Here is a 57,671-nt window from a genome sequence, read left to right on the forward strand (position 1 = left end):
CTTTAATGAAAAATGTGCAGAGCCGGGTGGGTTCTGGCTGGGTAACGCTGCAGCAAGTTATCGTTTCGCCACGCCGAGTGGCAAAGCCGAGTTTAGCGCAGCCCCATTGCCACAGTCAGTAACCCCAGTGGAAGCCCCATTCACACTGCAGACATTACGTTCACATGACCAATACAACACTACGATTTATGGCCTGGATGACAGATACCGCGGTGTTTATGGCCAGCGTGAAGTGTTATTTATGAACCCGGAAGATATTGCCGCCCTTGGGCTAGAGGCTGGTGATAAAGTTGATATCGAAACCCACTGGAATGATGGTATTGAACGCAAAGTTACCGGCTTCAAGCTGGTCAGTTATGCTATACCGCGCGGTAACCTGGCGGCTTATTACCCTGAAACGAACCCGCTGATCCCGCTATCCAGCTTCGGTGATGGGACTGGTACCCCTACTTCCAAATCTGTTCCTGTGAGTATCACGGCTTCGCAACCCCATCCAGATTTACGCCTGGTGTAAAGCAAATACCCCACAAGCCATGCTTGTGGGGTACATTCGGCTCACATTCAGCTAATAGTTCGCAAAGCTAAAACGTCTCCCAGTTTTCCTGACTGGCTGAAGCCGTTTGCGGTAATGCAGCCTGCGCTTTTTCCCCGCCACGGGGTGCTGAACGTACAGCGAATCTATCACCCGATAACCGGAAGATCCCCACAGCCTGGGACAGTATTGCCGCCTGCTCCTCGAGTGAGCGGGCTGCGGCTGAGGCCTCCTGCACCAGAGATGAGTTTTGCTGTGTGGCATTATCCATTTCGGTAATCGCCTGGCCTACTTGTTCTATACCGCGGCTTTGCTCATCGGATGCAGAAGCAATTTCCTGCATAATACCAGTCACACTCTTCACTGATTCCACAATCCCTGTCATTGTGCTGCCCGCTTCCCTGACTTCGCCTGAGCCTTTTTCAATTAGAGAAACAGATTCATTTATCAAGTTCTCAATCTCTTTGGCGGCCTGCGCACTACGTTGTGCAAGCGTGCGGACTTCACTGGCAACCACGGAAAAACCGCGCCCTTGCTCACCGGCGCGAGCTGCTTCAACTGCGGCATTGAGCGCCAGAATATTAGTTTGAAAAGCAATGCTGTTGATAACTGATGTGATTTCCGAAATTTTTCTCGAACTGGCAGAAATATTGTCCATGGTAGAAACCACACCATTAACAATGTGCCCTCCATGTGTGGCTTTATCTGAGGCTTCATTTGCCAGTTTGCTGGCATTATGAGCATTCTGGGCATTCTGTTTCACCGTTGCGGTAAGTTGCTCCATACTGGCCGCCGTTTGCTCAATGGCGGCAGCCTGTTGCTCCGTTCTTGACGCCAGATCTACGTTACCTGCTGAAATATCGCTAGTTCCCTGGTAGATACCATTAGCACCATCCCGAACAGTGGAGACCGTACGGGACAAAGACCGCTGCATATGTTGCAAATGTTGGCTGAGCAAGCCAATTTCACTCCGGCTGGTTGGCTCTTCCGGCTGGGTCAGGTCACCACCATCAATCGACTCAATACGTTTAACGGCCCGCTGCAACGGGTGTATCACGATTTTGCGCAACATTACGAAAGTGACTGCCGTCATAAATAACGCCAGCACAAAAGCACCGCCCATTACCACCAGGCCAATATGTGTTTCTTGGTAAGCCATGGCATTCAGTTGTTGAGAGCGCGCTGTACGAATGGCAATCGCTTTAAGCAACACCTCATTATAGCTATCGTCCAGTTTGCGAAGTTGTTCATTCTCCTGGTTGATAATGGCTTCAAACATGCCATTTTTGGCATATTTGATCATTGGTTTCATACCCTGGTTAACGTAGTCGTCAAAGCGCGTTTTCAGTTCACCATCAAGCGCCATGTCTTCAGGCGTTTTAGACCGTCGGGCCATATAGACCGCAAACCCATCCTGTGCTTTTTTTATGCGCGCTTCAGCATCCGCAATGTCTTTACTCATTACATCCATGTCGGCAACACGCCCGGCCGCGCCCGCATGAATTAATAAAATGCGGGCAGTACGCAGGTGGTTAGAACTATTGGAAATCCCCATGCGAACCTGTATTTCATCGGTCACATCGCTGAGCGCACTATTACCTTGAACCAGAAAATACCCGGCAAGCCCGATACATAAAGCAAAAAGCAATAAAACGCCGCCAAGAATGGCGGAAAAGAGGGGGACCAGACGAATATGATGCCAAAAACGAACAGCCCCGGATGTCATTTGTGCAGATGTCGTTGCCCTTTCCATAATAACTCTCTTTAAATTTTTAAGGGGTACAAAGAAAGCAATACTAATGACATCGGCATCTGGAGCCGTTTTATTACGCCTTAAAGGCTGTTATTCGCTGTGTTCACAAGATTATGCCGGGAAGATCACACTTTCCCGGCCAGAGAAAAAGCTGAAGACGCCTGGCGTTAAAGATGGTCTATATCTGTAGGTTTACCAAATAGAAAGCCCTGGATTTCACTGCACCCTTCTTCTTCAAGGATACGTAATTGTTCCTGGTTTTCTACCCCTTCAGCGATCAGCGGTGTATTGATAGAGTTACCCAGTGAAATAATCGCCCGCACAAAAGAACGGGCTTGATAGCTATTCTCGACATTATTGAGAAAGCTTTTGTCCAGCTTGATTACATCAAACTGAAACTCTCTTAGCGTGCTCAATGAAGAATAGCCTGTACCGAAATCATCCAGTGCAATGCTTATCCCCATTTTCTGAAATTGATGCAATATATTAAATGTTAGCTTCTTATTGACGATAAACGCAGTTTCCGTCACTTCAAACTCCAATAAACTCATTGGGTAAGCAGTGCGTTGGAGCAACGTGCGTACACGCTCAATAAAATTGGGATGGCGCAGCTGAATAGGAGAGATATTGATTGATATTTTTTTATTTATCTCTCTGTTCATTGCCTCCTCACATACAGTGCTAATCACCCAATAGCCTAATGGAACAATGGCACCACTTTCTTCGGCAATTGGAATAAAAATATCTGGTGAAATCTGGCCCAAACGGGGATGTTCCCAGCGCAACAACGCCTCATAGCCGGAAATTTCTTTATCTACAATCGAACGTTTTTCCTGGTAATGCAGATAGAATTGCCCCTCTTTTATCCCTTTGCGAATGTCACCAGCAAGCATATTGCGGTAACGCGTTTCTTCATCCATGTCTTTTTCGTACCAGCAAATTTTAATGTCAGTCGCTTGTTTCGCCCGGTACATTGCCAGGTCTGAATTACTGAGTAATTTTTTAATGTCTGTTGCGTCATCAGGGTAAATCGCCACGCCCATGCTGGCTGAAACAGTAAACTCTGTTGTGGCAAATTTTTGTAGCCCAGAGAAACAGGCATATAAGCGAGATGTAAACGCCCTGGCTTCCAGACGGCTGTTGTAACCTTTGACAGCGACGAACTCATCGCCGCCGAACCTGGCAACCATTTCGTCTTTCCCAAGGATTTTCAAAGTCCTGGTAGCGACACGCTGTAAGAGTTGATCCCCAATATGGTGGCCTTCAATATCATTAATATCTTTGAACTTATCGAGATCAATAGTACAAACAGCAATACGTTGGTACTCGCTATTATTCAGTAATTGTTCTACAAATGAAAAAAACTCTACCCGGTTTGGCAGGCCCGTTAATGCATCGTAACGGGCCATCCAGGAAATTTTGTCATTTATTTCTTTTTGTTCACTAATATCACGCGTGATTTTAGCAAAACCAAGGTGTACACCCTCTTCATCATAAATAGGGTCAATAACGACATGCGCCCAGAAACGTGAGCCATCTTTGCGGTAACGCCAACCTTCCTCTTCATACTGACCATGCTCTAAAGCGAGTTGAAGATTGCGATGTGGCAAGCCCGTACTTTGGTCCTGCTTACTATGAAAAATGCCATAATACTGACCAACAATTTCATCGCTACTATAACCTTTCGCCCTGTGAGCACCTTCGTTCCAACTGGCAACCGTACCATCAGGGTTCAACATATAAATGGCGTAATCCTTCACCTGCTCAATGAAATGGCGATAAACAAAATCAGTCAGTTTCTCGTGGCTCATGTAGGATGGCCTCTGTTCCAGGTATTGTAATTAGTGTAATAAAAACTTTTCTCACAAGCGTTATCGCCTGTCATCCGTTTTTCTTTATATTTTTCCTCTTGATACATTAACATTCTACGGTGCGCAAGCCCTGAGACAAATCGTAGTGTTCAATACAGGTCTACTTGAAAACCAACTTGAGCTGGCTTTATTGCAATGCACTCGATTTGTGTATAGTTCAGGAATAGTGCGGCTGGTATCGAAGAGGTCAGTTTTTAACAACGTTTACATTCTACGTCGCTGAAAATAGTCGCTGAAAATATCGTGGTTATTTGATAGTTAAGCCTGCTACTGTTTGTTGGTTGGCAGCAAAACATTAGCAGGCTTCAGTAATTAACTGGATTTCTTACGCGGCATCATGCGCAACAGCGTGTTGTCTTTCCAGAAATAATGGTGTGCCAATGCGGCGGCAGCATGCAGGCCAATAATATAGTAGCCAACGGTCGCCACCAGTTCATGGATATCTTTTACTTGCCAGGCAAATTCTTCATGACCAGGGGCCGCCACAGGCATTGCCAACCCAAAAATTGCCCAGTCATTGCCGCGATAGTAACGGTACATTATTCCCAAGACAGGCAAGGCGATGAACATCAGATACAGCACTAAATGTGCCAGATGGGAAAGGCCTGTGACCATGGGCGATGGTTTTGGTTCGATGGGTGGCGTAGGCCATATTGCCCGTCCAGCCAGTCTCACTACCATTAACACCATGACAAGGATCCCGGAGCCATAGTGCAGGCTGCTGAGTATGGGACGAAAACTCCGTGGGAAAAAGCCCCGTAACTCCATGGAGCAATAAGCGATAATGACCAATAAGAAAACCAGCCAGTGCAGCGTTATCTGAACCGAACTGTACTTTCCACGCATAACGACATCCTCAATATTCAGTGAAGTGTTTAACATACTGATTACGCATTAAGAATTCATTAGTTTTTCTTTGCTTTCCGTGCGAAAAAACAGAGTGGTACGCCAGTGCCTCCCTTCCCAGGCTTGGTGGTAAGCTGTTGTATACCATTTCAGATGGCGCAACTGTGCCGATATTAGCATTTGTAAGAAGGAAGCTTATGACCACTTATTCTCAAATTACAGCACTTCAGGAACCAGACGAAACGTTCAGCATTTGGCCCGCAGGTGAAGCGCCTGGTGCGGATACCAGCCCGGCACAGTTCCTGTTGGAAGACAGGGGCCAGCAAAACATGCTGCCAGACCGCGCCGCCAGTGGTATTAAGGCACCACAAATCAGTGTCTGGCGGCCGCAAACAACCAATGGGGTTGCTCTTTTGGTGGTACCCGGCGGCGGTTATAACCGCGTTGTGATTGATAAAGAAGGCACTGACCTGGTAGCGCCGTTTACTGCGCAAGGCTACACATTATTTGTAATGACCTACCGTATGCCTGATGGCGGGCACAGAGAAGCTAGCCTGGCACCTCTTGCCGACATTCAACGTGCAATACGCGTTATCCGTTCACGTTTGCAACGTTGTGGGGAAAATACACAGAGAGTAGGTGTCCTGGGGTTTTCTGCCGGGGGGCATCTTGCAGGTAGCCTTGCCATGCATTTTGATTACCCGGCATACCCGGCAATGGATGAGGCAGACCACCTGAGCGCACGCCCTGATTTCGCTGCGCTGATGTACCCTGTGATTACAATGGATTCAGCGTTGACGCACGCTGGTTCAGCCCGTGCGTTACTCGGCTCTCATCCAGAAAACAACTGGCAACAGCACCATTCACTGGAATTACAGGCCCGTGATGATATGCCTCCAGTGTTTCTTGCCCATGCGGCAGATGACCCATCAGTGCCTGTTGCAAACAGCTTGTTAATGTTCAATGCATTACTTTCCCACAATATTCCTGCTGAAATGCATATTTTCCAGCAAGGCCTCCACGGTTTCGGCATCCGTGGTTGCACAGACTTACCCGCTAAAAGCTGGCCTGTATTGCTAATGAACTGGATTGAGGCGCAGCAACAGTAAGTTACACAAGCTTGCGTGCGACAAGTAGAGCCTGCAGGTGTTCACTCGCGGTTAAACGTTGCCAGGCATCCATAATATTGTCGGGCAGTGGAACATGCGCGATAAAGCCTTTTCCGGCAGGGCCATAGCCATTGTTGTCATCGTGCAGGCGTGGAAGCTCCCCCATAACCAGCTCAATAAACCGGTTAACTGGCCATAACCCGGTATCTTCATTACCAAAGGCCACCTCACCGTTTTGTAACGTGAGCCTGGGAACCAGGCCTGGCGATGAAACGCGCAGTGGTAACGCAGGAGCCTGGCTTTGCAAACGGGCAAATGTTGCCATTGTGCGGCGTTGCATGGTTGGGTCCTGCACGACTATGAGTTGTTCCGGGGCCAGGCTGCGCAATTGCATCAGGCGCCAGGTAAAATCAACGTTTTCACCGCAGTTTGTTGCCTCGCACTCCAACAATATTTGCTCAGGTGGCAACCCGGCAACCGTGGTTGCCATTTCACCAATCACGGAGGCTTCAGTGCGCCCTCCAGTATGAATGTGCTGGTAACGAGTGCTATGTTGCACGGATTGATACAACCATCCCGTCGAATGCCCTATCCCACCCGTTATGATCAGAGTGGCCTGTAATTCCAGGGCGAGATTAAAAGCATGTTCAATAACAGGTATAACGGCATTACCGGCAAGCACAATCACGGATGAACAAGAAGTATTAAAATCCGTATCCCGCTGTGCAAGCCAGTCACTAACCCGATTAATGTCATCAATTAAATTATGGTTTTCACCCCATACTGCCCTGTTACTACCTGAAGATGTTTCCAACGGTTTTCTCCTGCTGTTGTTTGTACCGGTAATACGCTTGATGAATTATTCGGCATAACCGAACACTACAACCAAAAACCACGCTTGCTCCATCTTATTATTTTTATGAGTAAAAAAGCCAGAATCCTCCAAAACCCACCCGGTTGCACCTTAATTAATCACTAATTTTTAATAGGTTTTAAGGATATGTTTTATGAAAAATTAATTTTACCAAAATAATTAACTATTATTTTTCTTTTTATTGCCATATTTAACACTTTGATAACTTGATTAATCATTTTTACAAACCTAAGTTGCTTGTGTGTTAACAAATGTTTCACACAAAGTCACACCTGCCCGTTTCAACACCAGGTTGTACTTTGTATTACTTCATTTACGTGGCGAGGATGTTTATGGTTACACATGAAAGCAGCACCACGATTTTACGGAAAAACAAAAAGGTGCTCATTGCCAGCCTGACAGGTAGTGCAATTGAATGGTTTGATTATTTTCTCTATGGCACGGCAGCCGCTCTGGTTTTTAACAAACTCTTTTTCCCCATGGTAGACCCGGTTATCGGGATGATGCTTTCCTGGCTTTCGTTCTCGCTTACTTTCTTCATTCGCCCCATTGGCGGCGTGGTATTCGCACATATTGGCGACCGGATTGGGCGGAAGAAAACGCTCGTGATGACACTTTCCCTTATGGGCGGCGCTACGGTGATGATTGGCTTATTACCGGATTACAACAGTATTGGCTTATGGGCACCAGCGTTATTAATCCTGCTACGTATTGTTCAGGGCATGGGTATTGGCGGCGAATGGGGAGGCGCATTGTTGCTGGCCTATGAATACGCGCCAAAATCACGCAAAGGTTTCTTTGGTAGCATACCTCAGGCGGGTGTCACGATTGGAATGTTGATGGCCACCTTCATGGTGTCCCTGATGACCTTATTCAGCGAAGAACAATTTCTGGCCTGGGGTTGGCGAATCCCGTTCATTTTGAGTGCGGTACTGGTGCTTTTAGGGTTATGGATCCGTAAAGATATTGATGAAACCCCAGATTTCAAAACAGTAAAACAGTCAGGAAAAATCAGTAAGACACCGTTACGTGAAACACTGAAATACCATTGGCGTGAAGTCTTAATTGCTGCCGGGCTGAAAGTAGTAGAAACTGCACCTTTTTATATTTTTTCAACGTTTGTAGTGAGTTACGCCACAGGGATTCTAACCTACCAAAAATCCCAGGCACTTGAAGCTGTCACTCTTGGCGCATTAGTTGCAACAGTGATGATTCCGTTGATGGGGCTTCTTTCCGATAAAATTGGCCGGGCACGCATGTACACCATAAGTGTGATTATGCTGGGTCTGTTTATCGTTCCCTGGTTTATGTTACTTAATACGCACACAACCTGGGGAATTGTCGTCGCCACTGTCATTGCTTTTGGTATCTTGTGGGCACCTGTTACTGCTGTTCTTGGCACACTGTGTTCAGAGATTTTTCACGCGAGTGTACGTTACACAGGCATTACGCTGGGTTACCAACTTGGTGCCGCATTAGCGGGCGGTACGGCACCATTGATAGCCACAGCGCTATTGGCGCAATCTGGAGGTAACTGGCAGCCAGTGGCTATATATCTTGGTATTACTGTGTTGATTTCACTGGTTGCCATTTTTGCCGCAACCCGCACCAAACCTGCTGAGCTATTACAGGCAGAAACAGAGTCGCTATCGTAACGTTTAGCTCAATGAGCGCTTCTTTATAAAGGGCGGGCAAAGCAAACAGCTTCGTCACGCCCTTTATATGGCCCGTAGTTTTCTATGACTTGAAACCCTTGCCTGATCCAAAAATGTACCGCTCGCTCATTAACTTTACGTGTTTCCAACCATAATTCCTTGAACCCCTGCTGGCTGGCATGGCTGAAAAGACTGGCAACCAGTTGAGTGCCCACGCCACGATATTCTGGCATAACATACATGCGCTTTACTTCGGCAATATCCTTCCCGATTCCAAGTGGCCGACATGCAACACACCCGACAGCTTTATGTTCCACTGTGCGTGCAACCAGAAAAAAACCGTCGCTGTTTTCGAAACAGGCAGCTGAAAAACGTTGTGCGCCGCTACTGCCAGTAATGGCAAATAATTCTTGTGATAACGCCTGTTGTAACGCCAGTGCATCCGCGCTGGTAGCTATCTCAGGTTGAATGTTCAGCACAAATGGCGTTTCTCTCACTTCACAACGTGTTCGAATGACACTACGGGGAATTTCGTTATTACGGTTATTCATTATTTTATCTATAGTGGTTGTTGGTTTTTTGTTTAGTTAATGCCTGCGAGGTGAACAATGCAAGAACAGTGGTCAGCGGTAGATAACTGGTTGATGTCCGCGTTGCTACCGCGAGATGAAGTATTGGAGCAAGTTCTGGACAATAACCAACGGGCGGGGTTGCCCGCAATAGACGTTTCCCCAACTCAAGGGCAATTTTTGGCAATGCTGATTACTATTGCTGGCGCGAAGCGTGTGCTGGAGATAGGTACTCTTGGCGGTTACAGCGCAATCTGGATGGCAAGAGCATTACCTGAAGAAGGTAAAGTTGTCAGCCTTGAGTTCGACCCACATCATGCGCATGTCGCACAGCAAAATATTGAGTTGGCCGGGGTTACAGGCAATATCGATATTATTATTGGGCCAGCACTTGAATCCTTACCAGGGCTTGCAGAACAACCGCCATTTGATTTTATCTTTATTGATGCAGATAAACGTAACAACCCCGCTTATTTAGCCTGGGCACTACGTTTGTCCCGGCCTGGTACGTTGATTTTTGGCGACAATGTGGTGCGTAATGGCGCGATTACTGATCTTCAGCCGCAGGATCCCCATGTACAGGGAATACAGGCATTCTTGCAGGAGGCAGGCCAGTCCGGCAGATTAACCGCAACTGCCTTGCAAACTACCGGAATCAAGGGCTGGGATGGTTTTATGCTGGCGCGGGTTAACTATTAATTCGGGAAGACGTTAAAACGCAAACTCAGTTGCGGGGCGACTGTTCCTGCCAGTAACCCCGCGACAAACCTTAACCGACAAGCTACTCCGTTATCGCATCCATCGCCTGAATAATACGTTTATCTGAAACAGGGAATGGAGTGCCCAGTTGCTGGGCAAAATAGCTTACCCGTAACTCTTCTATCATCCAGCGGATTGCCTGCACATCGTCATCATCACGGCGGTTAGCTGGCAATTTGTTCAGCCATTTCACCCACGTTTGTTGGACCTGGTCTACTTTCAGCATTTGTGCCCGGTCACGGTGTGGGTCAACAGCGAGTTTTTCCAGACGTTTTTCAATAGCCTGTAAATAACGCAGTGTATCCCCCAAACGGGCATAACCATTCTGGGTAACAAAACCACGGTAAACCAGACCAGACAACTGTGATTTAACATCCGACAATGCTAAAGCCATGGTCATATCCACTCGCCCTTTGAGCCGCTTATTAATGGCGAAAACGGCTGTCAGGATCTGCTCGACCTGCCCAGCAATATCAACGACCTGGTCGTTCAATTCAGCCCGCACTTTTTCGTGCAGCGCCTGGAACCCGGCTTCATCCCATACTGGGCCACCAGCATCAGCGACCAGTTTATCGACTGCACAGGTAATGCAGTCATCGATTAAATCAAGCACTTTACCGTAGGGGTTAAAATAGAGCCCCAACTTGGCTTTATTAGGCAGCTTCTCATGCAGGTATTTTATAGGTGATGGAATATTCAGCAGCAGTAAACGCCGCAAGCCCTGGCGCATGGCCTGCTGTTGTTCATGGGGGTTATCAAACAAACGAATAGCGACACTGTCTTTATCATCTACCAGCGCTGGCCATGCTTTTACCCGGTAATTGCCGCGTTTTTGCTCATAGCTTTCTGGTAATGAGCCAAAGCTCCATACATGCAGGCCACTTTGTTCAATACCATCGTCGGCTACAGCAGACAGTGTTTCCTGAACTTTTGCCTTAAGGTTCTCTTTGAGTGCCTCTAAATCCCGGCCTTCACGCAGTTTCTGGTTTTTGTCGTCAACCACGCGAAAAGTCATTTTTAGATGATCGGGCACCTGTTCCCAATGCCATGAATCCCGGTCAACAGTAACCCCGGTCATTTTACGTAATTCACGCTCCAGGCTTTCGAGTAAAGGCTGTTGGCCATCTGTTCTGCCTAAAAATGCCTCAGCATAATTTGGTGCCGGAACAAAATGACGGCGGACTGGTTTGGGCAAGGATTTTATTAACGCAATCACCAATTCGCGCCGCAACCCCGGAATTTGCCATTCGAACCCTGCTGGAGAAACCTGATTAAGCAACGGTAACGGGATATGTACTGTCACGCCATCGGCGTCATTACCCGGTTCAAACTGGTAGCTCAGGCGGAGTTTAAGTGCGCCCTGATGCCAGAAGTTCGGGTAATCAAGCTTACTGACCTGCCCGGCACCTTCTTTTATCAGCATTCCTTTCTCAAAGCTGAGTAAATCAGGCGACTCTTTGCTGGCTTGTTTCCACCAGGTATCGAAGTGGCGTGCAGAGATAGCTTCATGGCTGATACGTTGGTCATAGAAATCAAACAGCGTGTCGTCGTCTACCAGAATGTCCCGACGGCGGGATTTATGCTCCAGTTCCTCCACTTCGGCACGCAATTTCTGGTTCTCGCGAAAGAAACTATGCCTGGTTTGCCAATCGCCTTCGACTAACCCATGGCGGATAAATAGCTCACGGCATAATACCGGGTCAATTTGGCTATAATTAACAGGCCTGGCCGCGACAATAGGTAAGCCGAAAAGTGTCACTTTCTCTGTTGCCATGACAGCGCCTTGCGCCCGTGACCAGTGTGGTTCACTCCAACTGCGTTTAATCAGATGGCGCGCCAACGGCTCAACCCATTCAGGCTCAATTTTTGCGGCAATCCTGCCCCATAAGCGGCTGGTTTCCACCAGTTCGGCAACCATTACCCAACGCGGGGGCTTTTTAAATAACCCGGAGCCTGGGAATATGGCAAAGCGTGCATTACGCGCACCAGTAAACTCCTGTTTCTCTGTATCTTTCATACCAAGGTGAGACAGCAAGCCTGTGAGCAAAGCAGTATGAACAGCCCTGTAATCTCCGGGCTCACTATTGACGGGCAACCGGAAGGTTTTTACTACCTGGCGCAACTGGGTATAAATGTCCTGCCACTCTCTCACCCGTAAGTAATTGAGATATTCAGCGCGGCATAAACGGCGGAATTGGCTGGATGACAATGCGCGTTGCTGCTCGCCCAGGTAATTCCATAGATTCACCCAGGCCATAAAATCCGATTCTTTATCCTGAAAACGGCGGTGTTTTTCATCTGCCGCCTGTTGTTTTTCAACCGGCCGCTCGCGAGGATCCTGAATAGACAAGGCCGATGTGATTATCATCATTTCACGGACACAACCTTGTTTTGCACCTTCAAGTACCATACGCGCCAGGCGCGGGTCGACAGGTAATTGAGCTAGCTGGCGCCCTTCTGCTGTCAAGCGCCAGCCATTTCCTTGCTTGTTCTGGGTTATCGCACTAAGTTCTTCCAGTAAGCGGACACCATCCTGGATATTGCGTTTATCCGGTGCTTCGACAAACGGGAAAGCGGCAATATCGCCCAATCCCAGGGACGTCATTTGTAAAATGACCGAGGCAAGATTAGTACGCAAAATTTCCGGGTCGGTAAACTCAGGCCTTGAGAGGAAGTCATCTTCACTATAAAGGCGAATACAGATCCCTTCAGAAACACGCCCACAACGCCCTTTGCGCTGGTTGGCAGAAGCCTGAGATATAGGCTCAATTGGCAGGCGCTGAACTTTGGTTCGGTAGCTATAACGGCTAATACGGGCAGTACCAGGGTCAATCACGTATTTAATGCCCGGCACTGTCAGTGATGTTTCTGCCACGTTAGTTGCCAGCACAATACGACGACCGGTATGAGACTGAAATACCCTATTTTGTTCGCTGTTGGACAACCTGGCATACAAGGGCAGAATTTCTGTGTGCGGCAATTCGAGTTTATTGAGGCCGTCGGCCGTATCACGAATCTCTCGCTCGCCACTCATAAAAATAAGGATATCGCCCGGGCTTTCATGCCCCAGCTCATCTACAGCATCAAAAATTGCCTGCAGTTGGTCACGTTCGGTATCGTCTTCTGTATCAACAATTGGGCGGTAACGCACGTCAACCGGGTAGGTACGCCCGGAAACTTCAATAATTGGGGCATTATTGAAATGCCGTGAGAAACGCTCCGGGTCAATGGTTGCAGATGTGATTATGACTTTTAAATCAGGGCGGCGCGGTAGTAATTCCTTTAGGTAACCCAGTAAGAAATCGATATTGAGGCTGCGTTCGTGGGCTTCATCGATGATCAGCGTGTCGTACTGCATCAGCATACGATCTTGCTGAATTTCAGCCAAAAGAATACCGTCTGTCATCAATTTGACGTGAGTCTGTTCACTAACCTGGTCAGTAAAGCGAACTTTATAACCGACGCAACCACCGGGTTCAGTATTGAGTTCTTCAGCGATACGATTCGCAACGGTACGGGCTGCCAACCGTCGGGGTTGGGTGTGTCCAATCAGGCCTTTGATGCCCCGCCCCAATTCCATGCAGATTTTCGGCAACTGAGTGGTTTTCCCGGAGCCCGTTTCCCCGGCCACAATCACCACCTGGTTATCACGCACTGCCTCGAAAATAGCCGATTTTTTCTGGCTAACCGGTAAGTTTTCCGGGTAGGTTATTTCCGGTCGACTGGCCAGACGTTGCAAAACACGCTCCTGAGCCTGGTTCATCTCTTCTGCAAGTGTGTTCAGAATGGCTTCACGGGCTTCCGGACGGGTCTTTTTAACCCCATGTAGACGGCGGGAAAACGCCTGGCGATCGCGCAGCAATAAATTATCCAGCTGCGCATATAACGAATTCAAAGTTATAGTTTTATTGTCCATATATTCTGTATCAATACGGCCTTCAGCAGATTTGCCGGGCCCAATAGCAAGCATGCCTTCAGGGTAACACATTCAGCGGCAATGCGCCTTGTTCAAGAAATTCGAACATAGAGTTCGATTTATTGCGCTATCTCTGCAAGGCATTTGTAAATAGAGTGTGACGATTCTGCGCATTTCTGCGCCCACTCGTATCAAAAAGGATGTATGCATGAGCAACGTGCTTGTTTTGAAGAACAGTATTTTGGCTGGCTTTTCCCAGTCTAACCAACTGATTGACCACCTGACCACTCGGTGGCAGGAAAAACACAGTAACGACACAATTACAGTGCGTGACCTTGCAACCGACACAGTACCGGTGCTGGATGGTGAATTAGTGGGTGCGTTACGCCCGAGTGAAGTGCCGCTGACCCCGCGTCAACAGGATGCGTTGAACCTGTCCGATACGCTTATCAATGAACTCAAAGCACACGATGTGATTGTGATTGCAGCACCGATGTATAACTTTAACATCACCACGCAGCTTAAAAATTACATCGATTTTATTGCTCGTGCAGGTGTGACCTTCCGCTATACCGAAAATGGCCCTGAAGGTTTACTGACCGGCAAACGCGCAATTGTGGTTACTACCCGTGGCGGTATCCACAAAGACTCCCCGAGCGACCTTATCACCCCTTACCTGAAATTGTTCCTCGGTTTTATTGGCATTACTGATGTTGACTTCATTTACGAAGAAGGCGTGGGCTACGGCCCGGAAGTACTGGCTAAAGCACAAGCAGAAGCAAAAGCTGCTATTGATGCGCTGGTATAAAATCGCACCAATATCGCGCCAATGAATAAACACCTGGCGTAAATCTATACAAAAAAAGGGAAAAGAATTTCTTTCCCTTTTTTAATTGTTTCACCGTTGGTTGGCTGCACTTGGCTAAGGTTTTTGTAACCAGAGACCATTTACTCCCCGTACATACTCCCCTGACTTCGCCCTTTCAACCAGTTTACTTCCCGCCAGGTGGGCAACATCGCTCAGTGGCACATTATTTTGTTCCGCCAGTTGGCGGTAGCTCGCTGCCCGTGCCTGGTTAATTTTGGCAACCAGTGCAGTGGTTTCACTGTCGTTACTACGCGCTGCGATATAACCACTAAAGGTTTCTCCTACTTTGCCTTGCTCACGAGCCTGCTGCAGAGTCAGCGCCATCGCTGGCAGACTCAGCATGAACAACACAGCCCCCGGCAAGAGCCACTTAAAACAGGTCACTGCGGTTTTTAAGGAGTGCTTCCACATCTTTGTCCACCTTGATATGGATCTCATGTTCAATTTTCACGTTCATATTGATTGTAATAGGCGCCTGTGGGGCTGCCAGTTCAATTCTTGGGGTACAGCCAGCCAGCATCACTGCCAGAACAGGCAACCAAAAAGCCTGTCGTTTCATTGTTTCTCCTTACATTGATGGCTGCCAGTGCAGCGCTGTTCAGTCAATTGTGCATTTTGTTCCAGCCATGACTCCAGGTTGTCAGCAAAACGCAAACTACGCCACAGGGTAAAAATATTCTCTTCATGATGATAATTGAGGTTAACTTTCGCAGACTTACCTTCACTATAGCTGGTACCTTGTACCTGTGTATCCAGCCGCAAAACCCCCAGATTATCGACATTGATGTTACTCCATGAATGATTCACTTCCATGTAACGCAACCAGTTAATTGCTGAACCAGCCGTGACGTTGTCACGCACAATGGCATCGGCCATGTCTTTATCTAGCCTGAAGGTCAAAGGCCCAGGGTTGGTAAGCCAACCATCTTTAACAATCCACTGTGGATTATTCAGCCATAACGGCAAGCCACCACTGATTCGCCCTGACACAGCTAACTGTTTGGCATGAACCGCTGTAACAAGTTCACTGGAGGATAGATTATCAAGGCGCAGCAAAGCCGCATCGTGCTGAGGGAGACGTAACTGGCGCATCTCCACTTTTCCCCCCAGCACTTCCACACTGACATTACTCAGTTGCAAGGGATGGCTGTCACTCCATGGGATCCAGCCCTGTAGATTTGCGCTCAGGTTTGTCGCAGTCACCTGGCTGTTAATTTCACCAATGCGCAAGCGCACCGGCCCGTGGGTTCCCAAATGCCAGGCGCCTTGGGTAAAACGAAAGGGCAAGGTGAAATTAACATGACTGATTTCGTTGTCGGGAAGTTGTGCTGTGCCTTTACGAATAACACCGTGACCACCGGCCTCAAACCCCTGGCCTGCGGCAGCTGAAAAAGCGACCTGCGCGTACAAGTCTCCACCTGTAAGGTTCAACTTCATATCAGGAGGGATCAGGGACTGGAAACGAGCCAAAGTTTGTTTCGGCCACCATGCGTTACCACGTAAACGAGTGCCGTCCCAGCGTGAATAAACAGTGACAGGGCCTAATTGCCCGGCCACCAGTTCGCCGCGCAGATTGAAGGCATCCGGGTTTTGCCCTTTAAGCTGGAAACTAAAATGTGCGGGATCCAGATAACTGCCGTTACTGAAGGTGGTTTTCCCTGTTTGCAACACCAGGCTTGCCGCTAACTCAGGTAATTTAGGGTCACGTTGCCAGCGCAGCGGCTCGCTAAGCGCCAGACGTGGGCTGGAAACTACCATGTCCCCATAACGTAACTGATCAAAACCAGTAGAAAGTGTATTCAGCGTAATCAGGCTGTTGTCCCATTCGCCTTCCCCATGCATATCCCACGCGGCCTGCATCGGGTCAAACACTCCGTTTCCCCAATAACGCCAGCGCCAGTGGCCATTGTCAGGTAAAAAGTCGTGCGCTTCACCATCCAGATGGATGACAAATGCCCCTAACTGGTTTTCATGGGCTTTGAGAATAGCCTGTAGCCGCCCCCCAACCCCGTTACGCGTAAGTTTGACTCCCGCAAGAGGCAGGCGAACTTCGTCGATATCCAGTGTATCAACCAGCCGCCCCCGTGAGCGGAGTAATGCTCCAGGCAAAAAACGCAACTCAGGGGATTGCAGTGGCCCACCCAGCATAACGGGCAAGCCAACATAGAAAATCATATTGTCTTGTTTTATTTCACCAGTGAGCCTGGCAGGCAATGCGCTGTTAACCAGGCTCAATTTGCCCGGCCCGAGTGTCATTACCAGGTTCCCTTTCCCTGCATCACCCACTGTTAACGCATTGAAACGTCCTGAAATAACGGCCTGCTCAATACCACCAGACCAGTTATCTATACTGAGATCAATTTGCCCTTTTGCCTGGTGATGTTGTTCAACCCACTGCCATTGGCCATGTTCAATGCTTATTTGCTGGGGAGTTACCCGCCATGGCAGCACCACAAGCGGAGGCTGACCGGTGATAGATGCACGCACTTCACCCTGGTTTCCTTGCCAGTGAAATTCGGCCGCCACAGGTTCAGGGAAACTGGGCACGGTGAAATGGGCGAACAAATCACCTTGTTCTGGTAGCCCATCGGGAACCAGGTTAAGCGATACCGCCCCTTGCAGGGTTACTGGCATTTCCTGGCCCGGTAGCACAACCGCTATCTCACTGATGGTTAACGACTGCCCGGAGAGACGTGCATGGACGTTCAGTTTATCGCCTTGCCATGACAGTGTTTGGCGCATTGGAGAAAACGAAAGATGTACCTGCCCGCCATACTGTTGCCAGGGCACGATATTGACATGCTTTACCCAGACATCGCCTTTTGGCAGCCGTTGTTGCAATTGGCGTAAGGTTTGTTCCGGAGAGTCATTTTGTGAAACCGGCAGGCCAGCGGCACATTGAGGATTGGCCGTGAGAGTATTAGCGGAAAGACGCCAGTATTGAGGATACGAAAGTTGCAACTGGCTGATATCCACCAGTGTACACTCGCCCACCTTGACGCTCATGCCAGGCAATGTCACCTGCCGAAAGGTGATTTGGGGTTTGGCAGTTAATACAAGTTGCACACCTGCTGGCAGCCATAACCGTGCAAGCACAGGGAGCCACGCTTGCACGCTCATAAACAGCACAAATGGCAGCAAGGCAACCAGCAAAACAAGTGTAATAATTATCTTATAAGAACCCTTCATGGGTAGTAGCCGTCCTTCTTCGCCAGTGCAAATCTGTCGCCAGTCTGAACACGCGTTATTTTTACATGATTGTGCAGTGCGTTAAACCTTAAACCAGCCCAGGCACCGGTTGGCAAGCCTTAATATGGAAACCTCTTAATTAGACCACTTTTAACTATTTGTTTATATTATTAAATAGTGACAGTATTTATATAAACTTCGACTGGAGAAACCCGATGAAACTTGCGGTCTACAGTACCAAACAGTATGACAAAAAATATCTTGAGCACGTGAACAAGGATTATGGCTTCGAGCTGGAATTCTATGATTTTCTCCTGACCGAAAAAACGGCAAAAACGGCAGTAGGTTGTGATGGTGTCTGTATCTTTGTTAATGATGATGGTAGCCGCCCGGTTCTTGAAGAGCTAAAAACGTTGGGTGTCAGGTTTATCGCATTGCGTTGTGCGGGTTTTAATAATGTCGATCTTGACGCTGCAAAAGAGTTGGGTATTGCTGTTGTTCGTGTACCTGCGTATTCACCGGAGGCCGTAGCTGAACATGCCATTGGCCTGATGATGAGCCTAAATCGCCGTATTCACCGCGCATATCAACGCACGCGTGATGCAAATTTCTCTCTGGAAGGCCTCACCGGTACAACATTGTTCGGTAAAACAGCTGGCGTAATTGGTACTGGAAAAATCGGTGTGGCTATGTTGCGTATTTTAAAGGGTTTTGGGATGCGCCTGCTGGCATTTGACCCATACCCAAATGCGGCAGCGCTGGATATGGGGGTGGAATATGTGGATCTGCAAACGCTGTATTCCCAGTCCGATGTTATCTCTCTACACTGCCCACTTACGCCTGAAAACTACCATTTATTGGACCACAGCGCCTTCGACCAAATGAAAGATGGTGTAATGATAATTAACACCAGCCGTGGTGGGCTTGTTGACTCTCAAGCTGCAATCGACGCACTGAAGAGGCAGAAAATTGGCGCGCTGGGCATGGATGTTTATGAGAACGAACGTGATCTGTTCTTTGAGGATAAATCCAATGACGTTATTCAGGACGATGTCTTCAAACGCCTTTCCGCCTGCCACAATGTGTTATTTACTGGGCACCAGGCATTTTTAACTGCAGAAGCATTAATCAGCATTTCTGAAACGACCCTGAATAATCTTAAACAACTTGAAGCTGGCGAATCCTGCGCCAATCAGATTGCCTGATTTGCTACAATAAGGCTGTTACCCGGTATTTAGCGGTGCTGGCAATGTAATTACGTTGAATTTTGCGTTGCCAGCACACCTCATCCACTGACTAACGGACATGGACAATTTCAGGGAGTAAAGATGAAAAAAGTGATACCCGCGTTGCTGGCTATGATAACACTGGCAGGTTGTGCTCAGGAAAGTTCTGCCCCCAGTACCGCGCAATTAGCAGACCAGGCATTTGTACTGAAAACATTTAATGGCAAACCACTGGTTGATAATTCTCGCCCGGCAGGGATCCGCTTCAGCAATACAATGCAGGTCTCGGGCAACATGTGTAACCGCTTTATGGGCCAGGGAAGTCTGTCGGGTAATACCCTGACAGTCCAGGGGATGGCAAGCACTAAAATGCTGTGCGTTGATCCCCAGATGAATCAACTGGACAACGTGATCGGCCAAATGCTAACCCAGGGTGCAACGGTATCATTGGCTTCAGATACGCTTACCCTGAAAGCAGATGACAATACTCTGGTTTACCAGCGCATGGCAGGTACTGCGAAATAATCAGTACGTCCCACAATTGCCCGCGGCAAGGGCCTGCTCATTACAGCGTTTGCCGTTGGGTAATGCACATGTACCCACCATGGAACCATCAAGTTGGCGCGCGCCCAGTACCATTCCGCCAATCATGGCGCAATTTGCCTGCCCTGTGCCCGACATTATTGATTGTAATGGGCTGCGTGTGTGTGCTGCAGTTGCTTGTTGTACTGGTTCATTACTGCATGCTGTGAGAAAAAAGAGCGAAACCCCTGCCGCTAAAATAAAGCCTGCCTTCATGCGTTCTCTCCTGTCCACCCGAGCTGTGTCTGTATAGTCTTTTTTGACAAAACCTTTGCATCATAGGCCACACTTTTCACTACGTCGACCCTGAAGTCCTCGAGTTTTCAGGGTTTTTACTGTTTTTTTTGTTCTGTGCCACATTTTCCGCCTCACATTTAGTGACACTGTCACGAATCATCCTGTAACAGTGTTCATGAATCACAAGACACGGGGCGAAAAATTGTCTCGTGATGAGTTTGCTAGACTCAAAAGATAATGACAAAAAGCTTGCGCTATGCGGGCCTTATGAACGCAATGTTGAGGAACGTTTATGATAACCACTGATGGCAATGGCGCTGTCGCGTCTGTCGCGTATCGTTTAAATGAAGTTATCGCTATTTACCCTATTACACCCAGCTCAGTGATGGCTGAGCAGGCGGACGCCTGGTCTGAAAGCGGGCTAAAAAATGTATGGGGTGATATACCCAAAGTGGTTGAAATGCAGTCGGAAGGTGGTGCGATTGCGACAGTTCACGGTGCATTACAAACAGGGTCCCTTGCCACATCCTTCACCTCGTCTCAGGGATTACTATTAATGATCCCGACACTGTATAAAATTGCGGGTCAGTTAATGCCATTTGTTCTGCATGTGGCGGCAAGGACCGTCGCAACCCATGCTTTATCAATTTTTGGTGACCATTCAGATGTTATGGCCGTGCGCCAGACAGGATGTGCTTTGTTGTGCTCAGGGAGTGTGCAGGAAGCTCAGGATTTTGCATTGATATCCACGATGGCGACACTGGAAAGCCGAGTGCCTTTTGTTCATTTTTTCGATGGTTTCCGCACCTCACACGAGATTAATAAAATCTCGCCTCTGAGCGATGAAACATTGCTGGCTCTGATGCCTGAATCAGCTATCCAGGCCCACCGGCAAAGAGCCCTGGACCCTGAGCACCCTGTTATTCGCGGTACATCCGCTAACCCAGATACCTGGTTTCAGGCCCGTGAAGCCACAAACCCATGGTATGACCAACTGAGTAGCATAATTGAACAGGCTATGGTGAGGTTTGGCGAGCAAACCGGGCGGCATTATCGCCCCTTTGATTATTATGGGCACCAACAAGCTGAACGTGTGGTGATAATCATGGGTTCTGCCGCGGGTTGTTGCGAAGAAGTCGTCGATTACCTGGTTGCTAAGGGCGAGAAAGTTGGGGTTCTAAAAGTACGTTTATTCCGCCCGTTCAGTGCCGAACATTTTCTGGCGGCCCTGCCCACTTCTGTTACTGATATTGCCGTCATGGATCGCACAAAAGAACCGGGTTCGGTTGCTGAACCACTTTACCTTGATGTTATGACAACGCTGGCTCAGGCCTGGCAGCAACACAAACGTGCGACACTCCCACGGGTTATTGGTGGGCGCTATGGGTTATCCTCAAAAGAGTTCGACCCACGCTGTGTGCTGGCTATCTTTAATGCACTTAACCAGGCTGAGCCACCTGCCCGTTTCACCGTCGGTATTTTTGATGATATTACCCATCTTTCACTGCCTTTACCGGCGGAAACCCTGCCGTCATCATCACGCCTTGAAGCACTGTTTTATGGCCTGGGGAGCGATGGTTCCGTTTCAGCGACCAAAAATAACATTAAAATTATCGGCAACAGTACGCCCTGGTACTCACAAGGCTACTTCGTGTATGACTCCAAAAAAGCAGGTGGGCTGACAGTCTCCCACCTGCGGATCGCTGATGCGCCTGTGAGGTCCACCTGGCTGGTAGAAGAAGCTGATTTTATAGGCTGCCACCAGTGGCAATTCATTGATAAATACCCAATGGTAGATAAGCTCAAACCCGGTGGGATTTTTCTGGTCAACACACCTTACCCGGAAAAGGACGTGTGGCAACGGCTTCCACAGGAAGTACAGGCTATGTTGCGCCATAAAAAAGCCCGTTTGTGGGTGATAAACGCGGCAAAAATCGCCAGAGAGTGCCAGTTAGGGGCCAGGATAAACACCGTTATGCAAATGGCTTTTTTCCATTTAACTCAGTTGTTACCTGGCAATACCGCTCTGGAGGCCCTGCAAGGGGCCATTGCGAAAAGTTACCAGAGCAAAGGCCAGGAGCTGGTTGAACGTAACTGGCAGGCTTTAGCGCTGGCGGAATCATCGCTTCATGAAGTACCGCCTGGTGATGTGGATAATGGCAGCCACCACATGCCGCCAGTTGTTGCAGATACCGCACCTGATTTCGTTAAAACTGTTACCAGCGCAATGATTGCCGGGCTCGGTGACAAACTCCCGGTTTCCGCTTTCCCCCCGGATGGTACCTGGCCGGTTGGCACAACTCGCTGGGAAAAACGCAACATTGCTGAGTCTATCCCCATCTGGAATCCTGGGATATGCACCCAGTGCAATCATTGTGTTGCCGCTTGCCCACATTCAGCAATACGCGCGAAAGTCGTCGAACCGGAGGCACTCCGTTCTGCACCGGAAACACTGCAATCTCTGGATGTGAAATCCCGTGACATGCGTGGCCAGAAATATGTTCTGCAAGTTGCGCCTGAAGACTGTACCGGTTGTGACCTTTGTGTTGAAGTTTGCCCGGCAAAAGACCGAGAAAACCCAGAAATTAAAGCGATCAATATGCAGCCCCGGCTGGAGCATGTTGAACAGGAAAAACAGCATTATGATTTCTTCCTTGCTATGCCAGACCGGGACCGCAGCACCCTTGAACGAATAGATATTCGGACTTCACAATTGCTTACGCCTTTGTTTGAGTATTCCGGTGCCTGCTCAGGATGCGGGGAAACACCTTATATCAAACTGCTTACTCAGCTTTTCGGCGATCGTTTATTGGTTGCCAACGCCACTGGCTGTTCTTCCATTTACGGTGGCAACCTGCCAACTACACCATGGACAACAGATGCTAACGGCCGGGGCCCCGCCTGGGCAAACTCATTATTTGAAGATAACGCTGAATTTGGCCTGGGCTTTCGCTTATCGCAAACCCAGCACCGCCAACGTGCCGGGCGGTTGTTGCATGAACTCAGCGCCATACTTCCCACAGCATTGTGTGAGGCATTGTCTGCACCAGCCAATGTTGAAGAACGCCGCCAGCAAATCACACAATTACGCGTTCTGCTGGCTGATATTGGCACACACACGGCTAAAGAACTCATGCAAGCAGCTGATTCATTAGTTGAACGTTCTGTTTGGCTGATTGGTGGTGACGGCTGGGCCTATGATATTGGCTATGGCGGTTTGGACCATGTGATGAGCCTGACAGAGAACGTCAATGTTCTGGTGCTTGATACCCAGTGTTATTCGAACACGGGTGGCCAGGCATCCAAAGCAACTCCATTAGGTGCTGTGACCAAGTTTGGTGAAAGTGGTAAACGCAAGGCACGTAAGGACCTGGGTGTTAGCGTGATGATGTACGGCCATGTCTATGTGGCACAAATATCGTTGGGAGCCCAATTAAACCAGACTGTTAAAGCAATTCAGGAAGCAGAGGCCTGGCATGGCCCTTCTCTGATAATTGCTTACAGCCCTTGTGAAGAACATGGCTACAATCTCGCATTAAGCCACGACCAGATGCGCCAACTGACCACCAGTGGTTTTTGGCCCTTGTATCGGTTTGACCCTCAGCGTGCAGAGCAAGGCAAAATCCCACTACAGCTTGATTCACGCCCACCGTCAGATGCGCTGCGAGAAACTTTGCTAAACGAGCAGCGATTTAAAAGGCTGAACAGCCAGCAGCCTGAAGTGGCTGAACAATTGTGGAAAGACGCAGCAGATGAGCTGCAAAAACGTTATGATTTTCTGTCTATGCTGGCCGGGAAAGGCGGGACTGCCCAGCCAGCAGGATAAGAATACGCCCCCGGATAAATTCCGGGGGATGTCAGAACCCAATGCGAAACTCACAGTAACAAGCCACCCAATATCGCGTTATCGAAGTGGTGGCTTTACCAAAAAATATTGATATACCGAGCCAGTGTTCCTGTATTTACCCGGGCAGCCAGAGCCTGTAGCAAATGCCTGCCTATAAAAGCAGTAAGTGGTGAAAACATGCTGGCTTTCGCCGTGGTAATCCGTACCATACGCAGCATACTTTTTTTCTGAGCCTTAACCTGTTCGGCAACCCTGTTGAAACGAGAAATATAAGAGCATGCCTGTACGGCTGTTGCCGCGTTACACTGCCCTGTTTTCTTGTTACTGCCCGAGATTTTTAGAATGCAAGATAATCAAGACGTTACAAAGAAAGAACAATATAACCTGAACAAGTTGCAAAAGCGCCTGCGCCGTAATGTGGGTGAAGCTATCGCCGATTTCAATATGATTGAAGAAGGCGACCGTATTATGGTTTGCCTTTCTGGCGGTAAAGACAGTTATACCATGTTGGAAATACTGCGTAACTTGCAGCAAAGCGCACCGGTTAATTTTACCCTGATAGCTGTGAATCTCGACCAGAAACAGCCTGGTTTTCCAGAGCACATTCTGCCGGAATACCTTGAAAGTATTGGCGTTGAGTACAAAATTGTCGAAGAGAATACTTACGCTATCGTCAAAGATAAAATCCCTGAAGGGAAAACGACCTGCTCACTGTGCTCACGCTTACGGCGGGGGATCTTGTACCGTACAGCCACCGAAATTGGTGCCACTAAGATTGCTCTTGGCCACCACCGTGATGACATCCTGCAGACTTTGTTTTTGAACATGTTCTATGGCGGTAAACTGAAAGGGATGCCACCAAAACTGATGAGTGATGACGGCAAACACATCGTTATTCGCCCACTTGCGTATTGCCGCGAAAAGGATATTGAACGGTTCTCCACGGCAAAAGCATTTCCGATTATCCCGTGTAACCTGTGTGGTTCACAACCCAATCTGCAGCGGCAGGTTATTGGTGACATGCTGCGTGACTGGGATAAACACTATCCGGGCCGCATTGAAACCATGTTCCGGGCTATGCAAGATGTTATCCCTTCTCACCTATGTGACACCGAATTATTCGATTTTAAAGGCATTCATCACGGTAGTGAGGTTGTTGATGGTGGGGATCTGGCCTTTGACCGCCAGGATATCCCATTAACACCCGCGGGTTGGGAAGCCGATGAGGAGTCGAAAAGCCAACGGCTGGATGTGCTGGAACTTAAATGATCAAGATAAAACGGGCTCAATAGCCCGTTTTATACTTTCCCGCGCCCTTCCCACTACTTTCCCACTACCTTGTTTGCTCTTTGTGTTAATCCTCCTGAACCCAGCCTACAGGCAGTATCCATACTTCAGTTTATGACAACAGATGATGCACTAATGGATGTGGGTCAGGATCCGGTTCGGGTTCATGGGGAACAGGTTCCGGACGCGGGTGTGGCTTAGTCACCGGAACCGGCTCCGCAGGAAAAGGCTCACATTTCATATTGCCTCCTTTTGCTTCCTGCATAAGCTTAGAACGCCCAAGAAAACAGGCAAAAAAAAGCCGACAAATTTTGTCGGCGTCGTACGAATTAATCTTGCTATGCAGTAATTCAAAAAAGGAAGTAAGACAATATGGAGCGCAACGCCCATCGCTTGACGTTGCATTCACCTGCGAGATTGATATTGCCTTTTTCACTGGGCGATTTTATTGACATGGCTCAATATAATTGTCCCTTTAGCTCGATAATTCTTGTTATTTACAGCCAGTTACTACGTTTTAACCATAAAATAACAGCAACAACAAGAATCACCAACATAAGGCAGAAGAAAGGGAAACCGAACCCCCAACTGCCACCGGGGATCCCCCCCAAATTGACGCCAAATAAACCGGTGAGAAACGTGCTTGGGAGAAAAACCATCGCCATAAGAGACATGGTATAAGAGCGGCGAGATAATGATTCCTGCATCATTTGTGATATTTCATCAGCCATAATTGCGGTGCGAGCGATACAGGCATCAATTTCATCAAGCCCCCGGCCTAACCGGTCTGCGATATCCTGCATACGACGCCTTTCGTCATCGTCCATCCACACCAGACGCTCACTGGCAAGCCGTGCATACACATCACGCTGTGGAGCCATATAGCGGCGCATGACTATCAGTTGCTTGCGCAATAATGCCAGATGCCCTCGCTGAGGTACCTGCTGATCTAGCAGGTCATCTTCAAGATCTATAATTTGGTCATGTAACTGCTCAATAAACTCACTGGCATGGTCAGTCAGGGCATCGCATACATCAACCAACCAACCCCCGACATCTTTCGCACCTGTTCCGGCTTTAAGGTCATTAATAACATCATCCAGAGCCAGAACCTGCCGCTGACGTGAGGTGATTATCATGTTTTCATTAATGTACATCCGCATGGCAACCAGTTGGTCGGGCCGCTCATCCGTACTGCCATTAATACAACGCAATGTAATGAATGTACCTTCACCCATGCGGGTAACGCGTGGACGCAGGCTTTCCCCTGCCAACAGGTCTCTGGCGATATCCGGTAATAAAGGGGAATTTTCCAGCCAGTTGGCACTTTGTGGATGAGTGTAATTCAGATGCAGCCAACAAGGATGTTGCTTATCAATGCTATCTGTTTCTTCCAAAGGGGAAATACCGCCCATACCATCAAAACGCCAGGTAAAAACAGCATCAGAAACGAAAAAGTCATGTCCGGTTAACCCACTCAAATTTGCCCCCTGTTCGCTCTCAGCGTGTTCCATCATAGTGCTACGTGGATGCTGCTATGACCCGGTTTTTACTATAAATTTAGCAAAACTTCACACCTTATATAACATTCTACTAAAATCCTTTGTAGCATTGGTATGTAACACTTTCGCCAACAGGAACCTGATTTGTTCAGACGTAAAGTATGTAAGGCATTTGACTTGCGCTTCGAGCGAACCCGCCAGCACGCCATAATTATGAGTGCCAACTGGTTTCTTTGGGTTAACTTATTGTTTAGCATTGTTATTTTGGTTCGCTATTACTTCAATCCTAGGGTCACTCTTGCGATTCCTGCCGGGCATGCAGACTTTACACATTTACCGTTATTTGCGGTCATGATTATCACTGCTGCTGTGTTGTACATTCTGAGATACTCACCGGACAGGCTCTCCCGCAAAATATGGACAATGTTACGTGCGACTATGCTGGTACTGAGCCTGAACTGGTGTCTGGTGCTGTTTTTGCTATTTGCCAGTGGCGGCCGGCCTGTTATTTTCGCTCTTGCCTCAATTTTATTGTTAACCGGGCTGATAGCGCTTTATGTTGATACTGTGGCGTGGTTTTTTTTCAGTGTGCCACTTCAGTTTGCCATTATTGCTACCAGCCTGGTATTCACCAGCTATATCACTGTCGTGAATGTGTTGGCTTATATTGCGCTGGCCTTACTGGTTGAGTCGGCCAGGCGAATGCTCAATTCGTGGTTTGTGCTGGCTATTCACCGGGAACAAGAGAATAACGATTTAATTCAGCGCCTGGAGATTCAGGCCAACTGTGATCCTCTTACCGGGTTAGCTAACAGAAGGTCCTTTCAGGTTGTGTTGGATAAAACCGTACAACGCGCTTCTTTTCAGCCGCGTGAAAGCGCTTTTTCTATGCTCATGATCGATGTCGATAAGTTCAAAAACTATAACGATTTTTATGGGCACCAGGCTGGTGATTCGTGCCTGATTCAGGTTGCTGAATCCATAGAAAGCGCAGTGCGAGCTAATCTTGATTTAGTAGGACGGTTTGGTGGTGAGGAGTTTATTGTGTTACTTCCTCAGGCCTCAGCAGCTGAAGCGAAAGAGATTGCAAAGCGCATTCTAAGTGCGTTAAGTATGAGAAGTATTGAACACAAGGCTTCAGATGTTGCCACTAAAGTCACGGTGAGTATCGGTATTGCTGAATGGTCTGGTGGGCTAAATGCAAGCCAGCTGATTTCCCGCGCAGACAGTGCGCTTTATTACGCTAAGAACAGTGGACGGAACCAGTACCAGGTATTTCACCCAGGGACAGGGCAGCCAACAGAAAAAACAGTTCAGCAAGCATAGTGCTTAAAAAAGCAGAGCATTTAGTGTGCCCTGCTGTTATCGCTGTTATTGTTCTCAGGAATTGATAAATTACGCTCCGCCGAACTGGTGCGCAATATATAACCAACCCGTTCAATATCCTCTTTCTTCTTATTTTTATCTCCCTGTTATCACCTTCCCGTATTAATGCCCTGCACAAAATTCATGTCAAAAAGACGTAAAAACCTCAGAATATAAAAATCATTACTTGTTATATACATTGCTCTCTATATCAAAAAACCTGCGTCTGCTGAACATACCTGTGGAGAACCGGGGCATAAATATTGATATACTGGTTATATTATAAATATCATCGCAACGGTACCAAATGACTGATAACCGGACACATCACCCACGAGTCAACCTGCGGCTCTCGCGCTCTGTCAGTAACGCCATTCTTGGTGACATTAAGGCTTTATTACCTAATGAAGGGATTCATATTTTTATTAATGAACTCGATGACGAAAATTATGCCACACTGGAATGCAACCAAAATGACACACTTGCTGCGTTGTTAGTGCCAATTATTGTGGTGTGGCGGCAGTTGGGCTATATCGGCAGTATTGTGTGGCACAGTGGTAAAATCAACCGTGATGTTACCACTGCAACACAATTTCAACTGCTTAGTTTGATGAAAACGCCGTTGCCATTATTCGTTATCCGCGAAGCCTGACCCAAGGTTATGGTTATATACGCACGGATTTACCCAGATTGCGCATATCATTACCGGTAGGTGATTGATGCACGCGTAAACCGAATTCACCAATTACTGCATAAATGTGATCAAAAATATCTGACTGAATAGCTTCGTACTCGAGCCAGGCAACTGTATTGGTGAATGCGTAAATTTCCAGGGGTAAACCATCCACACCCGGAGATAGCTGGCGGACCATGGTTGTCATGTTATGGTGAATTTTGGGGTGCTGGTTGAGATACGCGGTCAAATAGGCACGAAATGTCCCGACATTTGTCATTTGCCGTACATTCAGTGCTGAGCCGGATTCCTGGTCATGTTCGCGGTTCCAGGCAGACAGTTCGTCTTTTTTTTGTGCCAGGTATGGCGTCAAAATACGCGACTGCTGCAAGTGCGCCAGTTCATCCTCTGAGAGGAAATGTATGCTGGTGGTATCTATGTTGATACTGCGCTTAATACGCCGCCCGCCTGATTCAGACATCCCTTGCCAGTTTTTAAAGGCATCAGAGACCAGAGCGTAAGTTGGGATTGTGGTTATTGTGTTATCCCAGTTTCTTACCTTAACGGTTGTCAGCCCTATGTCAGTCACTGCACCATCAGCGCCATATTTCGGCATTTCCAGCCAGTCACCCTGGTTTAGCATGCGGTTAGCTGAAAGCTGAATCCCTGCCACCAGGCCAAGAATTGGGTCTTTAAAAACTAACATTAATACCGCAGCCATGGCACCCAGGCCGCTAATCAATATTGCTGGTGATTTCCCGATTAATACCGAGATCATCATAATGCCAATAACAATGGCACCCAGCAGTTTCATACTCTGGATAATCCCTTTGAGCGGCAGATTTCCAGCAAATGGCAGCTTGCGAGAAACCACGAAAGAGACATCCATGAGTGAGAAAAATGCCAACAACCCATACAGCATTACCCACAATTGAGCAGCGGCGAGCAAGAAAATGCTGGCATCGCTCCCCTGCTCCAGCCAGAGCAAAGTCTGGATATGCACAATAATGCCCTGGAGAACAAAAGCGAGCCGGTGAAAGAGGTGGTGCTGAGTAATAACTTGTAGCCAGAGCTTGTTACTGCTCCTGGCGCGCTTTTCAAAGGCACGCAATACAAGGCTGTGTAACACGAAGTGAACCACTACAGCGGTTAAAAAAATGATCGCCAATACTGCAGCCAGAGCCATTGAATTATTTAAATTAATGCCGTAACGCCCGGCAAAATGCATGAGTTCCTGCATACAATCTCCTTTTTATTCAGGCGCTATCTTGCCTTCACTCAATCCCAGGTGCAATGGCCGTCGCGAACAGGATGGATGAACCTTAATAAAACTCGGTAAATATAGGAAAACAGGAAAGATTGCAGGCGGTAAAGAAGAGAGGAGATTTGCCCCTCCGGCGCTTATCTCCGGCACTCACAGAAGTGGTGTTAGCTCTTTGGGGGCAAAACGATAATAAGATATCAGATAAATCTGATCAACACTCAGTTGGGCAAAAATTGCACGTCATCACAAATTATGGCGAAATCCTGGCCCAACTCTATCTGGTGCACACACCGCGTTAATGCTTGATGATGTACATCGTCCTGCTGTATGCGACATCTTCGGGGTTATCTATTGGGTAACCTTTGACCCAGGGCTTAATCAAACGCCCATTTGTGTACTGGTAAATAGGAGCAATCGGTGCCTGTTCCGCGAGTATCTTTTCTGCCTCATCATAGTCTTTATTACGGGCTACTTCGTTCGTTTCACTACCGGCCTGGGCAATAATTTTGTCATAGGCGCTTGAGCTGAAACGCGAAATATTCCCACTATTAGTTGATGTCAGAAGAGATAAAAATGTTGATGCTTCGTTGTAATCACCTATCCAGGATGCACGAATAACATCAAAGTTCCCACTACGACGGCTGTCCAGATAGGTTTTCCATTCCTGGTTTTTCAAAACCACTTCCGCACCCAGTGCTTTTCTCCACATGGATGCAATGGCAATAGCGATTTTTTGGTGGTTTTCTGAGGTATTGTAAAGGAGTGATAGTTTAAGCGGTTTTTCAGGCCCATAACCTGCTGCTTTCAGCAACATTTTTGCCTGCAAATCCCGTTCTTCCTGTGTCATCTCCTGGAATAAAGCGGGTTGTGGCGTGAACCCGTGGGTCACATCCGGTGTAAAGTGCCAGGCGGGTTTCTCCCCTGTACCCAAAACCTTGTTAGCAATAATATCGCGGTCAATAGCCAGGCTAAGTGCGACACGAACGCGTTGATCTGCTGTCGGCCCTTTTTGGGTATTAAATGCGTAATAGTATGTCCCTAACTGTGGTGGCGTATAAACTTGCCCGGGTATTGTATCCAGCAGCTTCTGGTACATGTTTTTAGGGAAAGACTCCGTGATATCAATACCGCCAGCCAGGTAGCGTTTAGTTGCTGAAGACTCCTGGTTAATTGGAATAAATGTCACTTTGGTGAGAACTGTTTTAGCGTTATCCCAATATTGCCTGTTCGGCGTCAGGACCAATTTTTCATTCACCACACGTGAATCCAGCACAAAAGCGCCATTGCCAACCAGATTGTCTGGGCGCGTCCAGTCATTACCATTCTTTTCGACATTCGCCTGCTTGACTGGGTAAAGCGCAAAACTAGCCGTCAATAAAGGGAAAAACGGGACATTTTTATCAAGCTGGACTTGTAATGTTCTGTTATCAAGTGCACTTACCCCAAGCTTTTCCGGCGGCAACTTACCTTCAATAATAGCCTGGGCATTTTCTATTCCAGCTAACGCCGCAAATGACGCAAACGGAGACGTTGTTTTCGGGTCAACCAAACGGCGCCAACTGTAGACAAAATCCTGCGCACTCACTGGGGAGCCATCTGACCAGCGAGCATCCGGCCTCAAGGTAAAAGTCCAGATACGGTTATTATTGGTCTGCCATTTTGTTGCGACGCCTGGGATCAACGCACCTGTTGCATCCTGATTAGTCAGCCCTTCAAATAAGTCACGAATAACTTGAATTTCAGGCAACCCAACAGCTTTGGCGGGGTCCAGTGAGGCGGGTTCATCTTTGATATGACGATTCAATTCCTGTTTGGCAGCAAGCTGCGTTCCGGGTGGCACCTCAGCGGCAAGTGCCACCGTTGTGGTACCACTGACAATAACCGCACTACAAAGCAATCGTGTAACAAGTTTCATGTGGCAGCCCTGATTAAATTTGTTCCCGCTCGAGTTGGCGCTTTTGATAATTATTTGTTTTGACGGGAGGAATTGCAAATATTCTGCAATACTTTGTTATCTATTTTGAGTTGAGTGGCACACACACTCGCCTGGGCAGGCGAAACGGCTTCGTTTCTCCACAGGTGATGCTAACAACAAGGTGATTTATGCCCTTATCACGTTCGAGACCATTACGAGGTAATTTTCAAAACGCGCCATTGCAGTATGGAACCAGTTTTAGTGGCGCTCCACTACTCTGGTTCCCGGCAACAGAAATGCAGCCTTCAACAGGGTTAATTATTGCTGGCACACACGGTGACGAAAGTGCCAGTATTGTCGCGCTTTCTTGTGCGCTTCGCACACTTGACGAATCACAGCGTCGGCATCATGTCATTCTTTGTGTTAATCCCGATGGCTGCCAAAGTGGCATACGTGCTAATTTTCGCGGCGTAGATTTAAACCGCAATTTCCCAGCAGCGAATTGGAAACCAGGCGAAACGGTGTACCGGTGGAACACACAGGCTCCAGTACGTGACGTGAAACTCTCGGCCGGGGAATTTTCTGGCTCAGAGCCTGAAACATCGGCACTTTGCCAATTAATCACCCGAATAAAACCTGCCTGGGTGGTCTCTTTTCATGAGCCATTGGCCTGTATTGAGGACCCTTACCGCTCTGTGCTGGGGCAATGGTTGGCAAAAACGTTGACATTACCACTGGTAACCAGTGTGGGATACGCCACACCGGGTTCATTTGGGAGTTGGTGCAAAGATAACAATCTGCCATGTATTACAGCAGAGTTACCCCCTGTCTCCGCTGATTCAGCCTGTGAGCGCTACCTGGAGGGAATTATCAGCCTGCTTGAGTACTCGGATTAGAGATGCAGCATGCCTGGTGTAAAGTTGAGACCAGGCTCAACATCTACAGCCAGCCAGGATGGGCCATCCAAATCAAGAAAACGTGCAGCCGGGGTTAGCGGCAAGGCGGCGGTAATAGCTCGGGATGTACACAGCATACAACCTAACATTATCTCGAAACCTGCGGAAATAGCCGCCTGCTGCAATGCCAGCGCTTCTGTCAGCCCTCCGGCTTTATCGAGCTTAATATTCACCATCTCGTAACGGTGTAACAACTCGCCGAGTTGGGACCGTGTGTGGCAGGATTCATCTGCACAAATGGGTAAAGGATGGACGAAATGCGCCAGTGCAGAATCTTCAGCGGCTGGCAAGGGTTGTTCCAGCATCGCTACATTGAGATCTGCCAGTAGCTGACAACGTGCGGCCAGCCCTTCGACATGCCATGATTCGTTGGCATCGACAATCAGTGTTGCTTCCGGTACAGCAGTTCGAATCGCAACCATGCGTTCAGTTATCAGTCGATCATCAAGCTTTATTTTTAGTAAATGTGCTCCACCCAACCACAGCCTCCTGGCCGCTTGAGCCATTCTTTCCGGGGTATCGATAACCACGGTCTGGGCCATCACGACACTCTCGGGTAGCGGTGTGCGCAAATATTGAGGCAGCGTTAGCCCTGCCAGGCAGGCCTCGAGGTTCCATAATGCACAATCAACAGCATTGCGCGCAGCTCCAGGAGGCAATGCCACTTGTAGTTCATGGCGGCTCAGGCCTTGCTGTAATGCAGGTATAACCGTTGTTATCTGAGCCATCACGGAAGCTGCCGTTTCGCCATAGCGCAAATAAGGTGTACATTCCCCTACAGCCTTTATTCCGGCATCTTCGATTTCGACCACCACCACAATAGCTTGCTCGCGAGTGCCACGTGCAATAGTGAACGGTGTATTGAGTGGCCATGATTCCTCGTACACGCTGACATTTCTCATTACTGTTCATCCCTTTTGTGTTTAAAGCAGTATATACCTTCAACGATGGCGTACTTAACTGTTACCGGCTGAGTAACCTGGATGGCACCGATGTTTATCTGCGGTCGATTCATTTTTTAGGCATCAAAATACATAGTATGTAAATAATTTTTTATATTCATTCGCCAGTAGTTGGCTTACACTAGTTTGAGCGTTAACAATATGAGAACAGGAAAATAACTATGTCACAACTCGTTCATTTTCAGGGTAACCCGGTTGCCGTTAAAGGTCAGATTCCTCAGGCAGGTAGTGCTGCTGCGGCATTCACTCTGGTTGCTAAAGACCTTGCAGATATCTCCCTGAGCCATTATGCGGGCAAGCGTAAAGTTCTGAATATTTTCCCGAGCATTGATACTGGTGTTTGTGCAGCCTCTGTTCGCAAATTCAACCAGTTGGCAACTGAAATGGATAACACTGTTGTGTTGTGTATTTCTGCTGACCTGCCGTTTGCTCAGTCTCGTTTCTGTGGTGCTGAAGGCCTCAGCAACGTCGTGACTCTTTCCACTCTGCGCCACCCTGAATTCCAGGATACTTATGGCGTAGGCATTGATGATGGTGCGCTGAAAGGCCTGACTGCACGCGCAGTTGTTGTGATTAACGAGAAAGATGAAGTGATTTTCAGCCAACTGGTCAATGAAATCACTGAAGAACCTGATTACGACGCAGCTCTGGCCGCACTCAAAGGCTGATTGTTTTATCTGTAATAGAAAAAGCCGGTTAGATTATAACCGGCTTTTTTTTACCTATTTATTCTTCTGCTTTACGGCTACTCAGGCCATATTCCCTTAGCTTATTAGCAATAGCGGTATGTGACACACCCAGGCGCCTTGCCAGTTTACGTGTACTGGGGTAATTACGATAAAGCTGTACCAGCACTGCCCGTTCGAAGCGCCGTGTAATGTCATCCAGCGAACCTTCCATCACGTCATCCCCCACAGGCATGACACTGGCATCCACATCCGGCAATAGAATATCCTGAGAGCGTAGTTCATATCCTTCAAGCTGGGTCAGCGCACGGTAAATCGCATTTTTTAACTGCCGCACATTACCCGGCCAGTTGTAACGGGAAAGCACAGAGCTTAATTCTGATGATAGCTTCGGGCGTGGCACCCCTTGTTCATCAGCAAACCGCGCAACAAACAACTCGGTGAGTGGCATGATGTCCTGCGGGCAATCACGCAAAGGAGGAAGATTGAGTGTAAGTACATTCAGCCGATAATAGAGATCTTCACGAAAGGCACCCTTTTGCACTAATTCAACAAGGTTTTTCTGTGTGGCACAGATAACACGCACATCGACATGCACTTCTTGCTCATCACCAACACGGCGGAAAGTGCCATCGTTGAGAAAGCGCAACAGTTTTGCCTGCATACGTGGCGACATTTCACCAATCTCATCCAGCAGGACAGAACCGCCATTGGCCTGTTCGAAAAATCCTTTTTTCCCCTCCGTAGCGTTAGCGTAAGCCCCGGCAGCATGGCCAAATAGTTCACTTTCAACAGCATCTTCAGGAATTGAAGCACAGTTCAGCGCCAGGTAGGGTTTTTCTGCACGGGGGCTTGCCATATGACAAGCTCTGGCAAACAAATCTTTACCTGTACCCGTTTCACCGACGATTAACAATGGAGCATTCAGGGCGGCAACTTTGCGCGCCAGGTCAACAACATGACGCATTGCACCACTCGCAGCAACAACCTGGCTAAAGGCTTCCACATTGTGGTTATTCAGATTCTGCAACTGCCGCCCCATACGAATAGTTGACTGGAGCATGACAACTGCCCCACCTGGTACAGTTTCGCCACTGTCTTCTGCTTCAACTTGTACAGGCGTAATTTCCATCAGAAAATTTTGCCCGTTAATCACTACGTGTTCGGTATGTGATACAACGGGGCGGCTTTCCAGCCAGCGGACAAAATTAAAACCAGAAATCAGGCTGGCAGCGTTGTGATTTCTGAGTTTATCCGCATCTTGCCCAAACAATGCACAGCATGCCGGGTTAGCCATTTCCACTTTGCTTTTCATATCCAGCGATAATACGGGTTCAGGCAGAGCTTCCAGTAACGCGCTCAATGCCCGATGCTCCCGTTCTGTTGGCATCCAGGGTACTGTGCGTACATCAGATACGCCCGGAATACGGCGAATTTCCGCCATCAAACTGCTGAACGTATCAAATGCCTGGGTGGAAAAATTGAGATAAATACGCCCGATGGGATCAATTTCAATGCCCCGTAAGTCGATGCCACGCAGCACCAGTAGATCGAGCAACTCACGCGTGAGCCCAAGGCGGTCTTCACAAAACACTTCAAGGCGCATGGCGGGAACCTATATATCAGTCAAAAGAACAGACTGTGATAATACTGCACTTCTGCGTTATCCAGAAGCTATCTGTCAACAAATATTGACAGTTAAACATTATCAATCAACCCGGATTGCAGCACAGGTAACTGCGTGAAAGGCATTATAAAAGGAACAACGTAACCGCACCGGCATAGGGTACGGCTACGTTATTATGCAGAGGGTGTATTCGTCTGTTTACTACGTTGCAACGTTGCACGGACTTCACCAATCAGTTCACGGCGAAAATCGCCCAGTTTGGGTTTGTCATCTATCCAGGGGAGCGGGCGGCATAATTCCATGGTTTTGATTCCTAACCGTGCGGTTAATAAGCCAACACCAATTCCCTGAGCTGCTCGTGCAGAAAGGCGTGCTGCCAGGTCCTGAGACATCCAGTCCATCCCTACTTCACGAACCAGTTCACTAGCCCCGGCGAAAGCGATATTCAGCAGCACCATACGAAACAAGCGAATGCGGCTAAAGTAACCCAATTCTATACCGTACAACCCGGCAATATGATTAATCAGCCGAATATTTCGCCAGGCTACGAACGCCATATCAACCAGTGCCAGTGGGCTGACCGCAATCATCAATGAAGACTGAGCAGCTGAACGGCTGATAGCTTTACGCGCCTGGGTATCAAGCACGGGTTGAACCATTTGCCCGTACAGGGTGATAACTTCTTTATCATTGTGGGTTTCATGTAAGGCGGAGTACCAACGCTGCATCGCTGGGTGACGTTGGTCAAGGCCTGCTTTATCGGCCAGCTTTTCACAAAACCCTCGCGCCTTACCAGATGCATGGCTGGTTAACATCTCGCCCGCTTCATGACGTTCCTCTACCCGCTGACGTAACTTCCATAACCTGCGCCATTCTGTTAGCAGTGAGCCCACACCAGCAACCACAATCAAACCGCCAGCAGCACAACCGCCCAGACTGATCCAGTCTTCAGTTACCCAGGCATTGTGTGCCCATGTCACACCCTGAGCTACGACACTCACCCCCAAAATAGCCAGCCCAAGCCCTACCAAACGCCGCCATACGCTTTTTTTGGGTTGCAGTGCGCGAGAAACCAATGCCTCCGCTTGCTGAGAGTCTTCACTGTCCTGTTCATTCACAACGACTGGTTCAAAGTTTTCCGCCGCATCAAACATTTTTGCCGGACGCACGGTGGACTCTACTTTCTGCACTGATTTTTCCTCTGAAAAATCAATACGCGGTTTTATCGGTTCGCTCATCGCAGTTTGTCTCCTATCAAGAACTCCATAGCGGCATCCAACCGAATGTGGGGTAACGGGCTATCTATATCCATATTCAATGGGCGAAACTCTTCAAAAGAAAAGCCTTGCTGTTCCCAGAATGTATTACCCGGTAAACGTGGTGGAACTTCACCCGGGAAAAAGGTCAGTGGTTTTCCGTCTGATAAACGGTGACCCTGTAACGCCGGGATTTTTTCACCCTGATAATCCACGAGACCGGCTGTGGTTGCCTGTACAGAAGCCAGGCCCATACACTCCATTTTTATTCCTTCAAAGGCCGCATTCTGCCAGGCATCCTGCACCAATTGCTGAAGCAGGCTAACAAGGTTGCCATGCTGATCATGGGTAACATGGTCTGCTTTGGTTGCAGCAAATAACAGTTTATCAATAACGGGTGAAAACAGCCGCCGGTACAATGTGCGCTGCCCGTAATGGAAGCTCTGCATTAATTGTGTCAGCGCAAGGCGCATATCATTAAAGGCTTGTGGCCCACTATTTAGGGGTTGCAGGCAATCAACCAGCACAATTTGGCGGTCAAAGCGAATAAAGTGTTCCCGGTAAAACCCCCGTACAATATGCTGGCAATAATAGTCGTAGCGAGCACGTAACATACCCGCGTTGGTTTGTTTCCCTGCCTGGGTAATGACGTGATCACCGACATTATCGACATCAGGCCAGGGGAAAAACTGTAATGCCGGCGCACCCGACATTTCACCGGGTAAGACAAAACGGCCGGGTTGAATAAAATGCAGGCCAGATTTTTTACAATGGTGCAAGTAATCAGTCCATGCTGCCGCGATGTCTGCCAGGCGATTTTCATCTGCCGGGGCATTCGGGTCCAGACCTTGTGCCAATGCCTGCCATTTTGCTGCCATCTCACCTCTGGCACCTTTCAGTAACCCTGTCATTTGGCGTGACCAGGTTGCATAGTCCAGACCCAGCATCGGGAGATCCAGTAGCCATTCGCCGGGGTAATCCACAATATCGAGATACAGCGTGGCGTTTTCTTTGAAGTGCCGCATAACACTTGCGCCAGAGCGAAAACGCAGTGCCAGCCGAATTTCGCTAACACCGCGGGTTGGTGTTGGCCATGCGGGTGGGTCGCCATAAAGCTGAGCTATCCCTTCATCGTAGGTAAAACGCGCAATACCCAAATTTTGTTGCGGTACCCTGCGGGCACCATGCAGACGCCCTTCCCGTGCCGCGTTCAGCAAAGGCAGACGCGCGCCAGTTTGAGTATTGAGTAATTGGTTAACAAATGCAGTGATAAAAGCAGTTTTACCGCTACGGCTAAGCCCGGTAACTGCGAGGCGCAAATGCCTGTCTACGCCCCGATTCACCAGAGCCTGGAATTCATTTTTTATTCGCTTCATAACATTCCTGTTATTGGCCTTTACCTGTATTTTCGCCCCCACGTAAAGGTACCTGAATCACATGTCTGTGGCGCTTACTGCTGTGTATGAGCATACCAATACATCGGGTATTCGCTCAGATAAAACCGCACGCCAGTTGTAACCTCAGTATATACATGAACACCCTCAGAGCAGGTTACCAGACATCATGCCCGCGTAATTTTTAGTATGAATGACTCATAAATCAGAACGATTGTGCCAACGCTGGGTGTACTTTCTCACACCCGTACGCAGTAATGGTTCGAGAATAACGCCCAATATTAACCTTACGGGTTTGTACGCGACCCGCCGAATAACCAGGCTGGCAACCCCGGCGGGCATAACACGTAGCGCTAAGGTCGCTGCAAGCATCAACAGCGGTGCCAGGCGGCGGTGACCTGGCACCAAATGTTCGTTTTTCATAGCTGACGAAACCGACTACGCAGGGTGAAGGAATCAGAGGTGATATAGCGCTCCATAGATTGCAACCGCCTTTCGCTCTCGCCAAGTAACTGATCCGCCTGCGCCAACAAATAATGGTTGTCCGGCATGGTATCTTGCTCTTCAGGCAGACTTTCTGGGCGTGGGTCGAGTGCAAACGTTAATACGATATAAGCCACCACCACAAAAAAGAACAGGCCAAAAAATAGCGACAATATTGTTATTGCCCGCACCAGTTTTACTGGCACGTCGAAGTAATCAGCAATACCGGCACAAACACCTTTTACTATGCCCGCCTGGGGATTACGCCAGAGCTTGCGATTGTGAAATGTTGCCATTAACGTTCCCTCCATCCTGGATGTTCTGCATCCAGGATTTGTTCAAGTGCTTGTATCCGGTCCTGCATCCGCTTAGCCTCTCCTGTGAGTTGTTGCAGGCGTTGTTGCTCATTCTGTGATAAGACACTTTCGCCTTTCTCACGGTTGCTGTAGTGCAACCACAGCCAAATGGGTGCAACAAACAACATAAAGATCGTTAACGGAATAGCCAGAAAAAGCGCGCTCATTTTTTCTCCTTAACATATGACGCGCACGCAGCATACCTGCGCGCAATTAGGCGTTGGTGTCCTTGTTCATTTTGGCTTTCAGTGCCGCAATTTGCGCACTGATTTCATCATCGGCCTTCAATTCTGCAAACTCCTGGTCGAGCGTTTTACTTTTGCCAAACTGCTGACTTTCTGCTTCGGCTTCCATCTGATCAATACGGCGTTCAAATGCGTCAAAACGCGCCATTGCTTCATCCAGCTTCCCGGTATCAAGTTGGCGACGGACATCACGGGATGAAGCGGCTGCCTGGTGGCGCAGAGCCAGAGCTTGTTGGCGGGCACGGGTTTCAGTCAGCTTTTTCTCAAGCTCCCCGATTTCTGTTTTCATCCGCAGCAATGTTTCATCAATGTGCTCAACTTCATTGTTGAGGCTGCCAACCAAATCTGTCAGTTTCTGTTTTTCTATCAACGCCGCACGAGCGAGATCTTCTTTTTCTTTCCTGAGCGCCAGTTCAGCTTTTTCCTGCCACTCTTGCTGACGAGCCAGAGCTTGATCAATACGTCGAGTCAGTTGTTTTTTCTCCGCCAGCGCCCGTGCTGACGTTGAACGAACCTCAACCAGCGTATCTTCCATTTCCTGAATCATCAGGCGAACCAACTTTTGTGGATCTTCAGCTTTTTCCAGCAGTGAGTTGATATTGGCATTAATGATGTCAGTAAAGCGCGAAAAAATTCCCATTGAAATCTCCTTAGCCGGCCAGCCAGAGCTACACCGGTTTTTTGCATGGCACCTGAGTGATACCCCTTAGCTTGCTATCACTACACGCGATTACGTTTGCTATTACCAATGGGGTATTACAAGTTGCGTGCCAAGTTTTTAATCATTTGAAATAAATGACTTTTATGAGTTTTACCTGTAGGGAAAACCTGGCTATAGTGGTTAGATACACCATTAAATAGTGAATTTAACCATGATGAATGACAAAGATAATCTGGTTGGTGAGGCAAATAACTTTCTGGAAGTACTGGAACATGCCTCCCGCCTTGCTCAATTGAATAAACCCGTTCTGGTGGTGGGTGAACGGGGAACGGGCAAAGAGCTGGTAGCACATCGTATTCACTATTTGTCACCTCGGTGGCAAGGTCCTTTTGTTTCACTCAATTGTTCTGCACTGAATGAAAATTTACTGGATTCGGAGCTTTTTGGGCACGAAGCTGGGGCATTTACCGGAGCACAGAAACGCCACCCGGGAAGGTTTGAACGTGCTGAAGGTGGCACACTCTTTCTGGATGAACTGGCTACAGCACCCATGCAGGTTCAGGAAAAACTGTTGCGCGTTATTGAATACGGGGAGCTTGAGCGTGTGGGTGGAACTCAGCCATTAAAAGTGGATGTCAGACTAGTTTGCGCAACTAATGCCGATTTGCCTGCCATGGCGGACAACGGTCAATTCAGAGCCGACCTGCTCGACAGGCTGGCATTTGATGTGGTTACGTTACCGCCCCTGCGCGAGCGGCAGCCTGATATTTTATTGCTTGCCCAACACTTCGCTATTCATATGTGCCGTGAAATGGGGTTGCCTCTTTTCACTGGTTTTAGTGAGCAGGCTGAAGCGCAATTGCTGGCCTGGCCGTGGCCTGGCAATATTCGTGAGTTAAAAAATGTTGTTGAACGGTCAGTTTACCGCCATGGGCCAGACCCGGACGTGTTGGAAAATATAGTTTTTAACCCCTTTTCTCCAGAAAAACAGCAATCTGTTGGCGATGAACCACTCCCATTACCAGACAGTTCCATGCCGGTGTTACCTGTGGATTTAAGAGCCTTTCAGTTACAACAAGAAAAAAACTTAGTTGAAGCCAGCCTGCAAAAAACCCGATTTAACCAAAAAATGGCGGCAGAACAGTTGGGATTAACCTATCACCAGTTGCGTGCTTTGCTCAAAAAACACCAGATTCATTGACCAGGTGATTATATTTACAGCAAACATCCCGACATTTTTTGGGATGGCGATAAGAGTGCGATACACTTAAGTTATTGGTTATCGTCACTCAAAAAAATATGCGCTCATTTCTCGTTTCATTGCTGGCCTTGCTGGGTTCTTTTAGCAGCACAGCTTATGCTACGTCACACGACTCACCGCCGGATATTCGCCAGAGCGGTTTTGTCTATTGTGCTAATGGTCAGGTTAATACCTTTAATCCGCAAAAAGTTAGTGAAGGTTTAACGGTAGATACCCTTGCAGCTCAGCTCTATGACCGGTTACTTGATGTAGACCCTTACACATACCGGCTGGTGCCAGAACTCGCACAAAGCTGGGAAGTTCTTGATAATGGAGCCACTTTCCGCTTCCACTTGCGCCACGATGTCGCTTTTCAAACGACTGAATGGTTTACACCAACCCGCAACTTCAATGCTGATGATGTGGTGTTTACGTTCAAACGTATCTTTGACAAGAATGACGCCTGGCACAATGTCAACGGCGACAATTACCCCTATTTCGATAGTCTCCAGTTCGCCGATACAATTGAGAGTATCCGCAAGCTGGATAATTACACGGTTGAGTTTCGCCTTAAACGCCCCGATGCCTCTTTCTTATGGCACCTTGCCACACACTACGCTTCTGTTATGTCGGCGGAATATGCCCACAAGCTGGAAAATGCGGGTAAGCAGGAGTTAATTGACCGGCTACCAGTAGGAACCGGGCCATTTAAACTCACCGAATATCGCTCCGGGCAATTTATCCGCCTGGCGCGGCATGAACATTATTGGCGTGGCGAGCCGAAAATGCCGCAAGTTGTTATTGATATGGGCGCAGGTGGTACCGGGCGTATGTCACGGTTACTCACTGGTGAGTGCGATGTTCTGGCCTGGCCCGCTGCCAGCCAGTTGACCATTTTGCGTGATGACCCGCGTCTACGTTTGACATTAAGGCCTGGGATGAATATTGCGTTCCTGGCATTTAATACCAACAAGCCACCGCTGAATAACCCAGCGGTTCGCCATGCGCTGTCGCTCGCTATTAATAACCAACGTCTGATGCAGTCCATTTACTATGGCACTGCGGAAACTGCTGCTTCAATTTTGCCACGTGCCTCCTGGGCCTATGACGGTGGGTCCAAAATTACGGAATACAACCCGGAAAAATCGCGTCAACAACTAGAGGCACTGGGAATTAAAAATCTGACATTACAGCTTTGGGTGCCGACCAGTTCGCAACCCTGGAACCCCAGCCCACTAAAAACAGCCGAGCTTATCCAGGCGGATATGGCCCAGGTGGGTGTCAACGTCGTTATTCGTTCCGTTGAGGGGCGTTTTCAGGAAGCCCGGTTGATGGATATGAGCCATGACCTGACACTAACTGGCTGGGCAACAGACAGTAATGACCCGGACAGTTTTTTCCGCCCATTGCTGAGTTGCGCGGCAAGCCGCTCACAAACAAACTTCTCACACTGGTGTGACCGGGATTTTGATGCTGTTTTACAACAAGCGCTGGACTCCCCACAGCTTTCATCACGTATTGAAGCTTATCACCATGCTCAGCAGATTCTCGCACAGGAGCTTCCGGTTCTCCCTCTGGCGTCTTCGTTGCGTTTGCAGGCATACCGGTATGACATGAAAGGTCTGGTGCTTAGTCCGTTTGGTAGTGCTTCATTCGCAGGTGTCTGGCGTGAAACGCCTGAGGCGAAAAAACCATGATTATTTTTACATTACGCCGCTTGCTATTACTGCTGGTCACCCTGTTTATGCTCTCTTTTGTAGGGTTCAGCCTTAGCTATTTTACCCCTCATGCACCACTACAAGGTGCCTCTGTTTGGAATGCGTGGATGTTTTGGTTCAACAGCCTTATCCACTGGGATTTTGGTGTATCAAGCATTAATGGTCAGTCTATTAATGAACAGCTTGCAGAGGTTTTCCCGGCTACGCTGGAGTTATGTATTCTGTCATTCGGTTTGGCACTGGTGATAGGCATCCCACTGGGAATGCTGGCAGGTATAACCCGGTATAAATGGCAGGATAATGTCATTTCAACTCTGGCGTTGGTAGGGTTCTCCATTCCCGTATTCTGGCTTGCACTTTTGCTGACGTTATTTTTCTCCCTCACCTTAGGCTGGTTCCCTGTATCAGGAAGGATAGATTTACTCTATCAAGTAAAGGATGTGACAGGTTTCGCGTTGATTGATGCCTGGCTGTCGGATTCCCCTTACCGCAATCAAATGATTATGAGTGTTTTACGCCATATGGTATTGCCAGTAGCGACTTTAACGCTTGCCCCCACAACAGAAGTGATACGTTTAATGCGCATCAGCACGGTAGAAGTATTTGATACCAATTATATTAAAGCGGCTGCAACCCGCGGGGTATCGCGGTTTACCGTGTTGCATCGCCATGTGCTGCATAATGCCCTTCCCCCGGTGATTCCACGCCTTGGGTTGCAATTCTCCACTATGTTAACGCTTGCCATGATAACTGAGGTGGTGTTCAGTTGGCCCGGTCTTGGGCGCTGGCTGGTTAACGCGATTCGCCAGCAAGACTACGCTGCCATTTCTGCAGGCGTGATGGTCATTGGTTCGTTAGTTATCATCGTAAACGTTGTTTCCGATATTTTGGGAGCGCTGGCCAACCCATTGAAACATAAGGAATGGTATGCCCTACGATAATGTTTACAGCGAAAAGCGACCACCGGGCCCATTGTTGATTACCTGGCGTAAATTCTATGGTGACACACCGGCTATGATTGGGTTGTACGGCTGCGGTGCATTATTGCTGCTGTGCCTGTTCGGCCATATATTTGCCCCGTATGGTATTGACCAACAGTTTCTTGGTTACCAGTTGCTGCCACCGTCCTGGTCTCGCTATGGTGATGTTTCCTTCTTTCTGGGTACTGATGATTTAGGGCGAGATGTATTGAGCCGGTTACTCAGTGGTGCATTACCCACGGTAGGAGGTGCCTTTGTTGTCACCCTGGCAGCAACAATTTTCGGTTTGTTCATGGGTGTATTTGCCGGTTCAACTCATGGCCTGCGGTCTGCTGCACTTAACCATATTCTTGACACTTTGCTGTCTATTCCTTCATTGCTATTGGCAATTATTGTTGTTGCTTTTGCCGGGCCGCACCTCGCTCATGCCATGTTTGCAGTTTGGCTGGCTTTATTACCACGTATGGTGCGCTCTGTTTATCTGCTGGTACATGATGAACTGGAAAAAGAGTATGTCATTGCTACAAGGCTTGATGGTGCTTCTACACTGAATATTCTGGTTTACTCGATTTTGCCAAATATAGCAGCAGGCCTGGTTGGGGAAATTACTCGTGCTTTTTCTATTGCGATACTGGATATCGCCGCACTCGGTTTTCTTGACCTTGGAGCGCAGCTTCCCTCGCCTGAATGGGGAGCCATGTTGGGTGATGCACTCGAATTGATCTATGTTGCTCCCTGGACCGTGATGCTGCCCGGCGCTGCTATCATGATAAGTGTCCTGTTAATTAACCTGCTGGGTGATGGTATTCGCCGCGCAATCATCTCAGGGGTGGAATAATGCCATTATTGGATATACGTAATCTCACCATTGAATTCAAAACCAACGAAGGCTGGGTTAAAGCCGTAGACCGGGTAAGTCTAACGCTCAACGAGGGCGATGTTCGTGGTTTAGTTGGTGAGTCTGGTTCTGGTAAGAGCTTAATTGCTAAAGCTTTGTGTGGTGTAACTAAAGATAACTGGCGTGTTACGGCTGACCGTATGCGCTTTAATGATATTGATTTGATGCGCCTGTCGACGAGAGAGCGTAGAAAGCTTATTGGCCACAATGTTTCAATGATCTTTCAGGAACCGCAATCCTGCCTTGATCCTTCAGAATCTATTGGCCGCCAATTGATGCAAAATATTCCCCGCTGGACCTGGAAAGGCCGTTGGTGGAAACGGTTTGGCTGGCGTAAACGTCGGGCTATTGAGTTACTTCACCGCGTTGGCATTAAAGATCATAAAGACGTCATGCGCAGCTATCCGTATGAGCTGACTGAAGGTGAATGCCAGAAAGTCATGATTGCCATTGCTCTGGCAAACCAACCCAGATTGCTTATCGCAGATGAACCAACCAATGCGATGGAACCTACAACACAGGCACAAATTTTTCGTCTGCTGAGCCGGCTCAACCAAAATAACAATACGACCATTCTCTTGATTAGCCATGACCTGCAGATGCTTAGCCAATGGACAGACCGTATCATTGTGATGTATTGCGGGCAGACGGTGGAGTCAGCCCCCAGCGATGAATTAATTTCGATGCCGTACCATCCTTATACTCAGGCACTGATTCGCGCCATTCCTGATTTTGGGAGCGCAATGCCGCACAAAAGCCGTCTTAATACTCTGCCAGGTGCTATTCCGTTGCTTGAACACCTGCCCATTGGCTGCCGTCTTGGGCCACGTTGCCCATATGCTCAGCGTGAATGTATAGAAACCCCTCGCCTGACAGGTGCCCGCAGCCGCCAGTACGCATGCCATTTCCCGTTAAACATGGAGAGCCAGTAATCATGGTGGAAACATTACTCGAAGTCAGAAACCTGAGTAAAACCTTCCGCTATCGCACAGGAATGTTTCATCGGCAACTGGTTGAAGCTGTTAAACCGCTTAGTTTCATGCTCCGTGAGCGGCAAACTCTGGCAATTATTGGTGAAAATGGTTCGGGAAAATCCACACTGGCCAAAATGCTGGCCGGAATGGTTCCTCCGAGCGCAGGTGAAATCGTCATTAATGACCACCCTCTGCATTACGGTGATTATGCGTGGAGATGCCAGCAAATACGCATGATCTTTCAGGATCCAACAACGGCACTTAACCCACGCCAGCGGGTTTCTCAAATACTCGATTTTCCGTTACGCCTGAATACCGAGTTAGAACCAGAAGAACGCCGTAAACAGATTGTTGACACATTGCGTATGGTTGGGCTGCTTGCGGATCATGCAAGCTATTACCCGCATATGCTCGCGCCTGGGCAAAAACAGCGTTTGGGTCTTGCCAGAGCGTTGATCCTCAGGCCTAAAGTGATTATTGCCGACGAGGCACTGGCAGCACTGGACATGTCTATGCGTTCCCAGTTGATCAATCTGATGCTGGAACTCCAGGAAAAACAAGGTATTTCATATATCTATGTAACTCAGCATATTGGTATGATGAAGCATATCAGTGATCAAGTTATGGTAATGCAACAAGGTGAGGTCGTTGAGCGCGGCAGCACTGCAGATGTTCTCGCATCTCCATTGCATGAACTCACTCGACGTCTTATCAACAGCCACTTTGGCGAAGCCCTGACAGCTGATGCCTGGCGTAAAGATAACAAATAAGCGATGTAAGTTTTCTTGCTGTTCTGTGGAGCCCAGTCAAAATTGAGTGCCATAAGCGCAGATGAATGGGCTATAATTCTCGGTTGATTTGATAACTGCAAAAATTGCCTTTAATAATTTGAATTTAAAAGCAAATAAGTACTGACAATAAGGATTAAAACTATGGGTTTTCTTTCCGGTAAGCGCATTCTGGTTACTGGCCTTGCCAGCAACCGCTCCATCGCCTACGGTATTGCTCAGGCTATGCATCGTGAAGGTGCTGAGCTTGCTTTCACTTACCAGACTGACAAACTGAAAGGCCGCGTAGAAGAATTTGCTGCCAGCTTCGGTTCCAGCATCGTACTACAGTGTGATGTTGCTGAAGATGCCAGTATCGACAGCATGTTTGCCGAATTGGGTAACGCCTGGCCAAAATTCGATGGTTTTGTGCACTCTATTGGTTTTGCTCCGGCAGATCAGTTAGATGGTGACTACGTTAATGCCGTTACCCGTGACGGTTTTAAAATTGCTCATGACATCAGTGCTTATAGCTTCGTTGCGATGGCTAAATCCTGCCGTAAGATGCTTAATCCGGGCTCAGCATTGTTGACTCTGTCTTATCTGGGTGCAGAACGCGCTATACCTAACTACAACGTCATGGGGCTTGCAAAAGCATCACTGGAAGCAAATGTTCGTTACATGGCGAATGCAATGGGCCCGGAAGGTGTGCGTGTCAATGCCATTTCTGCTGGCCCAATTCGTACCCTGGCGGCCTCGGGTATCAAAGATTTCCGTAAAATGCTGGCGCATTGTGAAGCGGTCACTCCTATTCGCCGTACCGTTACTATCGAAGACGTGGGTAATACCGCAGCCTTCCTGTGCGCAGACCTGTCTGCTGGGATCTCTGGCGAAATTGTCCACGTTGATGGCGGTTTCAGCATTGCCGCAATGAACGAGCTTGAACTGAAATAACCCTTTTGGGTGTTTTTCGTTCAATTTAAAAGAGCAGTAAGAGCAGTGGTTCACTGCTCTTTTTTATACTTTTTACATTACCCTGGCAGGGCTGTTTTCCAGTCCGTTAACCTACTTTATATTGCCCGCTACCGAAGCTTATGCGGTTTACTCGCCCTTTAGTAAAGGGCATGCACTGAAGAAAAATGCTTGTGGAAAGTGTTTGTCCGGCCAGGCGGCTTGAAATCAGGTTACGTCAAGGGGAATAATTACACAGACAAGTGGGAACACAGGCAAACTTCGCTTGCTGCATTACCCTTATTCGCGTAAAACTGTCTGCCGCTCTTTAGGCTACCGATACCAATATTATGTTTCAGGATAACCCGCTGCTTGCGCAGCTAAAACAGCAACTTCATTCTCAAACCCCGCGTGCAGAAGGCGTGGTCAAAGCAACCGAAAAAGGATTTGGTTTCCTTGAGGTTGACGCGCAGAAAAGTTATTTCATTCCGCCTCCGCAAATGAAGAAAGTGATGCATGGTGACCGAATTATCGCGGTCATCCATACAGACAAGGACCGTGAATCGGCTGAACCCGAAGAGCTGGTTGAACCTTTCCTGACACGTTTTGTGGGACGGGTGCAAAAGAAAGACGACAAACTGTCTATTATCCCGGACCATCCGTTACTCCGTGATGCAATTCCTTGCCGCCCTGCCCGCCAGGTGAACCATGAGTTCCAACAAGGTGACTGGGCTGTGGCCGAAATGCGCCGCCACCCATTGAAAGGTGACCGCACTTTTTACGCAGAACTCACTCAATTTATCACCTTTAGCGATGACCATTTCGTTCCGTGGTGGGTAACACTTGCTCGCCATAATCTGGAACGTGAAGCGCCCGATGGTGTTGCAACAGAACAGCTTGACGAACATCTCGACCGCGAAGATTTAACACAGTTAGACTTCGTGACCATCGACAGTGCAAGTACCGAAGATATGGATGATGCGCTGTTTGTCCAGACAACCGAAGGGGATGTGTTGCAACTGACTGTTGCTATCGCAGACCCAACAGCCTGGATTGCAGAAAACAGTAAGCTGGATAAAATTGCCCAGATTCGTGCATTTACCAACTATCTTCCGGGCTTCAACATTCCGATGTTGCCGCGTGAATTATCTGATGATTTGTGTTCATTACGCCCAAACATGTCTCGCCCAGTTTTGGCTTGCCGCATGGATATTCTGGCGGATGGCGCAATTGCTAATATCCATTTCTTCGCTGCCACCATAGAATCTAAAGCCAAACTGGCTTATGACAATGTTTCTGATTACCTCGAGAAACAGGGTGACTGGCAGCCTGACTCCGAAGCAGTGGCACAACAAATCGGTCTGCTGGCTCAAATTTACCAACGCCGCAGTCAATGGCGCGAAACTCATGCTCTGGTCTTCAAAGACCGCCCGGATTACCGCTTCGTTCTTGGTGAAAAAGGTGAAGTACTGGATATTGTTGCTGAGCCACGTCGTATTGCCAACCGTATCGTTGAAGAGTCCATGATTGCAGCCAACCTTTGTGCGGCACAGGTTCTTAAAGAAAAACTGGGCTTTGGGATCTATAACGTCCATGCTGGTTTCGACCCATCATCAGTTGAACAACTTGCTACTTTGCTGAAAAACCATGGCATTGAAGCTGATGCCCAGGAATTACTCACTCTGCCTGGCTTCTGTACTCTGCGTCGTGAACTTGACAGCCAGCCAACCGCTTTCCTGGACAGCCGAACCAGACGTTTCCAATCTTTTGCAGAAATTAGCACAGAACCGGGAGCCCACTTTGGGTTGGGTTTTGACGCGTATGCAACATGGACATCGCCGATTCGTAAATACGGTGACATGGTAAACCATCGTCTCCTGAAAGCGATTATCAAAGGTGAATCAGTGGCTCGCCCAGCCGATGAACTGACCGTTCAGATGGCAGAGCGCCGTCGCCTTAACCGTATGGCAGAACGTGATGTCGGTGACTGGTTATATGCACGTTTTCTCAATGATAAAGCAGGTACCGATACTCAATTCAATGCTGAAATTATTGATGTATCCCGTGGTGGGATGCGCGTACGCCTGGTCGATAATGGTGCAGTTGCCTTCATTCCGGCGCCATTTATTCATGCCGTGCGTGATGAGCTGGTTTGTAGCCAGGAATTGGGAACTGTGCAGATCAAAGGCGAAACCTGTTACAAAGTCTCTGATGTAATTCGGGTAATTATTGCCGAAGTTCGTATGGAAACCCGCAACATCATTGCACGTATAGCTGGTTAAAATTCTGGATCAGGTGTGTTTCATGCACTGAGCACAAAAATCCAGTTTCTGGGCGCTACTTTTTATGGCTAACAATAGCAAAGGGGAAACGGTTATCCCCTTTGCTTCCCAGCATAATCAAAGCCTCCAATTGGAGGCTTTTTTTATCGTTTATCCTCAGAACTTCCTTATCTCAAATACGTTAGTGTATAAGATGGGTTGTGCTGATTATTTTAAGATAAATCCATGCAAGGATTGTGAGACGTCTCAGATTTGTTCATTCAGCAATGCTCACATCACTTGTAAAAACAATCAGTTTTGTAATTTTCGCCCTACTATATTAAGGTTGATTAGTTAACCGCACTAATTAATGTGCAACATTGTGGGTTCAGGAGAAACCATGAAAGACGATCTGGAGCAAAACCTCCTTTTTCGTTATTCAGGTAGCTACAGTCCTTTCTGGCGCTTACCTGCTGACAGCAATGCACTTCAGTTATCCGCAGCTGAGCACGCGGAAACATCACAAGTGGTTGCCCTTACCCAACAGCAGGCGGATCACATCCGTGAAATGACGGTAATCACTTCCAGCCAGACGATTCTGGTGTCTTTATTTGGTACCGATATAACGTTACACCTCGTTGGTCGCAAGCTGTCGCGCCACGAATGGGGAGGTTCAGTTTCCTGCTGGAATGATACTCCCTCAACAACCCGCGATTTAATACATGGTTTGTCTTTCGCTGAACAAGTTGTAGCCGAAGCGAACTCCGTTATTGTGGTACTGGACAAAAATGGCAACATTCAGCGTTTTAATCGTTTGAGCGAAGAGTACACCGGCCTCAAAGAACATGAAGTTGTGGGGAAAAATGTTTTTAAACTTTTTATGACCCCAACAGAAGCGGCTGCATCACGCCGTAATGTCAGTGCATTTTTCCATAATGGTAATGCTTATGAAGTTGAACGCTGGATAAAAACGCTGAAAGGCCAACGCTTATTTTTGTTTCGTAATAAATTTGTACATAACGGCAGTGGTAAAAATGAAATTTTCCTTATCTGCTCCGGTACTGATATTACGGAAGAAAGGCGTGCGCAGGAGCGCCTGCGTGTGCTGGCCAACACCGATGCCATTACTGGCTTACCTAACCGTAACGCGATCAATGACCTGATTGCTGATGCTATTGCGCAGCGAGGGGACACGCAGGTTGGGATTGTCTATCTTGACCTGGATAACTTCAAGAAAGTGAATGATGCCTATGGGCATATGTTTGGCGACCAGCTACTGCAGGCCGTTTCACTCGCTATTCTGGGTTGTCTGGATGGAGAACAGACCCTTGCACGCCTTGGCGGAGACGAATTTATTATTCTGGCGTCCAATACCACTCAGGTGGCTCTGGAGGCCATGTCGTCACGGATTATTTCACGCTTACGCCAGGCCTTTCGTATCGGGCTCATCGAGGTATACACGGGTTGCTCATTGGGGATTGCCATCGCCCCACAGCATGGTACTGACCGTGAGAGTGTCATCCGTAATGCAGACACGGCGATGTATACAGCCAAAGAAAGTGGCCGCGGTAAGTTCTGTGTTTTCTCACCGGAGATGAACCAGCGCGTTTTCGAATATTTGTGGCTTGATACCAATCTACGCAAGGCGCTTGATAAGCAACAACTGGTTATTCATTATCAGCCAAAAGTTACCTGGCGTGGGGAAGTGAGAAGTGTTGAAGCATTAGTTCGCTGGAAGTCTCCTGAACGGGGGCTGATAGGACCAACGGATTTTATCAGCTATGCTGAAGAATCTGGGTTGATCGTACCTTTAGGCCGATGGGTCATGCTCGATGTCATCCAACAAATAGCCAAATGGCGCAAAAAAGGGATTAACTTGCGCGTTGCGGTAAATATTTCGGCCAGACAACTTTCAGATCAAACTATCTTCAGTGATTTAAAACAGGCACTGGCTGATCTTAACTTTGAATACTGCCCAGTAGATGTAGAGCTGACAGAGAGCTGCCTGATAGAAAATGAAGAACTGGCACTCTCAGTGATTCAGCAATTTAGCCGGTTAGGAGCACAAATACACCTGGACGATTTTGGTACGGGTTATTCATCACTGTCGCAACTTGCTCGTTTCCCGATAGATGCCATTAAACTTGATCAGAGTTTTGTGAAAGAGGTTTATAAACACCCGGTTTCGCAGTCTTTAGTCCGGGCAATTGTTGCCGTGGCTCAGGCGCTAAACCTGCAGGTTATTGCTGAGGGTGTGGAGAGTAAAAAAGAAGACGCCTTTCTGATTAAGAATGGCGTCAATGAAAGGCAAGGTTTTTTATTTGCTAAACCTATGCCTGCAGCCTCTTTCGAGCGCTGGTATAAACGTTATCAAGCAAGAACTGGTTTTTAACTTGCCTTGCGGATCGCCGTGGCAACATGGCGATCCTGTAACATAACCAGTCTTTCCATATAACTTATATCTCTGCTTTCGAGTGTAAAGGCGCTTTCAACCCAATCCTCAGTGATATCCATTAATTCCGAGCGCGGTAGCGTCATTACTCTGGCTCGGGCGCGTAACATAGCCCTGATACCATTCAGTTTGGTACGGAAAGTATCTATTAGCGTTCGGGTTGCAATATACCCATTTCCGGGTTCAAACAGTTGGTCCACCAGACCATGGTTATGGTACCACTCTGCAGTATGAGACTCGCCTTTGTAGATAAGTTCCTCGGCCAGTTTCATACCTGAGCGCCGAGCTACCAGTGAATAAGCCCCCATACCCGGGAAGAGGTTAAAGGCAATTTCTGGAAAGCCCATGCGAGCATCATGTTGTGCAAGCACAAAATGATGTGCCAGAGCAGCTTCAAAGCCACCGCCAAGAGCGCTGCCCTCAACCATAGCCATACTGATAGCACCTGTGTCAAAGCCTCGTGCAGCGGCATGTACGCAATCAACACAAGCTCTTGCATAAGCACGTAGCGCCTCACGTTTACCGTTGCGGATACAATCAACAAAGAAATTCAGGTCACCGCCTGTATTAAACATTTCGGGTACCAGTGAGCCTGTTACCCAGAAATCAACGGCCAAACCTAGTTTTTTCACCAGATAACTCAGGTTCATAATCTCCTCAATGAGTTGATGATTAAAACATGGGCGGGGCTGAGAGCTTAGCATCATCCAAACAGTGCGCCGTTCCTCTTCGTAATAGCCCACCAGTTGAGTAAAACGATCTGTATCAGTAAAGCGTTCACAGCCCGGTTGGTTGTTTAATATCATAGTCATATCCTGCCAAATTCATCATAAAGATAGATCTAATGGGTTTAGATCCCCTTGTTGAACAATGGATTGCCACTGTCTGGCTTACTGTTCAGCAACTGAGAGTTTGCGGCAAAATTGACATAGGTTCATTGCCAGATAATATTCCGACGGCTGACTGGTGGGTAAAACAGCAATATTATGCAAAATGAAGCGGATTATCCGGTCGAAAACCAGTGTGATTAATACCCAAGTGCTTATAGATTCATCTTAACAGACAAAAATTGAATGACAGCTATGACTCAAACATATAATTAAGCGCTAAAACGTCTTTGCAGATATAGATTTATGCTTCTCGGCCCACCGGAATTAAGGCACTATAAGCAGATTGCAGTTATGTGGGTCGTAGACATAAGCAGGCTGCGGTTGAATAGGATCACCCGGTCTGTACACGTTGTACTGTGAAGTTATCGGCAAGTGCCATCGTTCTGCATGCTGATGTATAAAAATGTTTTTTGAGGAGGCTCTATGGCAGAATTTGACCCCCAAGAATTGGCCGCACGAATTGATACAGTATTAAATATTCTTGTGGCTGGTGATTACGCTTCAGCAATCAATAACCTCGAGATACTTAAGCAGGAGCTGGAATCGCAATATAGCCAGTCCTCTGACAAAAAAGGCACCCCTCCCTCTCCGTGGGAAATTTGAACTGCATCCGGTGCCTTGCGCATCGGAACCCACTCCAGAAGTCACATGTTCTGCTCAACCAAACTTTCACAGCAAAACAGCGCGATAACCACGCGTGATCATGCTGCTCACCTGGTAATTATTTGGTATTCAGGATTATTCCTGGCAGTCATTAAGACTATTTACCTGTTTCAGCTACCCGCGAAACTTACAATACAACAAACCGCGATGATGGTAATTCGTTGCTTTCGTGGTTTGCAGCATCACGATGGCTGATATCACTAAGATGCCGTTGTGAAGTAATTACTCTGGAGAATGTTATGTCAGTTTCTAGCAAAAAAATTGCCTCAGCGGCGTTAGCCTTAACTCTTGCGATGTCGTTATCTGCCTGCTCACACTGGTCCAATCGTGACCGAAATACCGCAATTGGTGCGGGTGCGGGTGCAGTTGGCGGGGCTGTTCTTACAGGTGGCAGCACACTGGGTACATTAGGCGGAGCTGCTATTGGCGGTATTATTGGCCACCAGGTTGGGAAATAAACCAAACAAAAAAATCACCCATAGCTGGCATGGATGGCCAGCTATAAAAGGTTGTTCTGCCAAACGGTGATTACCCACCAGCCAGCCTTACTTTGAACCCTTGAGCTTCAAGGGTAGCTTTCAGAAGTTCACGCTTATCCCCCTGAATTTCAATCACCCCGTCTTTTACTGAGCCACCACAGCCGCATTTTTTCTTAAGATCTGCTGCAATTTTTGCAATGGCGACATTGTCTGCATCAATCCCACTAATAACACAGACTCCTTTACCTTTACGGCCACTGGTTTGCCGCTGAATACGAACGACCCCATCACCCGTGGGCCGTGATACAGGCGTTGGGGTTTCTTTGATGCGCCCGGTTTCTGTTGAATAGACCAGGCGGCTGTCTTTATCACTCATTTATAACCCCTTCAACGATGCCAGAATGGATTTAAGAGCCTGTGCCGGGTCTGCAGCACGTGTTATTGGTCGCCCAATGACCATATAATCAACACCGGCTTCCTGCGCTGCTGCAGGGGTCATAATACGCCGCTGATCACCCGCATCACTTCCTTCTGGGCGAATCCCCGGAGTGACCAGACGAAACGATTGGCCAAGAACCTGTTTAAAGCGCACTGCTTCCTGGGCTGAGCACACTACCCCATCAAGCCCACATTGGTTGGTTAACCGTGCCAGACGTTCTGCATATTCTGCTGGAGTAACAGTAATACCAAGGTCTGCGAGATCAGAGGCTTCCATGCTGGTAAGCACAGTTACGGCAATGAGCAAAGGTGCGTCTGCGCCAAAGGCCACCAATGCTTCTTTCGCTGCCGTCATCATTCGTGCACCACCGCTTGCATGTACATTCACCATCCACACGCCCAAATCAGCCGCAGCCGCAACAGCTCTTGCTGTTGTATTGGGAATATCATGAAATTTAAGATCGAGAAAAACATCAAAATCACGCTTGTGAAGTTCGCGAACGAAATCCGGCCCAAAACGGGTAAACATTTCTTTCCCAACTTTCAGCCGGCAGTCATTGGCATCGATACGGTCGACAAAGGCAAGTGCCTCATCTCGTTTGTCATAATCAAGGGCGACAACAATGGGTGAGTTCGTTTTGTGCCGGAGGGAAGATGCAGCAGATAACGTCATAGTCGAATCCTGTTCTGGTAACGTAAGCAAACGGCAAGCATTCTACCTGCCATCATATAAAAATGACAGGTGCTTTCCCCTGCAAAGCTATTGCACAGTGCTGATGCATAAATTAGATTTACCTCACAAGTATGTTGTAACTAATGTGTATGAAAAAATTATTGCCCGTCCAACCCGCGGATTGGTTTTACAGAAGACCATTCACGGCATGATGGACAGTGCCAATATAATGTGTACGCAGTAAAGCCACACTTCTGGCAACGGTAGCGAGGTTTGCTGCGCAATTGTTCACCCACCATATCCCGCAGAACAACCAGGCTTTCACGTGCTCGCCCTTCTTCTGCATCATTCAGGTGATAATCCATAAGTTGGTGGAATACGCGCATGGTGGGATGTTGCTGTAGCTGTTGTGTGATATAGACTTGTGCCGCTTCATGGCCTTCATGCTCAGCAATAATTTCTGCCAGCATCAGCTCTGCAGTAGCACCGGCATTTTCTTCAACGCACCGGCGTAAAAAAGTTACCCATTCAGCTTCACGGCCTGCCTGTTGGTAGCATGTTCGTAACATTTCCAGGATTTCAGGAACCAGCTCTTTATCTTGCTCGGGTACACGGTGTAACTGCTCAATAGCTTTACGGAAATCACACTGGTTCATATATATACGCCCCAGCATGATGGAGATCCTGGCACTGTTTTTATCTGCCGCATCCCCTTTTTTCAAGAATGTGAGTGCCTTGTCAGTATCATCACAGCCCAATGCCTGCAGCGCCAGTTCACAGTAGAAATGGGCAATTTCCATACGCTGGCGATCTTTACCTAATTTAACAAGGCGTTCTGCTGTATCAATGGCTTTTTGCCAGTCACTGGTTGACTGGTAAATTTGCAGTAACTGTTGTAATGCCCCGATCCGGAAGTCGGTTTCGTCTGTCAGTTGAACAAACATACTTTCGGCTCTGTCGTACAACCCGGCTGCCATATAATCACGGCCCAGTTGTTGAACAGCCAGCAAGCGTTGCTCATAAGACAGCGAAGCACTCTCCATTAAAGCCTGGTGAATACGAATTGCCCGGTCTACTTCGCCACGAGAACGAAACAAGTTGCCTAATGTCAGGTGAGCTTCTACCGTTCCTGTATCTTCCTTGAGCATTTCAAGAAACAGATCAACCGCTTTGTCTTGTTGGTTGCTCAGAAGAAAGTTAACCCCGGCAACATATTCACGCGACAGCCGGTTTGCTTCCTGTTGCTTGTCCTGCTGAGCACTACGGCGCCCCATATACCAACCATACGCAGCCGCCACAGGTAAGAGCAGGAACAACAATTCGAGCATAGATTAACCTCGGGAATCCGACGCAGTTACCTCATCAGAAGCTGGCGAGATTTGCTGTTCAAGGCGTTTAATTCTGCGTTGCGCACGCCCTAAAGATAACCGAGTCTTCAGCCAAAACAGGGCACAAATGACCCAGCCAACAATAAAACCGAGGCCAAACAGCGAAGCCATAAGCGTTGATATACGGTATTCGCCCTGAGCAATCAGGAAATTGAAAGTGACTTGCTGATCATTTTGTGCCCCCAAGGTAATTGAGATAACAAAAATAACCAGCACGACTAAGAAGATAAGAATATATTTCACACGACTTCCCGTAATGTGGAGTAGCGCGGCAGGTTACGCCGCCTTAAATGCCTCATTCTACCCTATAAATTATCATTTACCTGGGCTTGCGCAAAATAGAAAACAAGGCATTCGTTGTAGATGGTGATGAAAGTAGCGAAATCAAGTCTCTTTATAGTGATTTTCTCGAGCTGATAACCCAGGACACCAAT

General features: G+C 48.1%; 54 protein-coding genes (2 of these 54 running past the window's edge). 25 read left to right on the forward strand and 29 right to left on the reverse strand.

Translation table 11 applies throughout. The annotated features are described in order from the left end of the window. Nucleotides 1-514, forward strand: the 3' end of a protein-coding gene (locus LC084_RS06935; protein WP_226570463.1) for an FdhF/YdeP family oxidoreductase. The gene continues 1,781 nt to the left of window position 1, outside the view; only the last 514 of its 2,295 coding nucleotides appear in the window; its start codon lies off the left edge, out of view; it ends in the stop codon at nt 512-514. Between the two features lie 67 nt (nt 515-581). Here LC084_RS06935 and LC084_RS06940 read toward each other — a convergent pair whose 3' ends face one another. From LC084_RS06940 to cybB, 3 genes are all read right to left on the reverse strand, one after another. Beyond that, nucleotides 582-2,285, reverse strand: a complete 1,704-nt coding sequence (locus LC084_RS06940; RefSeq protein WP_319004399.1) for a methyl-accepting chemotaxis protein — start codon at nt 2,283-2,285, stop codon at nt 582-584. 167 nt (nt 2,286-2,452) lie between these two features. Continuing rightward, entirely contained in the window at nt 2,453-4,096 is a 1,644-nt protein-coding gene (locus LC084_RS06945) for a putative bifunctional diguanylate cyclase/phosphodiesterase (protein ID WP_226570464.1), read from the reverse strand. A 372-nt stretch (nt 4,097-4,468) separates the two neighbouring features. Further along, on the reverse strand, nt 4,469-5,002 hold the full coding sequence (gene cybB / locus LC084_RS06950) for a cytochrome b561 (RefSeq protein WP_226571160.1): 534 nt from the start codon (nt 5,000-5,002) through the stop codon (nt 4,469-4,471). 197 nt (nt 5,003-5,199) lie between these two features. Between cybB and LC084_RS06955 the strand changes: the two genes are divergently transcribed. Next, nucleotides 5,200-6,111, forward strand: a complete 912-nt coding sequence (locus LC084_RS06955; protein WP_226570465.1) for an alpha/beta hydrolase — start codon at nt 5,200-5,202, stop codon at nt 6,109-6,111. A 1-nt stretch (nt 6,112) separates the two neighbouring features. On the opposite strand, the gene LC084_RS06960 is transcribed toward LC084_RS06955, so the two are convergent. Then, entirely contained in the window at nt 6,113-6,925 is an 813-nt protein-coding gene (locus LC084_RS06960) for a YdcF family protein (RefSeq protein ID WP_226570466.1), read from the reverse strand. 392 nt (nt 6,926-7,317) lie between these two features. Between LC084_RS06960 and LC084_RS06965 the strand changes: the two genes are divergently transcribed. Next, nucleotides 7,318-8,640 carry an MFS transporter gene (locus tag LC084_RS06965; RefSeq protein ID WP_226570467.1) on the forward strand — a complete coding sequence of 441 codons (1,323 nt, stop codon included), beginning with the start codon at nt 7,318-7,320 and terminating at the stop codon, nt 8,638-8,640. 23 nt (nt 8,641-8,663) lie between these two features. Here the strand turns inward: LC084_RS06965 and LC084_RS06970 are convergent, their stop codons facing one another. Further along, a complete protein-coding gene (locus tag LC084_RS06970) occupies nt 8,664-9,191 on the reverse strand; it encodes a GNAT family N-acetyltransferase (protein WP_226570468.1) in 528 nt (175 codons plus the stop codon). Between the two features lie 57 nt (nt 9,192-9,248). Here LC084_RS06970 and LC084_RS06975 point away from each other — a divergent pair, with 57 nt between their 5' ends. Continuing rightward, on the forward strand, nt 9,249-9,908 hold the full coding sequence (locus LC084_RS06975; RefSeq protein ID WP_226570469.1) for an O-methyltransferase: 660 nt from the start codon (nt 9,249-9,251) through the stop codon (nt 9,906-9,908). 82 nt (nt 9,909-9,990) lie between these two features. Here the strand turns inward: LC084_RS06975 and hrpA are convergent, their stop codons facing one another. Next, nucleotides 9,991-13,884: an ATP-dependent RNA helicase HrpA gene (hrpA, locus tag LC084_RS06980; protein ID WP_226571161.1), complete on the reverse strand. Its 3,894-nt coding sequence runs from the start codon at nt 13,882-13,884 to the stop codon at nt 9,991-9,993. 208 nt (nt 13,885-14,092) lie between these two features. On the opposite strand from hrpA, the gene LC084_RS06985 reads away from it, so the two are divergent. After that, nucleotides 14,093-14,692, forward strand: coding sequence for an FMN-dependent NADH-azoreductase (locus tag LC084_RS06985; protein ID WP_226570470.1), 600 nt, complete (start codon nt 14,093-14,095; stop codon nt 14,690-14,692). Nucleotides 14,693-14,806: 114 nt separating this feature from the next. Here the strand turns inward: LC084_RS06985 and LC084_RS06990 are convergent, their stop codons facing one another. The 3 genes from LC084_RS06990 to LC084_RS07000 are packed head-to-tail and all read right to left on the reverse strand — an operon-like array spanning nt 14,807 to nt 17,941. Then, entirely contained in the window at nt 14,807-15,094 is a 288-nt protein-coding gene (locus LC084_RS06990) for a YdbL family protein (protein ID WP_226570471.1), read from the reverse strand. A gap of 28 nt (nt 15,095-15,122) precedes the next feature. Next, a complete protein-coding gene (locus LC084_RS06995) occupies nt 15,123-15,311 on the reverse strand; it encodes a YnbE family lipoprotein (RefSeq protein ID WP_226570472.1) in 189 nt (62 codons plus the stop codon). Next, nucleotides 15,308-17,941, reverse strand: a complete 2,634-nt coding sequence (locus LC084_RS07000; RefSeq protein WP_226570473.1) for a YdbH family protein — start codon at nt 17,939-17,941, stop codon at nt 15,308-15,310. The genes LC084_RS06995 and LC084_RS07000 overlap by 4 nt, the downstream gene beginning before the upstream one ends. Nucleotides 17,942-18,156: 215 nt before the next feature. On the opposite strand from LC084_RS07000, the gene LC084_RS07005 reads away from it, so the two are divergent. Both LC084_RS07005 and LC084_RS07010 read left to right on the forward strand, forming a co-directional pair. Then, complete coding sequence (locus LC084_RS07005; RefSeq protein WP_226570474.1) at nt 18,157-19,146, forward strand: 2-hydroxyacid dehydrogenase; 990 nt, start codon at nt 18,157-18,159, stop codon at nt 19,144-19,146. 123 nt (nt 19,147-19,269) lie between these two features. Further along, the gene (locus tag LC084_RS07010; RefSeq protein ID WP_226570475.1) at nt 19,270-19,692 is read left to right on the forward strand and encodes an META domain-containing protein; all 423 of its coding nucleotides are present in this window, start codon (nt 19,270-19,272) and stop codon (nt 19,690-19,692) included. Here the strand turns inward: LC084_RS07010 and LC084_RS07015 are convergent, their stop codons facing one another. Next, nucleotides 19,693-19,965, reverse strand: a complete 273-nt coding sequence (locus LC084_RS07015; RefSeq protein WP_226570476.1) for a putative hemolysin — start codon at nt 19,963-19,965, stop codon at nt 19,693-19,695. A 313-nt stretch (nt 19,966-20,278) separates the two neighbouring features. Between LC084_RS07015 and nifJ the strand changes: the two genes are divergently transcribed. Beyond that, on the forward strand, nt 20,279-23,812 hold the full coding sequence (gene nifJ / locus LC084_RS07020; RefSeq protein WP_226570477.1) for a pyruvate:ferredoxin (flavodoxin) oxidoreductase: 3,534 nt from the start codon (nt 20,279-20,281) through the stop codon (nt 23,810-23,812). 95 nt (nt 23,813-23,907) lie between these two features. Here the strand turns inward: nifJ and LC084_RS07025 are convergent, their stop codons facing one another. Then, nucleotides 23,908-24,051 (reverse strand): hypothetical protein, encoded by a 144-nt coding sequence (locus LC084_RS07025; protein WP_226570478.1) that lies wholly within the window; start codon nt 24,049-24,051, stop codon nt 23,908-23,910. 124 nt (nt 24,052-24,175) lie between these two features. Here LC084_RS07025 and ttcA point away from each other — a divergent pair, with 124 nt between their 5' ends. Next, complete coding sequence (gene ttcA / locus LC084_RS07030; protein WP_226570479.1) at nt 24,176-25,102, forward strand: tRNA 2-thiocytidine(32) synthetase TtcA; 927 nt, start codon at nt 24,176-24,178, stop codon at nt 25,100-25,102. A 130-nt stretch (nt 25,103-25,232) separates the two neighbouring features. Here the strand turns inward: ttcA and LC084_RS07035 are convergent, their stop codons facing one another. Beyond that, nucleotides 25,233-25,361, reverse strand: a complete 129-nt coding sequence (locus LC084_RS07035; RefSeq protein WP_264193412.1) for a hypothetical protein — start codon at nt 25,359-25,361, stop codon at nt 25,233-25,235. 256 nt (nt 25,362-25,617) lie between these two features. Then, on the reverse strand, nt 25,618-26,634 hold the full coding sequence (gene zntB / locus LC084_RS07040) for a zinc transporter ZntB (protein ID WP_404808357.1): 1,017 nt from the start codon (nt 26,632-26,634) through the stop codon (nt 25,618-25,620). A gap of 132 nt (nt 26,635-26,766) precedes the next feature. On the opposite strand from zntB, the gene LC084_RS07045 reads away from it, so the two are divergent. Both LC084_RS07045 and LC084_RS07050 read left to right on the forward strand, forming a co-directional pair. Further along, nucleotides 26,767-27,948 carry a GGDEF domain-containing protein gene (locus LC084_RS07045; protein WP_226570481.1) on the forward strand — a complete coding sequence of 394 codons (1,182 nt, stop codon included), beginning with the start codon at nt 26,767-26,769 and terminating at the stop codon, nt 27,946-27,948. A 346-nt stretch (nt 27,949-28,294) separates the two neighbouring features. Then, nucleotides 28,295-28,639 (forward strand): hypothetical protein, encoded by a 345-nt coding sequence (locus LC084_RS07050; RefSeq protein ID WP_226570482.1) that lies wholly within the window; start codon nt 28,295-28,297, stop codon nt 28,637-28,639. A gap of 13 nt (nt 28,640-28,652) precedes the next feature. On the opposite strand, the gene LC084_RS07055 is transcribed toward LC084_RS07050, so the two are convergent. Continuing rightward, nucleotides 28,653-29,900, reverse strand: a complete 1,248-nt coding sequence (locus tag LC084_RS07055) for a mechanosensitive ion channel family protein (protein WP_226570483.1) — start codon at nt 29,898-29,900, stop codon at nt 28,653-28,655. Between the two features lie 319 nt (nt 29,901-30,219). Next, nucleotides 30,220-31,839 carry a peptide ABC transporter substrate-binding protein gene (locus LC084_RS07060; RefSeq protein ID WP_226570484.1) on the reverse strand — a complete coding sequence of 540 codons (1,620 nt, stop codon included), beginning with the start codon at nt 31,837-31,839 and terminating at the stop codon, nt 30,220-30,222. Between the two features lie 188 nt (nt 31,840-32,027). Between LC084_RS07060 and mpaA the strand changes: the two genes are divergently transcribed. Then, nucleotides 32,028-32,735 (forward strand): murein tripeptide amidase MpaA, encoded by a 708-nt coding sequence (gene mpaA, locus LC084_RS07065; RefSeq protein WP_226570485.1) that lies wholly within the window; start codon nt 32,028-32,030, stop codon nt 32,733-32,735. Here the strand turns inward: mpaA and ycjG are convergent. Next, entirely contained in the window at nt 32,732-33,697 is a 966-nt protein-coding gene (ycjG, locus tag LC084_RS07070; RefSeq protein WP_226570486.1) for an L-Ala-D/L-Glu epimerase, read from the reverse strand. The genes mpaA and ycjG overlap by 4 nt on opposite strands. A 221-nt stretch (nt 33,698-33,918) precedes the next feature. Between ycjG and tpx the strand changes: the two genes are divergently transcribed. After that, on the forward strand, nt 33,919-34,425 hold the full coding sequence (gene tpx / locus LC084_RS07075) for a thiol peroxidase (protein WP_226570487.1): 507 nt from the start codon (nt 33,919-33,921) through the stop codon (nt 34,423-34,425). A gap of 58 nt (nt 34,426-34,483) precedes the next feature. Here the strand turns inward: tpx and tyrR are convergent, their stop codons facing one another. The 7 genes from tyrR to pspA all read right to left on the reverse strand — a co-directional run bounded on the left by tyrR (nt 34,484) and on the right by pspA (nt 40,444). Beyond that, the gene (gene tyrR, locus LC084_RS07080) at nt 34,484-36,049 is read right to left on the reverse strand and encodes a transcriptional regulator TyrR (RefSeq protein ID WP_226570488.1); all 1,566 of its coding nucleotides are present in this window, start codon (nt 36,047-36,049) and stop codon (nt 34,484-34,486) included. Nucleotides 36,050-36,243: 194 nt separating this feature from the next. Then, nucleotides 36,244-37,308 (reverse strand): YcjF family protein, encoded by a 1,065-nt coding sequence (locus LC084_RS07085; protein ID WP_226570489.1) that lies wholly within the window; start codon nt 37,306-37,308, stop codon nt 36,244-36,246. Beyond that, nucleotides 37,305-38,702: a YcjX family GTP-binding protein gene (locus LC084_RS07090; RefSeq protein WP_226570490.1), complete on the reverse strand. Its 1,398-nt coding sequence runs from the start codon at nt 38,700-38,702 to the stop codon at nt 37,305-37,307. Before LC084_RS07090 ends, LC084_RS07085 begins: the two co-directional genes overlap by 4 nt. A gap of 216 nt (nt 38,703-38,918) precedes the next feature. Then, the gene (locus LC084_RS07095) at nt 38,919-39,143 is read right to left on the reverse strand and encodes a phage shock protein PspD (RefSeq protein WP_226570491.1); all 225 of its coding nucleotides are present in this window, start codon (nt 39,141-39,143) and stop codon (nt 38,919-38,921) included. Then, a complete protein-coding gene (gene pspC, locus LC084_RS07100; protein WP_226570492.1) occupies nt 39,140-39,499 on the reverse strand; it encodes an envelope stress response membrane protein PspC in 360 nt (119 codons plus the stop codon). The genes LC084_RS07095 and pspC overlap by 4 nt, the downstream gene beginning before the upstream one ends. After that, nucleotides 39,499-39,726 (reverse strand): envelope stress response membrane protein PspB, encoded by a 228-nt coding sequence (gene pspB / locus LC084_RS07105; protein WP_226570493.1) that lies wholly within the window; start codon nt 39,724-39,726, stop codon nt 39,499-39,501. Before pspB ends, pspC begins: the two co-directional genes overlap by 1 nt. A 46-nt stretch (nt 39,727-39,772) precedes the next feature. After that, a complete protein-coding gene (gene pspA, locus LC084_RS07110; protein ID WP_226570494.1) occupies nt 39,773-40,444 on the reverse strand; it encodes a phage shock protein PspA in 672 nt (223 codons plus the stop codon). Nucleotides 40,445-40,676: 232 nt separating this feature from the next. Between pspA and pspF the strand changes: the two genes are divergently transcribed. The 9 genes from pspF to pdeR all read left to right on the forward strand — a co-directional run bounded on the left by pspF (nt 40,677) and on the right by pdeR (nt 52,646). Continuing rightward, nucleotides 40,677-41,666, forward strand: coding sequence for a phage shock protein operon transcriptional activator (pspF, locus tag LC084_RS07115; protein WP_226570495.1), 990 nt, complete (start codon nt 40,677-40,679; stop codon nt 41,664-41,666). 98 nt (nt 41,667-41,764) lie between these two features. Beyond that, a complete protein-coding gene (sapA, locus tag LC084_RS07120; RefSeq protein ID WP_226570496.1) occupies nt 41,765-43,402 on the forward strand; it encodes an ABC transporter substrate-binding protein SapA in 1,638 nt (545 codons plus the stop codon). Continuing rightward, nucleotides 43,399-44,364: a putrescine export ABC transporter permease SapB gene (gene sapB, locus LC084_RS07125; protein WP_226570497.1), complete on the forward strand. Its 966-nt coding sequence runs from the start codon at nt 43,399-43,401 to the stop codon at nt 44,362-44,364. Before sapA ends, sapB begins: the two co-directional genes overlap by 4 nt. Continuing rightward, entirely contained in the window at nt 44,351-45,241 is an 891-nt protein-coding gene (sapC, locus tag LC084_RS07130) for a putrescine export ABC transporter permease SapC (protein WP_226570498.1), read from the forward strand. The genes sapB and sapC overlap by 14 nt, the downstream gene beginning before the upstream one ends. After that, nucleotides 45,241-46,233 (forward strand): putrescine export ABC transporter ATP-binding protein SapD, encoded by a 993-nt coding sequence (gene sapD / locus LC084_RS07135; protein ID WP_226570499.1) that lies wholly within the window; start codon nt 45,241-45,243, stop codon nt 46,231-46,233. Before sapC ends, sapD begins: the two co-directional genes overlap by 1 nt. A 2-nt stretch (nt 46,234-46,235) precedes the next feature. Beyond that, a complete protein-coding gene (gene sapF / locus LC084_RS07140; RefSeq protein ID WP_226570500.1) occupies nt 46,236-47,045 on the forward strand; it encodes a putrescine export ABC transporter ATP-binding protein SapF in 810 nt (269 codons plus the stop codon). Between the two features lie 162 nt (nt 47,046-47,207). Then, complete coding sequence (fabI, locus tag LC084_RS07145; protein WP_226570501.1) at nt 47,208-47,996, forward strand: enoyl-ACP reductase FabI; 789 nt, start codon at nt 47,208-47,210, stop codon at nt 47,994-47,996. A gap of 347 nt (nt 47,997-48,343) precedes the next feature. Further along, the gene (locus tag LC084_RS07150) at nt 48,344-50,275 is read left to right on the forward strand and encodes an exoribonuclease II (protein WP_226570502.1); all 1,932 of its coding nucleotides are present in this window, start codon (nt 48,344-48,346) and stop codon (nt 50,273-50,275) included. Between the two features lie 379 nt (nt 50,276-50,654). Further along, nucleotides 50,655-52,646, forward strand: a complete 1,992-nt coding sequence (gene pdeR / locus LC084_RS07155) for a cyclic di-GMP phosphodiesterase (protein ID WP_226570503.1) — start codon at nt 50,655-50,657, stop codon at nt 52,644-52,646. Here the strand turns inward: pdeR and LC084_RS07160 are convergent. Next, nucleotides 52,643-53,512, reverse strand: a complete 870-nt coding sequence (locus LC084_RS07160; RefSeq protein WP_404808337.1) for a crotonase/enoyl-CoA hydratase family protein — start codon at nt 53,510-53,512, stop codon at nt 52,643-52,645. The two genes, pdeR and LC084_RS07160, sit on opposite strands and share 4 nt — an antisense overlap. 507 nt (nt 53,513-54,019) lie before the next feature. On the opposite strand from LC084_RS07160, the gene yciZ reads away from it, so the two are divergent. The 3 genes from yciZ to osmB are packed head-to-tail and all read left to right on the forward strand — an operon-like array spanning nt 54,020 to nt 54,717. Beyond that, a complete protein-coding gene (gene yciZ, locus LC084_RS07165) occupies nt 54,020-54,199 on the forward strand; it encodes a protein YciZ/DeoL (RefSeq protein ID WP_226570505.1) in 180 nt (59 codons plus the stop codon). 45 nt (nt 54,200-54,244) lie between these two features. Further along, nucleotides 54,245-54,454 carry a hypothetical protein gene (locus LC084_RS07170; RefSeq protein WP_226570506.1) on the forward strand — a complete coding sequence of 70 codons (210 nt, stop codon included), beginning with the start codon at nt 54,245-54,247 and terminating at the stop codon, nt 54,452-54,454. A 44-nt stretch (nt 54,455-54,498) separates the two neighbouring features. Further along, complete coding sequence (osmB, locus tag LC084_RS07175) at nt 54,499-54,717, forward strand: osmotically-inducible lipoprotein OsmB (protein ID WP_226570507.1); 219 nt, start codon at nt 54,499-54,501, stop codon at nt 54,715-54,717. A gap of 70 nt (nt 54,718-54,787) precedes the next feature. On the opposite strand, the gene yciH is transcribed toward osmB, so the two are convergent. From yciH to pgpB, 5 genes are all read right to left on the reverse strand, one after another. Beyond that, complete coding sequence (gene yciH, locus LC084_RS07180) at nt 54,788-55,114, reverse strand: stress response translation initiation inhibitor YciH (RefSeq protein ID WP_226570508.1); 327 nt, start codon at nt 55,112-55,114, stop codon at nt 54,788-54,790. Then, a complete protein-coding gene (gene pyrF / locus LC084_RS07185) occupies nt 55,115-55,849 on the reverse strand; it encodes an orotidine-5'-phosphate decarboxylase (RefSeq protein WP_226570509.1) in 735 nt (244 codons plus the stop codon). A 158-nt stretch (nt 55,850-56,007) separates the two neighbouring features. Next, entirely contained in the window at nt 56,008-57,177 is a 1,170-nt protein-coding gene (lapB, locus tag LC084_RS07190; protein ID WP_226570510.1) for a lipopolysaccharide assembly protein LapB, read from the reverse strand. A gap of 3 nt (nt 57,178-57,180) precedes the next feature. Next, a complete protein-coding gene (locus tag LC084_RS07195) occupies nt 57,181-57,480 on the reverse strand; it encodes a LapA family protein (RefSeq protein ID WP_226570511.1) in 300 nt (99 codons plus the stop codon). Between the two features lie 141 nt (nt 57,481-57,621). Further along, nucleotides 57,622-57,671: the 3' end of a phosphatidylglycerophosphatase B gene (pgpB, locus tag LC084_RS07200; RefSeq protein WP_226570512.1), read on the reverse strand. Its footprint extends 694 nt past the window's final position; the window shows 50 of its 744 coding nt (coding positions 695-744); the start codon falls outside the window, past its right edge; the stop codon is at nt 57,622-57,624.

It is taken from the genome of Mangrovibacter yixingensis (assembly GCF_020523985.1).
Taxonomy (GTDB): Bacteria; Pseudomonadota; Gammaproteobacteria; order Enterobacterales; family Enterobacteriaceae; genus Mangrovibacter; species Mangrovibacter yixingensis.

Coding starts and splice junctions, on each gene's coding strand:
- LC084_RS06940 (WP_319004399.1), bottom strand. CDS start 2,285: ATGGAAAGGGCAACGACATCTGCACAAATGACATCCGGGGCTGTTCGT.
- LC084_RS06945 (WP_226570464.1), bottom strand. CDS start 4,096: ATGAGCCACGAGAAACTGACTGATTTTGTTTATCGCCATTTCATTGAG.
- cybB (WP_226571160.1), bottom strand. CDS start 5,002: ATGCGTGGAAAGTACAGTTCGGTTCAGATAACGCTGCACTGGCTGGTT.
- LC084_RS06955 (WP_226570465.1), top strand. CDS start 5,200: ATGACCACTTATTCTCAAATTACAGCACTTCAGGAACCAGACGAAACG.
- LC084_RS06965 (WP_226570467.1), top strand. CDS start 7,318: ATGGTTACACATGAAAGCAGCACCACGATTTTACGGAAAAACAAAAAG.
- LC084_RS06970 (WP_226570468.1), bottom strand. CDS start 9,191: ATGAATAACCGTAATAACGAAATTCCCCGTAGTGTCATTCGAACACGT.
- LC084_RS06975 (WP_226570469.1), top strand. CDS start 9,249: ATGCAAGAACAGTGGTCAGCGGTAGATAACTGGTTGATGTCCGCGTTG.
- hrpA (WP_226571161.1), bottom strand. CDS start 13,884: ATGGACAATAAAACTATAACTTTGAATTCGTTATATGCGCAGCTGGAT.
- LC084_RS06985 (WP_226570470.1), top strand. CDS start 14,093: ATGAGCAACGTGCTTGTTTTGAAGAACAGTATTTTGGCTGGCTTTTCC.
- LC084_RS06990 (WP_226570471.1), bottom strand. CDS start 15,094: ATGCTGAGTCTGCCAGCGATGGCGCTGACTCTGCAGCAGGCTCGTGAG.
- LC084_RS06995 (WP_226570472.1), bottom strand. CDS start 15,311: ATGAAACGACAGGCTTTTTGGTTGCCTGTTCTGGCAGTGATGCTGGCT.
- LC084_RS07000 (WP_226570473.1), bottom strand. CDS start 17,941: ATGAAGGGTTCTTATAAGATAATTATTACACTTGTTTTGCTGGTTGCC.
- LC084_RS07005 (WP_226570474.1), top strand. CDS start 18,157: ATGAAACTTGCGGTCTACAGTACCAAACAGTATGACAAAAAATATCTT.
- LC084_RS07010 (WP_226570475.1), top strand. CDS start 19,270: ATGAAAAAAGTGATACCCGCGTTGCTGGCTATGATAACACTGGCAGGT.
- LC084_RS07015 (WP_226570476.1), bottom strand. CDS start 19,965: ATGAAGGCAGGCTTTATTTTAGCGGCAGGGGTTTCGCTCTTTTTTCTC.
- nifJ (WP_226570477.1), top strand. CDS start 20,279: ATGATAACCACTGATGGCAATGGCGCTGTCGCGTCTGTCGCGTATCGT.
- LC084_RS07025 (WP_226570478.1), bottom strand. CDS start 24,051: ATGCTGCGTATGGTACGGATTACCACGGCGAAAGCCAGCATGTTTTCA.
- ttcA (WP_226570479.1), top strand. CDS start 24,176: ATGCAAGATAATCAAGACGTTACAAAGAAAGAACAATATAACCTGAAC.
- LC084_RS07035 (WP_264193412.1), bottom strand. CDS start 25,361: ATGAAATGTGAGCCTTTTCCTGCGGAGCCGGTTCCGGTGACTAAGCCA.
- zntB (WP_404808357.1), bottom strand. CDS start 26,634: ATGGAACACGCTGAGAGCGAACAGGGGGCAAATTTGAGTGGGTTAACC.
- LC084_RS07050 (WP_226570482.1), top strand. CDS start 28,295: ATGACTGATAACCGGACACATCACCCACGAGTCAACCTGCGGCTCTCG.
- LC084_RS07055 (WP_226570483.1), bottom strand. CDS start 29,900: ATGCAGGAACTCATGCATTTTGCCGGGCGTTACGGCATTAATTTAAAT.
- LC084_RS07060 (WP_226570484.1), bottom strand. CDS start 31,839: ATGAAACTTGTTACACGATTGCTTTGTAGTGCGGTTATTGTCAGTGGT.
- mpaA (WP_226570485.1), top strand. CDS start 32,028: ATGCCCTTATCACGTTCGAGACCATTACGAGGTAATTTTCAAAACGCG.
- ycjG (WP_226570486.1), bottom strand. CDS start 33,697: ATGAGAAATGTCAGCGTGTACGAGGAATCATGGCCACTCAATACACCG.
- tpx (WP_226570487.1), top strand. CDS start 33,919: ATGTCACAACTCGTTCATTTTCAGGGTAACCCGGTTGCCGTTAAAGGT.
- tyrR (WP_226570488.1), bottom strand. CDS start 36,049: ATGCGCCTTGAAGTGTTTTGTGAAGACCGCCTTGGGCTCACGCGTGAG.
- LC084_RS07085 (WP_226570489.1), bottom strand. CDS start 37,308: ATGAGCGAACCGATAAAACCGCGTATTGATTTTTCAGAGGAAAAATCA.
- LC084_RS07090 (WP_226570490.1), bottom strand. CDS start 38,702: ATGAAGCGAATAAAAAATGAATTCCAGGCTCTGGTGAATCGGGGCGTA.
- LC084_RS07095 (WP_226570491.1), bottom strand. CDS start 39,143: ATGAAAAACGAACATTTGGTGCCAGGTCACCGCCGCCTGGCACCGCTG.
- pspC (WP_226570492.1), bottom strand. CDS start 39,499: ATGGCAACATTTCACAATCGCAAGCTCTGGCGTAATCCCCAGGCGGGC.
- pspB (WP_226570493.1), bottom strand. CDS start 39,726: ATGAGCGCGCTTTTTCTGGCTATTCCGTTAACGATCTTTATGTTGTTT.
- pspA (WP_226570494.1), bottom strand. CDS start 40,444: ATGGGAATTTTTTCGCGCTTTACTGACATCATTAATGCCAATATCAAC.
- pspF (WP_226570495.1), top strand. CDS start 40,677: ATGATGAATGACAAAGATAATCTGGTTGGTGAGGCAAATAACTTTCTG.
- sapA (WP_226570496.1), top strand. CDS start 41,765: ATGCGCTCATTTCTCGTTTCATTGCTGGCCTTGCTGGGTTCTTTTAGC.
- sapB (WP_226570497.1), top strand. CDS start 43,399: ATGATTATTTTTACATTACGCCGCTTGCTATTACTGCTGGTCACCCTG.
- sapC (WP_226570498.1), top strand. CDS start 44,351: ATGCCCTACGATAATGTTTACAGCGAAAAGCGACCACCGGGCCCATTG.
- sapD (WP_226570499.1), top strand. CDS start 45,241: ATGCCATTATTGGATATACGTAATCTCACCATTGAATTCAAAACCAAC.
- sapF (WP_226570500.1), top strand. CDS start 46,236: ATGGTGGAAACATTACTCGAAGTCAGAAACCTGAGTAAAACCTTCCGC.
- fabI (WP_226570501.1), top strand. CDS start 47,208: ATGGGTTTTCTTTCCGGTAAGCGCATTCTGGTTACTGGCCTTGCCAGC.
- LC084_RS07150 (WP_226570502.1), top strand. CDS start 48,344: ATGTTTCAGGATAACCCGCTGCTTGCGCAGCTAAAACAGCAACTTCAT.
- pdeR (WP_226570503.1), top strand. CDS start 50,655: ATGAAAGACGATCTGGAGCAAAACCTCCTTTTTCGTTATTCAGGTAGC.
- LC084_RS07160 (WP_404808337.1), bottom strand. CDS start 53,512: ATGATATTAAACAACCAACCGGGCTGTGAACGCTTTACTGATACAGAT.
- yciZ (WP_226570505.1), top strand. CDS start 54,020: ATGGCAGAATTTGACCCCCAAGAATTGGCCGCACGAATTGATACAGTA.
- LC084_RS07170 (WP_226570506.1), top strand. CDS start 54,245: ATGTTCTGCTCAACCAAACTTTCACAGCAAAACAGCGCGATAACCACG.
- osmB (WP_226570507.1), top strand. CDS start 54,499: ATGTCAGTTTCTAGCAAAAAAATTGCCTCAGCGGCGTTAGCCTTAACT.
- yciH (WP_226570508.1), bottom strand. CDS start 55,114: ATGAGTGATAAAGACAGCCGCCTGGTCTATTCAACAGAAACCGGGCGC.
- pyrF (WP_226570509.1), bottom strand. CDS start 55,849: ATGACGTTATCTGCTGCATCTTCCCTCCGGCACAAAACGAACTCACCC.
- lapB (WP_226570510.1), bottom strand. CDS start 57,177: ATGCTCGAATTGTTGTTCCTGCTCTTACCTGTGGCGGCTGCGTATGGT.